The following is a 48,193-nucleotide window of genomic DNA, read 5'->3' on the forward strand; positions in this document are numbered from 1 at the left end:
CGCCTGAGCTTCAGCGAGCAAGCCGATGGCTGGCAGGCACAGTTTCGCAGCCCGGCCGAGCTGCAGGCTTTCTGGCAGGAGCAACCACTGCTTTGGCAAACATCGCTGGCCGACAGCAGCGAGCTGCCACGCCTGGGTGATGAAGCCCAGCGCAGCCTCGATCTGCAACAGGCCAGCCTGATCCGCGCGGTCCTGGTGCAACTGGCCGATGGCAGCCAGCGATTGCTGCTGGTGATCCATCACCTGGCCGTGGACGGCGTGTCGTGGCGCATCCTGCTGGAGGACCTGCAACGCGCTTACCGGCAGCTGGATGCCGGGCAAGCGCTGGCCCTTCCTGCCAAGACCAGCTCGGTCAAGGCCTGGGCTGAGCAACTGCAAACTTACGCCCGCAGCGAGGCGCTACAGGAGGAATTGGGGTACTGGCAGGCGCAATTGCACGGTGTGTCCGCCGCGCTTCCCGACGCCCGGCCTGGTGCCAACCTGCAAAAGCGTCACGCCCATAGCGTCTATACCCAGCTGGATGCCGGGCTTACCCGGGCATTGCTGCAAGAGGCCCCTGCGGCCTATCGCACCCAGGTCAACGATCTGTTGCTGACGGCGTTGGCGCGGGTGATCGCGCGCTGGACCGGTGAGGAGTCAGTGCTGGTGCAACTGGAGGGCCATGGTCGGGAAGAACTGTTCGACTCCATTGACCTGATCCGCAGTGTTGGCTGGTTCACCAGCCTGTTCCCGGCACGCCTCACACCACAGGCTCAGTTCGACGCGTCGATCAAACAGATCAAGGAACAGTTGCGCGCGATTCCGAACAAGGGCATGGGCTTCGCGGCGCTGCGCTACCTGGGGGATGACGCCAGTCGTGCAACCCTCAAGGCATTGCCGGTGCCACGCATCACCTTCAACTACCTGGGCCAGTTCGATGGAAGCTTTGAAGAGGCCGATGGCAGCCTGTTCCTGCCAAGCGGTGAAGGCACCGGGGCAGAGCAGGACGCCGAGGCTCCGCTGGGCAACTGGCTGACCCTCAATGGCCGGGTGTACGGCGGTGAGCTAAGCCTGGGCTGGACCTTCAGTCGCGAGCAATTCGACGTTGCAACCATCCAGGCCCTGGCCGACGACTACAGCCGTGAACTGCACGCGCTGGTCGAGCATTGCCTGGCACCACAGCACCAGGGCGTCACGCCATCGGACTTTGCTCTCGCGCGCCTGACCCAGGCACAACTGGACAACCTGCCGGTTGCTGCCGAGCAGATCGAGGACATCTACCCGCTGTCGCCGATGCAGCAGGGCATGCTGTTCCATACGCTCTACGAGCAAAGCGGCGGTGATTACCTCAACCAGATGCGCCTGGACGTCGAAGGGCTCGACCCCGAGCGCTTCCGTGCCGCCTGGCAGGCCGCGCTGGACGAGCAGGAAATCCTGCGCAGCGGCTTCGTCTGGGAAGGTGACCTGGCGCAGCCGGTGCAGGTGGTGCACAAACACCTGAGCGTACCGTTTACCTTGCACGATTGGCGAGGGCGCGCTGACCTCGACGCGGCGCTGTCGGCCCTGGCCGGTGCAGAGCTGGCCCGCGGCTTCGACCTGGCCGCAGCACCCTTGCTGCGTCTGGTATTGGTACAGACCGCCGACAACCGCCACCACCTGATCCATACCCACCACCACATTCTCATGGACGGCTGGAGCCAGTCGCAGTTGATGGGCGAGGTGTTGCAGCGCTACAACGGCACGCCGCTGCCGGCGCGCCAGGGCCGTTACCGCGATTACATCGCCTGGCTGCAGCGTCAGGATGCCAAGGTCGGCGAGATCTTCTGGAAGCAGCAACTGGCGGGTTTGCAGGAGCCGACCCGACTGGTCCAGGCCGTTGCCAACCTGATGCCGCGTGGTACCCAGGAAAAAGGCCATGGCGAATGGGCGCACGCACTGGACGCCGCGCAGACCCGTCGCCTTGGCGAGTTTGCCCGTCAGCAGAAAATCACCGTCAACACGCTGGTCCAGGCTGCCTGGCTGCTGTTGTTGCAGCGCTACACCGGCCAGGACTGCGTGGCCTTTGGTGCCACCGTTGCCGGTCGTCCGACCGAGCTCAAGGGGGTCGAGCAGCAGGTGGGCCTGTTCATCAACACCTTGCCGGTCGTCGCTGCCCCGCTGCCCCAGCAGACCGTTGGCCAGTGGCTGCAAGTGGTCCAGGCGCAGAACCTGGCCCTGCGCGAGTTTGAGCATACGCCGCTGTTTGATATCCAGCGCTGGGCCGGGCTGGGTGCCGAGGCCTTGTTCGACGCGATTCTGGTGTTCGAGAACTACCCGGTGGCCGATGCCCTGCAACAGCAGGCCCCGCAGGGTTTGAGTTTCTCGGGTATCGGCAACCACGAGCAGACCAACTACCCTCTTACCTTGTCGGTGAACCTGGGGCAGACGCTGTCACTGCACTACAGCTATGCGCGGATGAATTTCTCTGCGCCGATCATTGAACGCCTGGGCGCGCACTTGCACACGCTGCTGCTGGGCATGCTGGATGATCCGCAACAGTACCTCAGCGAGCTGAACTGGCTCAGTGCAGACGAATCGCGGCAGTTGCTGCAAGAGTGGAGCCAGGCGCCACTGGACTGCCCAAGCGAGCAGCGCGTGCACCAGCTGTTCGAACTTCAGGCCGCGCGCCAGCCGGATGCTCCGGCGCTGCTGTTTGCAGACCAGCAACTGAGCTATCGCCAGTTGAACGAGCAGGCCAACCGCCTGGCCCGGCATCTGGTTGCCCTGGGGGTCGGGCCGGAAGTGCTGGTGGGGATTGCCGCCGAGCGCGGGCTGGACATGATCGTCGGCTTGCTGGCCGTGCTCAAGGCCGGCGGTGGCTACGTACCGCTGGACCCGAAATACCCGCAGGACCGCCTGTTGTGCATGATCGAAGACAGCGGCGTCGCCTTGCTGCTCAGCCACAGCCATCTGCTGCCTGAACTGGCGGTGCCTGAAGGGCTGCCGGTACTCTGCCTGGACCAGCCGCGGGCCTGGCTGGACCTTGGCTGCGATGACCTGCCGAACCGCGCGCAGGCCGACAACCTGGCCTACGTCATGTTCACTTCCGGCTCTACCGGGCGGCCGAAGGGCGTCGGGATCAGCCAGTTGTCGCTGACTCGCCATGCGTTCGTGACGTTGGACTTCTTCGACCTCAAGGCCGACGACCGCGCCCTGCAATTCTCCACCTTCAACTTTGACGGTTTTGTCGAACAGCTCTACCCGGCGTTGATCTGCGGGGCCTCTGTGGTCTTGCGTGGGAGCGAGATCTGGGACAGCGAAACCTTCTACCGCGAACTGATCGACAAGCGCATCAGCGTGGTCGACCTGACCACGGCCTACTGGAACATGCTCGCCAAGGATTTCGCCGCCCACGGCCCACGCGACTATGGCGTGCTGCGTCAGGTGCACAGTGGTGGCGAAGCGATGCCGGTGGAAGGCCTGAGTGCTTGGCAGCAAGCTGGGCTGGCGCAGGTCCGCCTGCTCAATACCTACGGTCCGACCGAAGCGACCGTGACGGTCACCACCCTGGATTGCGGCGATTACGTCAACGGCATTCGGCCCTTGCCGCTGACCATGCCGATTGGCTCGGTGCTGCCGGGGCGCAGCATCTACCTGCTGGACGATAACGGCCAGCCCGCACCGGCTGGTGTAGTGGGTGAGCTGGTGATCGGTGGCGACATGCTCGCGCGTGGCTACTTCGGTCGTCCAGGCCTGACTGCCGAGCGCTTTCTGCCTGATCCGTTCGGCACGCCGGGCAGCCGCCTGTACCGTACCGGTGACCTGTCGCGCTATCAGGCCGATGGCGTCATCGACTACGTCGGGCGTATCGATCATCAGGTGAAGATTCGCGGTTTCCGTATCGAACTGGGTGAGATCGAGGCTCGCCTGGTTGAACACGACCAGGTACACGAGGCCGTGGTGCTGGCGCAGAAAGCCAGCAGCGGGCATCACCTGGTCGGTTATCTGGTGCCGCTCGAGGCTGGCCTGCATGCAGCCAGCGCCGAGCAGCAAGCGGCGCTGCGCGACAGCGTCAAGGCGTACCTGAAGGCGACCCTGCCGGACTACATGGTGCCAACCTACCTGATCCTGTTGGAGCGCCTGCCGCTGAGCCCCAATGGCAAGCTGGACCGCAAGTCACTGCCGGCCGCCGACGCAAGCCAGATGCAACAGGCCTACGTCGCCCCCAACAGTGCGCTGGAACACAGCCTGGCGGTGATCTGGCAGGACGTGCTGCGCCTCGAACAAGTCGGCATGACCGACAACTTCTTTGAGCTCGGTGGCGATTCGATCGTCTCGATCCAGGTGGTCAGCCGCGCACGGCAAGCCGGTATCGTCTTCACGCCCAAAGACTTGTTTGAACAGCAGACCATCGGCGCGCTTGCGCAGGTGATCGGCGTCAACGAGGCTGTGCAGCCTGATGCGCTGCAGACAGCCGAAGCAGCGTTGGCTGCGCTCAAGGCGCAGGTCGGTTTCTGGCAGCAACAATGGCAGCCGGCCGTCGATGCACTGGAGGAAACCGCACTGGAACCGGCGCACCTCAGCCGACGTGAACAGCTGAGCGCCACCCAGACCTGGCAACTGCTGGAGTTGGCGCCAGCGGCGTACCGTACGCAAACCCCGGACTTGCTGGTAATCGCACTCACCCGAGCGCTGGCGCGCCTCTGCGGCCAGCCGACGGTGCGCCTGGCGTTGCAGTCGCCGAGCGGGGCTTATGTACTGCGCCTGGCGGTCGAAGCGGACGTGGCGTGTTCGATCAGGCAGATCAAGGAGTCCCTGCGCGGGGTGCCGCAGCACGGTGCCGGTTATGCGGCGCTGAGCCAGCTGGACGATCCTCGGGTGCAGGCGTTCGCCAATCTGGCCTGGCCAGCCCTGGCCTTCAGCTTCGAGACGCAGGCCGACAGCACGCAGCATAAGGGGCTGCACTTGCAGACGTCGATCAGCGACGGGCAAATGCAGCTGGACTGGAGCCTGTCGGGTCGCTACGACGCCGCGACCCTCGCTGGCCTGGTCGATGCCTGGCACTGCGAACTCGACGGCCTCCTGCAACATTGCCTCGACCCTCACAACCAGGGCGTGACGCCGTCGGACTTCCCGCTGGCGAAACTGTCCCAGGCCGACCTCGACCGCCTGCCGGTTGCAGCGGTGGACATCGAGGATATCTACCCGCTGTCGCCGATGCAGGAAGGCATGCTGTTCCACAGCGTCAGCGACGATGAGACCGAGCTGTACATCAACCAGTCCAGCCTGACTATCGACGGCCTGGATGTACCGCGCCTGCGTGCGGCCTGGGCCTTCGTGACCGAACGTCATGCCATCCAGCGCAGCAGCTTCCATTGGCAGGGCGGGCTGGCCAAGCCGCTGCAAGTGGTACATCGCCAGGTCGAGCTGGATATCAGCGAAGTGGATTGGCGCGGTACCCCGGTAGATGCCCAGCGCATTGCCGAACTGGACCGAAGCGAGCGCCTGCGTGGTTTTGACCTGTGCGCTGCGCCGTTGCAACGGGTGCTGTTGGTACGCCTGAGCGACGAGCAGTACCAGATGATCTGGACCAGCCATCACATCCTGATGGACGGCTGGAGCAGCTCGCGGCTGTTCGGTGAGGTGTTGCAGCACTACGGCACGGGCGAGGTGAGCGGGCAGAGTGGCCGCTACCGCGACTTTATCGAATGGCTGGTCAACCAGGACCGTGACGACCTGGAGCGCTTCTGGAAAGCCCGCTTGCAACCGCTGGAAGAGCCCACCTTGCTCAGCCAGGCAGTACATCCGCGCCACGTTCAGGACCTGCCGGGCCACCAGGCCTTGTACTCGTACTGGGATGAAGTGCAGACCACACGCCTGCAGCAACACTGCCGACGCCTGCGCATCACCCTCAACACCCTGGTGCAGGGCGCCTGGCTGCTGGTGTTGCAGCGCTATACCGGGCAGCGCACGGTCACCTTCGGCGCGACCGTGGCCGGGCGCCCGGAAAGCCTGCCGGGTGCCGACAGCATGCTTGGCCTGTTCATCAACACCCTGCCGGTGATTCAGACGCTGCAGCCGAGCCAGCCGTTGGTGCAATGGTTGCGGGCGTTGCAGGCGTACAACCTGGAAATCCGCGATTACTCCCACGCCCCGCTGGCCGATGTGCAGCGCTGGTCGGGGGTCAGCGGCCAAGGCTTGTTCGACAGCATCATCGTGTTCGAGAACTACCCGATCGACGAGCGTCTGAATGAAGAGGTCGAGACCGGCCTGAGCTTCGGCCCGTCAGCCAACCATGGGGTCACCAACTTCCCGATGGACCTGGCGGTCAACCTCAGCGAAAAGCTGTGCATCGAGTACATGTACCTGCGCAACAGCTTCAGCCCAGCGGCGGTCGAAGCGATTCGCGGGTGCATGGAGCAGACCTTGTCGGCCATGCTCGATGCCCCGGCCGAGCTGCCGTTGGGCAATCTGCATCGGCTGTCGGACGAACAGCAGCAAGCGTTCCAGGATTGGAGCAGCACCCCGGCCGCCGTCCATGAAACGCTCGACCTGCCGCAACTGATCGCCCGGCATGCCCGTTCGCAACCCGAGGCCATTGCGGTGCGCTGCGCAAACGAGGTGCTGGACTACCAGACCCTTGAGCGCCGTGCCAACCAGCTGGCGCATGCCCTGATCGAACGTGGCGCAGGCCCGGAAGTGGTGATCGGTGTGGCCATGGAGCGTTCGGTTGACCTGCTGGTGGCGTTCCTCGCCGTGCACAAGAGCGGCGCTGCCTACGTGCCGCTGGATATCGACTATCCGCCAGAGCGCCTGGCCTACATGATCGAAGACTCGGCGATGAGCCTGCTGCTGACCCAGCATACGCTGCGTGAGCGGCTAGGCCTGTCGGCAGAACTGCCGGTGCTGGAGATCGACCGCTTTGACAGCCAGGACTATCCGCTGCACGCCCCGGCCAGTCGCTTGCTGGAGCATTCGCTGGCGTACCTGATCTACACCTCCGGCTCCACCGGGCGACCGAAAGGCGTGGCCGTGACCCATGGCCCGCTTACGGCACACTGCCAGGCGATTGCCCGGTTGTACGAGATGGACAATCAGACCCGCGAACTGCACTTCATGTCGTTCGCCTTTGACGGGGCCCATGAGCGCTGGCTGAGTACCTTGTACGCAGGTGGCACGCTGGTGGTGCGTGACAACGAGTTGTGGACGCCGGAGCAGACCTGCGCGGCCTTGCATCGCCATGGCATCACCATTGCCTGCTTCCCGCCGGCCTACCTCAAGCAACTGGCCGAGTTCGTCCAGGCCAGTGCCGAGCCGGCGCCTCCAGTGCGCATCTACTGCTTCGGCGGCGATGCGGTGCCGGAGCAGACCTATGAACAGGTCAAGGCGGCACTCAAGCCGGTGTACTTCACCAACGGCTACGGCCCGACGGAAACCGTGGTTACCCCGATGCTGTGGAAAGCCCCGCTGGCCGAACGTTGCGGGGCGGCATACGCACCCATCGGGCGGGCGGTGGGCGAGCGCTCGCTGTACGTCCTGGACGACAACCTGCAACCGCTGCCGCCGGGTTTTGCCGGCGAGCTGTATATCGGTGGTTATGGCGTGGCACGCGGTTACCATCGGCGCCCGGATATCAGCGCCGAGCGCTTTGTGCCGGACCCGTTTGGCGGCAGTGGCGGTCGCCTGTACCGCACCGGTGACCTGGTGCGCCTGCGCGAAGATGGCGTGATCGACTACGTTGGTCGTATCGATCATCAGGTCAAGGTGCGCGGGTTCCGCATCGAACTGGGCGAAGTCGAAGCCAGCCTGCGTCAGCAGGACGGCGTCAGCGATGCCTTGGTGATCGCACGGGAAAGCCCGTCGGGCAAGCAACTGATCGGCTATGTGGTCACCGCCGGCGGGCTTGAGTTGGGCCAGGGCCTGAAAGCTGCACTGCGCACCAACCTGCCCGAGTACATGGTGCCGGCGCAGATCGTCTGCCTGGCACGTTTCCCGGTCACCCCCAACGGCAAGCTGGACCGCAAGGCCCTGCCCGAGCCGCAATTCGATGCCGCCGCCTATGTGGCGCCGACGAACGAGCGTCAGCGCTGGCTGGCGGAAATCTGGGAGCAGGTGCTGCAGGTTGAGCAGGTCGGCATCACTGACAACTTCTTCGAACTGGGCGGCGACTCGATCCTGAGCCTGCAGGTGATCTCGCGGGTGCGCAACCACCCAACCCTGCAGATGGACCTGAAGCTGCGCGACCTGATGCGTTACCAGAGCATCGAGGCGTTGTTCGAACAGGGCGCGGGCAATGTGCGCAGCGAGGTCGAAGACCTGTCGCAACTGGCCAGCGAGGGATTGTTCAACCTGATTCCGATTCAGGAGTGGTTCTTCGCCCAGCCGATGAGCGAGCCGCATCACTTCAACCAGGCGCTGATGTTGCGCTCACGCCAGCCAATCGATGGCCTGGCGCTGGAGCAGGCGCTGCTGCATATCGTGCGTCATCACGATGCATTGCGCCTGCGCTTTCGTGAGCAGAACGGTCGCTGGTACCAGTACTACGAGACGCTGGAAGGGATCTGCGAGTGCATCTGGCATCGCCAGGTGACTGATGAAAAAGCCTTGAACGCGTTGGTCAACAGCGCCCAACGCAGCCTCAACCTGATCGACGGGCCGGTGTTCCGGGTGGTCAATGCGCAGTTGGACAACGGCGAAAGCCGCTTGATGATTGCCATTCACCACCTGGTGATCGACGGTGTTTCCTGGCGCATCCTGCTGCAAGACCTGCAAACGGCCTACGAGGCTTGCAGCCAGGGGCTTGAGCCGCAGTTGCCAATCCGCACCAGCAGTTTCCGCGCTTGGGCCGAGGGCCTGAAGGGGCATGTCGACACCTTGGCTGAGCGTGAGCTGGCCTATTGGCTGGAGCAACTGGAGCAGCCGAGCAAGGAACTGCCATGCGACAACCCGCGTGGCAAGAACCAGGTGCGCTTCGAGGCGAGCGCCCAGCTCAAGTTGTCGGAGCAGGACACCACGCGCCTGCTCAAGCAGGTGCCAGCGGTGTACCAGACCCAGATCAACGACGTTCTGCTGACGGCGCTGAGTCGCGTGTTGTGCCGTTGGAGCGAGGCCAGCTCGGTGCTGGTGCAGTTCGAAGGGCACGGTCGTGAAGACCTGTTCGAAGCGCTGGACCTGAGCCGAACCCTGGGCTGGTTCACCAGCATGTTCCCGTTGCGCTTGCAGCCGGGGCTGGGTGAGGACTTCGGCGCCTCGATCCAGGCGATTCAAGGGCAACTGGCGGCCGTACCGGACAAAGGGCTGGGCTATGGCGTGCTGCGCTACATGAGTGGTGCGCAGACCGCCGAACGTTTCCGCCATCTGCCCGAGGCGCGGGTGACTTTCAACTACCTCGGGCAGTTCGACCAGAGTTTCGATGAGCAGGCGCTATTGGTGCCGGCTGATGAGAGCCCGGGTGCCTGCTACAGCCCACAAGCTCAACTGGGTAACTGGCTTGAGATTACCGGGCAGGTGTTTGATGGCCAGCTGTCGTTGCGTTGCTTCTACAGCACGCGGCGTTACCGCGCGGCCACGGTGGAGACCTTGATGAACGCCTTCCAGGCCGAGCTGCTGGCGCTGATTGGCCACTGCCTGGAACAGGCGGTTGCGGTCTAGCCCTGCACAGCCCGGGTCGCGGCCTATCGCGACCCGGGCGTTTCCACTTTCAGGATAATCAAGATGACACTGCACCCCGACATTGGCGCATTTATCGATCTGGCCGAAGAGAGCCAGTTGCGCAAGCAACCGTTTTTTCATGAGATGGCTCCAGAGCAGGCACGCGAGGCGTTCGAACAGACCACGCGGCAATTGCAGTGGTCGGCACCCGCGAACCTGCACGTCGAGGCATTGGCTGCGCCGGCCCGAGACGGTGCCCGGATCCCCTTGCGCCTGTACCGGCCACAGCAGCGTGCTGCCGGCTTGAGCGGCCTGATTGTGTACTTCCATGGTGGCGGCTATGTGGTTGGTAGCCTGGACTCGCACGACGGTGTCTGCCGCGAGTTCTGCCAGCGCAGCGGCTACCCGGTGTTGTCGGTCGGCTACCGGCTGGCGCCGCAGCACAAGTTTCCGATGGCGTTGCACGATTGCAGCGACAGCCTGGCTTGGCTGAAGGCACAAGGTGCCGCGCTTGGCTTTGATCTGGAGCGTGTTGCATTGGTGGGTGACAGTGTTGGCGCGAGCCTGGCCACCGTGTTGTCGATCGAAGCGGCGCAGGCCGGTGACCAGGCGTTGATCACCCCCAAGGTTCAGCTGCTGTGCTATCCGATGACTGACGCTTCGCAGCGCAGCGCTTCGATGGAACTGTTTGCTGAAGGGTACTTTCTGGAAAGCGACACGCTGGAGTGGTTCTACACGCACTACGCACGCACGACCGAAGATCGCCTGGACTGGCGTTTCTCGCCATTGTTGGCCGATGAGGTGAAAGGGGCTGCCCCTGCGGTGGTCGTTGTTGCCGGGTTTGATCCGTTGCTGGACGAAGGCCTGGCTTATGCCAGGAAGCTGCGTGAGGAGGGTGTGGCCGTCGAGCTGATCGAGTATGCCGACCTGACCCATGACCTGCTGCGCCTGCGCACGGTGGTGCCGGAGATCGAGCAGGTGCACCAGGCGCTGGCTGAGGTTGTGCAGCGTTATCTGGGGTAGCGCCAGGGCAATACGAAAAAGCCCGAGGCATTGAATGCCTCGGGCTTTTTTTGTCTTGTGAGCGGGGGGGCCGCTGTGCGACCCATCGCCGGCAAGGCCGGCTCCCACAAAGGTGATGATGCACCCTTTACATTGTGGGAGCCGGCCTTGCCGGCGATGGGCTGCACTAGCAGCCCCAACAGCCTTTAGAACGTACCGCGCAGGGTCACCATGTAGTTGCGTGGTTCACCGTACCAGTTGCCGCGAACGCTACTGCCAATGGTCTGGTAGTAGTTCTTGTCGAACAGGTTGTTGGCGTTGAGTGCAGCTGTCCAGTGGTCGTCGATCTTGTACTCGACCAGACCGTTCCACACCGCATAGCCAGCCTGGATATAGGTGTACGGCGAGTTGGCCGGGCTCAGCGAACCATCGCCCAGACGGGTCTGCACGTTACCGGTCACGGAGTTGCGGCTCTGGATGTTGGCGCCTACACCGACTTTCCAGCGGTCCAGGTCACCCTGCAACTGATAGGTGGTGAAGAACTTGAACAGGTGCTTGGGCGTCTGGCTGCTCAGCGGCAGGCCGTCTTTGGTCGGGTCACCGGCTTTACGCTGTTCGTTGATGTTGTAGGTATAGCCCGCCGACATCTGCCAGCCCGGGGTCAGCTCACCGCTGATTTCAGTGTCCCAGCCGCGGCTGACGATTTCGCCGCCAGCGGTGTAGCAGCAGTTGTTGGTGGCGGTGTCTGCACTTTCGACCAGCACCGCTTCGTTCTCGCGCTTGGTGTAGTACACGGCGCTGGAGAAGTTCAGGCGACCGTCATAGAAGTCGCTCTTGACCCCGAACTCGTAGGTCTTGCCTTCCATCGGCTTGAGTTGGGTTTCGCCGAAGCTGAGGTAGTTGGTCTGCGGTTTGTAGATTTGCGCATAACTGGTGTACAGCGACCAGTTCTTGTCCAACTCGTAGATCAGGCCACCGTAGGGGGTGACGACCCCACTGGTCTTGCCGCCCAGGCCGAAGGTCGAGCCGAAGGCCGGTACCACGCTGACCTGCTCATCTTCGTAGTCGTTGTAACGGGCACCCACGATCAGCTTGAGCGGGTCAGCCAACTGCGCCTTGAGGGTGATGTAGCCACCGGTTTTCTTGGTGTCCCAGACTGGATACTCGTAGTACAGCGCGGGCTTGACCGGCTTGGGCATCGGGCCGATGTCGTCGCCGAACACATTCACCGGGGTACGTGGCGAGTTGAGGCTGTGGTCGGCGTAGTACTTGTGGATGTTCTCGTGGTCGGCGCCCACCAGCAATTCGTGCTGGCGGCCAAAGGCCTCGAAGGTACCGTGCAGGTTGGCACTGATCAGGTTCTGGACGTTCTCGAACTCACGCAGGGTGCGCGTGAAGTTGGTCCCGGTGCCGGTGTCGGGGTTAAGTGCACCCGTTACCTGGCCCAGGTCGTGGTGGGTGTCGTACTTGCTGAAGGTATAGCTGGCATCGGTGGTCCAGTTTTCGTTCAAGGCGTGTTCGACCTTGGCGAAACCTTCGATCTTCTCCGAATTGGCGCTCGACCAGTCGGCCGCCAGTGACTTGTCACGGGACAGGCCCAGGTCAGCACCGGTGCTGTAGCGTTGCAGGCCGTTGTCCCAGTAGCCGTCGATGTCGCGTTTTTCGTAGCTGCCGCCCACGGTCACCAGGGTGTCGGGGGTGACGTCGGCTTCGACTACGCCAAACCAGGATTGTTTGTCGCTGTTGGGGCCATCGTAAAAGTAGTCGCGGTTCTCGTAGGCAGCGGCGAAGCGCCCACGTAGCTTGCCGTCAAACCCCATTGGGCCGGTGACGTCCACTTCCTGGCGGTAGTTGTTCCAGCTGCCCGCCGAGGTGGCGAGCTTGACCTGGTTATGGTCCAGGGCACGCTTGCGCACCAGGTTGACCGTGCCGCCAGGTTCGCCGGTGCCGGAGTTCAGGCCGTCAGCGCCACGCAGGATCTCGACGTGGTCGTACTGGATCATGTCCGGCAGCGACTGGTAAGACTCTTCCCGCATGTTCGGCGGGCCACCATCGGTGGTCACGTTGGTGATCTTGAAACCGCGCGAGTAGATCTCGACATCGTTGTCGTTACCACCGACCAGGGTGATCCCGGTCGCCTGGTTCAGCACCTGGGTGACGCTGTGCAGGCCCTGGTCTTCGATGCGCTGTGAGCTGACTACCGAAACGCTCTGGGAAATATCGCGCAGCGCTTGCGGGGTCTTGCCACCGACCGAGACGGCGCCAGTGGTGTACGAGCCGGTGTTCTCGGTTTGCAGGCCCAATTGGGTGGCAGTGACCGAGGTGGAGTCCAAATTGATTTGGCTGCCAGTGGTGTTCAACGGGTTGATCAGGGTGACGTTGTTGCCTTCGACCCGGTAGGTGATCCCGGTGCCCTGAACCAGGCGACGCAAGGCTTCGACGCTGTCGATTTCGCCCTTGATGGCCTGGGTCTTGAAATTACGCACGGTATCCGGGCTGTAAAGAATCTGCAGGTTGGATTGCTGACCGAGTTCCTGCAGAGCGCTGGCCAGCGGCTGCGCCGGGATGTCCAGATTGACGACTTCTGCCTGCGCTTGCGCGCATCCCAAGGCGAAGGCAATGCCCAGGGCCAGCAAGGTGCGTTGTCTAGGTTTGGCGGTGTGGTGGGCCCCGGATACACGTACGTTATTGACCATTACTACTACCCGTTAAGTGTGTGCTGTCGTAATTGAGAATTGTTCTGATTGTTAAGACGCACGCCCCGCGCAAAACCGGATAACTTTTTTTGTGCGGGGCGTGAAATGGATCAGGCGAGCGCGCGGTCGCTGATCACTCGGCCGGCTTCCATGCGTACCAACTGGTCGGCCAGATCGAAGTAGCGATCGTCGTGGGAGATGACAATGATGGTTTTGCCCAGGCGTTTGAGGTCGGGCAACAGCTCGGTGTAGAAGATCCGGCGGAAGGTCGGGTCCTGGTCTGCGGCCCATTCGTCGAACACCAGCACCGGGCGTTTCTCCAGCCAGGCATTGACCAGGGCCAGCCGTTTGCGTTGGCCGGTGGACAGGTCGGTGGTGGTGAAGTTGCCGTCCTTGACGCTGACCTTGTGGGCGATCTCCAGGCGCTCGAGGTACTGGTTGGCATCCTCGGGTATCTGCTGGTCGCCCTGCACGACATCGTCAAACAGGTAGTAGTCGGCAAAGATGGTGGTGAATGACTGGCGATAATCATCGCGATTGAGTGCCGTGATTGGCTCGCCGTTGAGCAGGATCTCGCCTTCCTGGGGTGGGTACAGGCCCAGTAGCAGCTTGATCAGCGTGGTCTTGCCGCAGCCGTTCTCACCGACGATGAAGGTGATGTCGCCCTGTTCGATGCGCAGGTTGACCGGCCCCAGGCGGAACGGCGGCTTGTCATCCACCGAGGGGAAGCTGTAGGCCACGTTACGCAGTTCCAGGTGCTGTACCGGCTCCGGGTCGCGGCCATTGTCGCTGAGCAACAGGTGGGGTTCGGGGGAGGAGAACCGCTCGGAAAGCTCGGCGATACGGCGGAAGGCGATCTGTGCCCGGCTGACGATAGGCAGGGTGCCGACCAGATGCTCCAGCGGGCCCTTCATGTACAGCAGCACCAGCACGAAACCGCTCATTACCGTTTTGTCGGCACTCGGCCACAGCGACTGCAGGGTCAAGGCCAAGCCGATGACCACGAAGAACAGCATCGAACCAAAGGTCTTGGCCATCACGAAAATATTGATCGAGCGAATCTGCGTGTTGCAGATCTGCTCGGCGGTTTTTTCGATGCGGTCGGCAAACATGCGCTGGCGGCGCGGGCGATGAATGCGCAGCTCCTTGGCACCCTCGGCAATGGCGTTGTAGTGCTTTTGCAGTTCGTCCTCTGCGTCACGTGCAGCGAAGAAGCCCTTGATCCCGCGTGCCCGTGCCATGTACTGGACGGCGGTCCCCACCGCGATGGCCAGCAGCATGATCAGGAACATCGGCCAGGACAACACCGCCAGGTAACCCAGGCAGCCGAGGGTCACGGTGAGCGAGATGGCCAGGGGCGCAAAGGCAAAGGCGAAGTCACTGATGGTATCGACGTCGTGGGTCAGCACCGGGATCAGGCGATGGCTGCGGTAACGTTCGATCTGCTCGATGGGTGCCGACAGCACTTTCTCGCCCAGTTCCTTGCGCAGCTTGGCAATGATGTGCTGGCCCACATAGTTGGTGCCGATATCGGAGCAGATCGAACTGAGCAGCGCCAGCAGGCACAGCCCGGCGAAGGCGCCGACAACGGCTTGGGTCAAGCCGCTTTCGGCGTGCAGGGCATTGTTGGTGATGGCCAGCAGTGCGGTGACACTAAGGCCGCCGACCATGCCGAGCAGCACCGATACCGCGACAATCGGCCAGAAAGGTTTGAGCAGGGCGAACAGCTCGCTAAGCGCCCCGCGAGGTTGCTTGGTCATTGGAGTTCCCTGCTCAGGCACTGGTAAGGGCGACAGCATCGCGTGTGCCGGCCTTGGCGCGAGCCAGGCTCTGGTACAGCGATTGGCCGATTTCGGCGGCACGTGCCGGGAGCACTGACAACAGGGTGTCGCTCAGGCCGTGGGACGCTTCGCAGAAACCTTGCAGGTAGACCGCCGCTTGCAGCTCGGGGCTGGCCAGCGCGCGGTAGTTGCGGTCGACCACGTAGTCCTGCAGGTGCTGTTGCAGTGGTGCCAGCAGTTCACGGTGTGAACGGCGCTCGTACCCGGTAGCGAGGATGACCGCATCGTAGCGGTGGGTCTGCTGCTGGTCGGTGGCCAGGTCGCGCAGGGTCAGCTCGATGCCTTCGGGCGTGGCGACAGCGGCTTCGATCTGACGGCGGCAGAGCACGGCGTGACGGAACTGGTGGGAGACTTTCTGGCGATACAGAATGCCGTAGATGCGCTCGAGCAGGTCGATGTCCACCACTGAATAGTTGGTGTTGTGGTACTCCTCGATCAGCTTGGCGCGCTCGCCCTGCGGCTGGTTGAATACCAGGTCGGTGTAGTCGGGGGCGAAGACTTCGTTGACGAACGGGCTGTCGTCGGCCGGCTTGAGCGCAGAGGCGCGCAGGATCATGTCGACCTTGACCGATGGGTAGCTGTCATTGAGGTCAATGAAGGCTTCGGCAGCACTTTGCCCGGAACCGACGATGGCCACGCGCATTGGCTCACCCTTGGCGCACGGCAGCTGTTCCAGGCTGGCCAGGTATTGGGAGTGGTGGAATACCCGGGCATCAGCCTTGAAGGGGGCGAACACCTGGGGGATCTTCGGTGTGCCACCGCTACCGACCACGACGGAACGTGCCCGGCGGGTGTGCTCGTTGCCTTGGGTATCGCGTGAAATCACGCGCAGGTGCTCGATACGGCCGTTGTGCAACTCCGGCTCGATGCGCAGGACCTCCTCACCGTAGGCCGCCTGGGTCGCGAAATGATCGGCGGCCCAGCGCAGGTAGTCGTTGTACTCCAGGCGGCACGGGTAGAAAGTGCCGAGGTTGATGAAGTCGACCAGGCGCTTGTTCTGGTGCAGGTAGTTGACGAAGCTGTAGGGGCTGGTGGGATTGCGCAGCGATACCAGGTCCTTGAGGAAGGAAATCTGCAACTCGCTCTGGGTGGCCAGGGTGTTGCCGTGCCAGCGATAGTCGCTCTGCTTGTCAATGAACAGGGCGTCGAGGGCGTGGCCGTTGGTTTCAGCGAGCTCTTCCAGGGCAATGGCCAGGGCCAGGTTGGAAGGGCCGAAGCCGACGCCGATCAGGTCGTGGATTTTTTCGGAGGAATGGGACTGGCTCATGGTATCGGTTCCTTGGATGGTCGAGAGGGGGCACCCTTTAAAGGCACCCCGGATCCTGCGCAAGTACACCGATAGAACGAGCCGTCAGGCCGAGAATTTACCGATTTTGTTGGCTCAGAGCTCCCGTGCTACACGAAAGCCGATCCAGTCGCCACGGTTGTCCGGCAGGCTGGTGTTGCGGTTGCCCGAGCGGGAAAAGATCGGTGCTTCGCCCCAGTCGTTGCCGCGGATCTGCACGGTTTTGCAGTTGCCGGTCATCCAGGCGCTGCCATCGCTTGGCGCGCCTTGGTAACTTTCGTTCCAGCAATCGGCGACCCACTCGTAGACGTTGCCGTGCATGTCATAGACGCCAAAGGCGTTGGCCGGGAAGCTGCCGACCGGGGCGCTGTAGCTGAAACCGTCCTTGGGCCCATAGACGTTGGCATGCTGGCTGATTTCATATTCGGCGTTCGGGTCGAGCGGGAACGGGAAGGGGCCAGTGCTGCCGGCACGGGCGCCATACTCACGCTCGGCCTCGCTGAGCATGCGGTAATGGTTGCCGGTCTTCTTCGACAGCCAGGCGGCATAGTCCTGCACATCGTGATAGCTCATGCACACCGCAGGCTGCTTTGGGCCTTGCTTGTAGCGTGGCTTGCTGGCCTTGCATTCGCGGCCGGGGCGGGTGTCGCCGTCAGCAATGCGCGTGCCGGACTCGCGCAGGTAGGCATCCCATTCCCCGGCGGTTACCTGGAAGCGGCTAATGGCGAAGGGTTTGGCAAAGGTCACTGGGTGCAGTGGGCCCTCATCAGGCTGGCGTCCGACTTCGTCGTCGGGGGTGCCCATCATGAACGAACCGGCAGGCAGCACGACCATTTCCGGGCAGGCTGCCTTGCAGTCCTTGAATACGCTGCCGGGTTTGTCCTGGGTACTGGCCGCCTGGGCCGACAGGCTGAAGCCAGCGAGCAGTGCGGCGAGGCTGAGGTGATGCAGGATATGCGTCATAGCGGGGCCTTTTTTCAGAGTTTCTTGATCAGCAGGGCCATGGCCCGGTCGATTTCCTGTTCGTTGTTGAGCAGGCTCGGTGCGAAGCGGATGACCGGGCCGGCATCGCGCGCCACGGCGTCGACCATCACGCGGTTTTCTATGAGATAGGCGGCAATGGCATCCGGGTCGCGGTCCTTGATCCGGAAAAAGGTGAAGCCGGCCGAGTGTTCAGCGCTGCGCGGGGTCACCAACTGGATCGCATTGTGCTCGGTGAGACGTTGCTTGAGCGCGTCGTTGAGCTGGTGGATGCGTGCCTGAACGTCCGCTTTGCCCAACTGCAGGTGCAACTCGAAGGCCTTGCCCGTCGCCCAGCGGTGTTCGAAGGCGTGATAGCCACCGGGGGTCATGATGGTGGCGAAGTCTTCTTCCTGGGAGAAGGTGGCGAAGGTCGGTGTCAGGTGCTGCATCTTTTCGGAGGCTGCGCAGATGATCCCGGTACCCCGCGGGCCGAACATCCACTTATGTGTGCCGGCAATGAAGTAGTCGCATTTGAAGTCGGCAAACGACTGGTTCTCGACACCGAAGCCGTGAACGCCATCCACGACATAGATGATCCGTTCCTGCTCGCTGCGGTTGCGGTTGTGCTGGCGTACCAGCTCGCCGATTTCGCCGACCGGCAGTTTCACACCACTGCCCGAATGCACCCAGGTCATGCCCAGCACGCGGGTGTTGGGGCGGATGTTCTGGTCGATCGTGCTGAGCACTTGGTCGGTGGATACCTCCCAGGGGTTCTTGAACAGGCGCAGCTTGCGCACCTGCGTGCCCTGGCGCTGCTCGCGAAATGCCAGGCACTTGTTGGTCGAATAGTGCTCGTGCTCAGTGGTGAGGATTTCCTGGTTGGCACCGACCTGAAGGCCGCCATAGATCATGCCCAGGCCTTCAGTGGTACTGCCAGTCAGGGCTATTTGGCGTGGCTTGACCTCCAGGTAGCGGCCAGCCCACTCGCGTACTTCACCTTCGCGTTTCCACTCGTACTGGCTTTCCCAGTCCATGAGGCTGGCCGGGTTGCGGTCAAGTTCGGCACGGTAGTAGTCGATGGCGTCCTGCACGGGGCGCGGATGAGCCGTGACCAGAAAGTTGGCGAAGTGGGCAATGTTCGGGTCCAGCGGGAACAACTGACGCAGGTTCTGCCATTTGTTTGCGCCACTCAGGGCCGCCGGGGTGGCGGCGTGAGCCTGGGCGATCATCTGGCTGGCCAGGGGCAGGCCTGCGGCGAGAATCCCGGCCTGTTTGAGAAACGTACGGCGATCAGTCATATCAGGGCTCGGTCTGCTCAAGGCGTGAGGGTGGCGACGGGGTGGGCGGACTTTTGCACCTGTTCCCAAACGCGCAGGAAGTTGCCCGCCCAGAGTTTGCCGATATCGGCTTCGGAGTAGCCGCGGGTGAGCAGTTCGGCGGTGACATTGCGAATTTCGCTGACGTCCTTCCAGCCGGCCACGCCGCCGCCGTCGTTGAAGTCGGAGCTGATGCCGACGTGGTCGATGCCGATCTTTTTCACGGCATAGTCGATGGCGTCGCCGAGGTCCTTGAGGGTGGCCTTGGGTTCTTCGTCGATGATGCCGTAGAGGCTGCCGGCGTATTCGCCAAAGCGCGACTCGGGCCAGATGGCGATTACCGCATCGCCGGGCATCAGGGCGTTGGCCAGGCCTTGCAGGGGCTGCAGGTCGAAGCGTGCACGCAGGGCCTCGAGTTTTTCCAGGGTCGGCTTGCTCAGCGGCTTGAGATAGGTCGGGAAGCCGACGATCTGCACCACGCCGCCGCTGTCCTTGATCAGTTGCATTTCCTTGTCGCTGAGGTTGCGCGGGATGTCCACCAGGGCACGCGGGGCCGAGTGTGAGGCGACCATCGGGGTGCGGCTCAGGCGGGCGACGTCTTCCAGGGCCAGGGTCGACATCTGCGAGACATCGATGATCACTCCCAGGTCATTGAGGCGCTTGACCGCCTGCTCGCCCAGCGGTGACAGGCCGCCGAGGGCGTCGGCGGTGTCATTGAAGAAGGGCAGCGGGCGCGAGGAGTCGGCCCACACGTTGTTGCCGGTGTAGCTGAAGCCGAACATGCGCATGCCACGTGCGGTCCACAGGTCCAGCTGGGAGAGGTCGGTGCCCAGTGGGTAGGCATTGAGCATGCTGATGAAGATGGCGAACTTGCCCTCGCCGTGCAGGCGACGGAAGTCGGCCGGGGTATAGGCGATGCCGACCTGGTTGGGGAAGTCGCGGACCATGCCGCTGATGATCTTGTAGCGCACTTCCTGCTGGTGACGGGCTTCGTCGACGAAGCCTGGGGTAGGGCGGTGGGGGGCATTGGGGCCGTTCCATAGCTCGGGCCAGCCGAAGATCGTCAGGGCCGCGCCGGAGAGGCGGCCGCGATTGGCTTTGACCAGGTCGAACTGGCCGGGGCCGTCCTTGTCGAGTTCATGGCCGGCGCTGCCGAAGTCCAGCGGCACGGTAACGTGGCTGTCGAAGGACAGGATGTGCTCGTGCAGGGCGTCGGCTTGCTCGACGATCTTGCGCGGGTAGCCTGCATCACCCTTGAAGTACCAATAGCCGGCCACTGCGGCGCCCACGGACAGTGCAAGGGCAAGGGGCAGGCCGATATACAGGGCTTTGCGGGAACGGGTTCTGGTCATTGCCATCTCGGTCGCTGTGCTGAGTGGACCGACCAGCCTGCGGCGCGCAAACGCCAGGCAAAAGTCGGGTGTCAGGGGAGGGACGAGTGGGCTTGGGGGAAATTTATGCAATGGGGTTGGACACAGTCCCTGTGGGACTGGGCTGACGGGGGTCGAGCTGATGCAGTGCATTCTTCCGATTTTTCTGGCGCTGCGCGCCAGATCGCGGGACAAGGCCCGCTCCCACAGAGGTCTCTGCTCACCACCCGAAATGAAGTTGTACCCAAGTCCTGTGGGAGCGGGCCTAGTCCCGCGATCGAGTGCGCAGCGCTCGCAAAACTTGCTGGCGGGGATCGAGTTGGTGCACCGCATTCCTCTGATTTTGCTGGCGCTACGCGCCAGATCGCGGGACAAGGCCCGCTCCCACAGAGGTCTTTGCTCACCACCCGGAATGAAGTTGGACACAAGTCCTGTGGGAGCGGGCTGGTCCCGCGATCGAGTGCGCAGCGCTCGCAAAGCCTGCTGGCGGGGATCGGGCTGATACAGCGCATTCTTCCGATCTAGCTGGCGCTACGCGCCAGATCGCGGGACAAGGCCCGCTCCCACAGATGTCTTTGCTCACCACCCGAAATGAAGTTGTACCCAAGTCCTGTGGGAGCGGGCTGGTCCCGCGATCGAGTGCGCAGCGCTCGCAAAGCCTGCTGGCGGGGATCGGGCTGATACAGCGCATTCTTCCGATCTAGCTGGCGCTACGCGCCAGATCGCGGGACAAGGCCCGCTCCCACAGAGGTCTCCGCTCACCACCCGAAATGAAGTTGTACCCAAGTCCTGTGGGAGCGGGCTGGTCCCGCGATCGAGTGCGCAGCGCTCGCAAAGCCTGCTGGCGGGGGTCGAGCTGATGCAGCGCATTCTTCCGATTTTGCTGGCGCTGCGCGCCAGATCGCGGGACTAGCCCGCTCCCACAGAGGTCTCTGCTCACCACTCGAAATGAAGTTGTACCCAAGTCCTTTGGGAGCGGGCTGGTCCCGCGATCGAGTGCGCAGCGCTCGCAAAGCCTGCTGGCGGGGATCGAGTTGGTGCAGCGCATTCTTCCGATCTTGCTGGCGCTATGCGCCAGATCGCGGGACAAGGCCCGCTCCCACAGATGTCTTTGCTCACCACCCGAAATGAAGTTGTACCCAAGTCCTGTGGGAGCGGGCCTAGTCCCGCGATCGAGTGCGCAGCGCTCGCAAAGCCTGCTGGCGGGGATCGGGCTGATGCAGCGCATTCTTCCGATCTAGCTGGCGCTGCGCGCCAGATCGCGGGACAAGGCCCGCTCCCACAGAGGTCTCTGCTAGCCAGCCGAAGCCTCAAGTTCCGCGCCTATCAGTCGATACCGTAGGCAGACATTTAACATCAGGACGATCTTGATCATGGCAGACCTAACCCTATCTGCAGCCACCAGCGTGCACCTCGCACCCCGCCGCTCGGCAATCGATGCAGCCAACACCGAAAGCAGCGCCCCGGCGACCGTTGTCGCGAAGAAAGAGGAAGGCTTGCACATCGACATGTCCGCGCTGGGCACTGCCAAGAAAGAAGCCGATGCCAAGGCCGAGGAGGCCGAGAGCCAGGAGCCTGCGCACATCAAGCTATTGCGCGACCGGATCAAGGAGTTGCAAAAGCAGCTCGATGAAGCACAGAAGCGTTTGCAGGAAGCCTCGCAGGGCCCTGACGACCAGGCCAAAGCCACCCGTGTTGCTGCCGCCCAAGCCGCTGTCGCGACGATTTCCGGCGCGTTGCTGCAAGCGACCGCGCAACTGCTCAAGGCGCTGACTGAAACCGGCACCAGCAGCGCCGGCTCATCGCTCAACACCACCGCCTGAGGTCAGTTGCAACAGCCTGCCGTCGCGCAAGGCGCGGCAGGCTTGCCCCATCAGTCCTGTGGACGGTTCTGCGTCCGATCAGACTTGTAGCGCATGGCGACCGCCGGCGCTGGCTTGGTTGCACCGGTTTCCAGCCACTGGCGCATACGGGTCGCATCGGCGAAGTGGGTGTACTTGCCGAACGCATCGAGAATCACCATGGCCACCGGACGGTTGTCCATCTTCGTCAGCAGCACCAGGCAATGCCCGGCATCGTTGGTGAAGCCGGTCTTGGTCAGGCGGATATCCCAATTGCTCTTGTTGACCAGGTGGTCGGTGTTGCGAAAGCCCAGGGTGTAGTTGGGTTTGCGAAACGCCACGGTCTTCTCGCGGGTAGTGCTCAGTTCACTCAGCAACGGGTAGTTGCGCGCGGCCATCAACAGCTTGCTCAGGTCACGGGCGGTGGAGACGTTGCTGGTGGACAGGCCGGTAGGCTCGACATAGCGGGTGTGGCTCATGCCCAGGGCCTTGGCCTTGGCGTTCATCGCCTTGATGAAGGCCGGGTAACCGCCTGGGTAGTGATGGGCCAGGGTAGTGGCGGCGCGGTTCTCCGATGACATCAGGGTAATCAGCAGCATTTCGCGACGGCTCAGTTCGCTGCCCAGGCGCACGCGCGAGTAAATGCCCTTCATGTCCGGGTTCTGCGCGATGGTCACGGCCAGGCTCTCGTCCATCGACTGCTTGGCATCAAGCACGACCATGCCGGTCATCAACTTGGTGACCGAGGCAATCGGCACTACGCGGTCCGGGTTGTAGGAATACAGGACCTGGTTGGTCTGCAGATCGATCAACAGGGCGCTGCCGGAGGCCAGGTGCAACTTCGAGGGGTCGCGCTGAACCTGTGGCGCGGGTTGCGCAACAGCACTCGACGTGACGCTGGCGGTGCCAGTGAGCAACAGCAGCAAGCTGAGTATCGAAAGGGAGGTTTTCACGTTAGTGCTCACTAAGAATGGGTATGTCGTTGGCTGTGCAAGGATTTTTATTTTTCTAATCGTTGCATTTTATGAGTATGGACGAGCTTGTGTCGATTGCCCCGTATTCATTGGCCCATAAATGAAGAAAACTTAATCCTGTACCCATTTTGTACCCAGTTAGTTTGCTTGCTAAACGTTCCTTCCTTCGTTCAATTATTGGATGGCTGCCACTGGCTCAGCCAACTTCAGAAACGCCAGGTCGCGCCGCCACCAAGGATGTGCAGGGCACTGTTCTGATAGCTGCCCGAGAGCGTCGTGCCGGAACGCGCCTTGCTCTGGTCGACCTCCATGTCGCCCAGCCAGACCAGGGTATAGGCCAGGTGCAGGTCGAGCCCTTCCTCCAGCTGGTAGTTGACCCCGGTTGCAAAGCGCCAGGCCTCGCCCATGGGGTTGTCGACCGTGCGATTCTTGTCCTCCACGGCGGAGCTGTCGTAGCCCACGCCGAAACTCCAGCGCAATTGCCGCGTGGCCTGGTATTGCGCGCCAAGGGACACATGCCAGGTGTCCTTGTACTGGCGATCAACGCTGCGGCTGACATCGGCGGCGTCGGCATCCACCTCCACGCCGATGTTGCCGAACTCGCTCCAGTCCTGCCAGCCAAGGCTGCCAAGCAGCTTCCACTGCGGGTCGAGGTCGTGGGCAACACTGAGCAGCACCGTCTGCGGCACGCTCATGTCCAGTTCCAGGTCATCGGCGTCGAGGCGGTTCAACGCGGCATTGATGATCGGGTTGCTGATATTGCGCACGTTCGGCCGGTCCTTGAACTCCAGGTCGATCTTGCTGGTGTAGGCCAGGCCGATTTGCGTGCGTGGGCCTAGGTGGTAGAGCAGGCCGAGGTTCACTCCCATGCCGACGTCGGTGTCCTTGTATTCCAGCTGGCCGTCCGGGCGGTTTGCCAGGCCGAGCAGGTTGTTGTTGATGGCCATTTCAGTGCGGTAGTAGCCGTACATCAGGCGTGGGCCAATCCCCAGGGAAAGGTCGTCGGTAATCTTGTAGGCGTAGGTGGGTTGCAGCGATATGCCGATGATCGCGGTTTCCTGGCTGAAGTAACGTCCGGCCCAGTCATCGTCATAGTTAAGGGCCAAGCCGAAGTTGCCGTACATGCCAAAGCCGATGGCCGAGCGTTCGTCCAACTGGTGGGTGATGAAGGTGCTGGCGCCTGGCAGGTATTGCAGGGCATTGCCGCCTTCGTTGCCATCGAACTGGTTGTTGCCGTCACGGGAGAATTTGATGTCGCCGAGAATCACCTGGGCGTTGGCGCTGACTTGGGTACCGCGCAGCTCGGTGATTGCCGCAGGGTTGCTCATCAGCACGCTGGGGTCGCGGGCCAGGGCGGCGGCGCCGGCATTGGCCAGGCCATTGCCTTCCTGGCCGGCCTCGTAGATGAACAGGCCCCCGGCCCAGCTGTTGCCGGTCAGTAGGCTGAGTGCACAGGCCAGGCCTGATAGCTGACGTTGATAGGGTGCGCGACGAAGGTTGTGCATGAGGCTTCCTCCGGGTTGAACGGGGGCAATCCTTGAGGGGTGTGCTGTTCACCCTGCCAGGACGCCAGCAGCGCAGGCTGCGCTGCTGGCGTTGGCGCGGGGACTATGGCGCAGGGACTATGGCTCGGCGATGGTGAACCAGAAGTCGAACTTCTCGTACAAGGTCAGCATTTCCTTGAACTTGTCCTTGTTGCCTTCGATTTTCACGTCGCCGCTTTCGGTCAGGTTGCCCAACTTCAGTTTGCCCAGGGCAATATCGTCCAGGGTGGTGCGGTTCAGCGTCACGGTGCCATCGGCCTTGTCGTCATGCTTGTTCAGCGCGTAGTTCATCACGCCGTTTTTCACCGTCAGCAGGTATTTCTCCTTGGTGTCGGGGAACTCCAGGTTGTAGGTGTATTGCTTGTCGCCAACTTTCGGGCCGTTCAGGTGAATGGCCAGGAAGTCGAGGAACATCGGCGTGGTCATGCCACGGATGATGTCCGGCGAGGAGGTGTTGGGCGTGGCCACTTTCTTCACGCCTTCGCGCAGCTCTTGCGCACCAGACAGGTAGAAGTTGCGTGCTGGCCCCGACTCTGCCTGGTAGCCCATCTGCTCAAGGGCATCGGCTTCCAGCTTGCGGGCCTGCTCGTTGTCCGGGTTGGCGAAGACCACCTTGTTGCTGAGGGTGGCCGACCAGCGATAGTCGCCCTTGTCGTAGGCGTCCTTGGCGGACGTGAGCATCTTGTCAGCGCCAACCATCTCGACGTACTTCTTGGCCTCATCCACTGGAGGCAGCGGGTTGAGGGTCGCCGGGTTGCCGTCCCAGAAGCCCAGGTACAGTTGATAGGTGGCGCGCACGTTGTGCTTGAGGTCGCCATAGTAGCCACGGTTGTAGAACTCCTTGGCCAGGCTGTCGGGCAGGGTGAACTGCTCGGCGATCTCATGCATGGTCAGGCCCTGGTTGGCCATGCGCAGGGTCTGGTCGTTGATGTACTTGTACAGGTCACGCTGTTTTTCCAGGTGTTGCACGACGTTTGCCTGGCCCCATTGTGGCCAGTGGTGGCTGCCCATCGAGGCTTGTGCCTTGTCGCCCCACATGGCGATGGTTTCCGAGAGGGTGTCGGCCCACTTCTTCGCGCTGCGCACCTTGGCCCCACGCATGGTGAGGATGTTGTGCAGGGTATGGTTGCCGTCTTCGGCAAGGTCCAGCACCTTGAACTGCGGGAAGTAGAACAGCATCTCGGCGGGTGCCTCGGTGCCCGGCGCCATCTGGAACTCGATGTCGATGCCATCGACGGTGAGTTTCTCACCGGTCTTGCTGATCAGCTTGCTCGGTTCGAACAGGGTGATGGTGCCCGCTGCGGTGGTCAGGCCCAGGCCACCACCGACGTTGCCTTGCGGGTTTTTCGGCAACAGGTTGCCGTACATGTAGGAGGCGCGGCGGCTCATCACCGTGCCGGCGAACACGTTCTCGCTCACGGCCTCTTCCATGAAGCCTTCCGGTGCGATGACCGGGATCTTGCCGGAGCGCACATCCTTCTCGTCGACAATTGCGCGCAAGCCGGCGAAGTGGTCGACATGCGAGTGGGTGAAGATCACCGCTGCAATCGGCAGCTTCTCGACCTTGTCGTTGACCAGGTCCAGCGCGGCCTTGGCGGTTTCGGCCGAGGTCAGCGGGTCAATCACGATCCAGCCGGTCTTGCCGCGAACGAAGGTGACGTTGGCCAGGTCGATGTTGCGCACCTGGTAGATACCGTCGACCACTTTGAACAGCCCGCGAATCGCCAATATTTGCGATTGTCGCCACAGGCTCGGGTTGACGGTGGGCGGTGTAGGGCCTTCCTGCTTGAGGAAGTCGTATTGCGAGAGGTCGATCACGGTATTGCCGGCTTCACCCTTGATCACTGGGCTGGGCAGGTCGGCAATGAAGCCTTTTTTGGCGTCTTCGAAGTCTTGCTTGTTTGCGAAGGGTAGGTAGTCGGCAATCGCCTGGTTGGCCTTCTTGGTCGCCTCGGTGGCGTCGTTGGGAGCGGCGAAAACAGTGCAGCTGAAGAGCAGCGTGGTAATGGCGAGGGCGGAGCATTGCTTGTGCACGTGAGTGAGCATGCGAGTTCTCCAGTAAGGAAACTCCCTGGCAATACACGGCTCCAAGGTCGGTGGGTGTCAAAAGGCTCAAACGAGACTAGAACAGGATGCTCGAATACGCACAAATCAAAAGGGAATTACTTGCAAATTCAGGGTGGGAATCTTCGAAAAACCGGCAATTTGATGTGAGATTGCGCACAGAAATCGTGTGCGAAACGGGGCGTTTACAACAATTTATTTCTGGCGTTTGATGGCTGGCACAATGATTTCACCTCTAATAACTACCTGACCTCTCGGGCTTTTTTATTGGCTGGAAGTTGTGGTGAGGTGGAAATTAATCATATTGACCGCGGGCTGCGACCCGCACCCAAAAAAAAACCCGCCATAAAGGCGGGTCAAGGGGAGGTGTGCGGAGCAACGCACGATGAAACGAATATGTTGATCAGGCGCACAGGGCTCCGTGCTCGATGCGCCGGGCCAGCGCCTGGGCGGCTGACAGCGACGTCAGCGGTGCGCTAACCGCTTCACCGTCGCGAACCAGGTACCAGCAGGCCAGCAAGCCCATTTCGCGAAGAGCACTGGGGACGGCGCTGCCGATGACGGACATGATGTGGATAGTGGCCATTGGGATTCTCCCGGTGAGTCATGGCGCTACCTTACGTCGCTGCCCGTCATGTTTGAAATTAACGCTCTCGATAGTGCTCATTGACGCGATCAACTGATCACCAGCGTGGCGGTGGGCCGTAATACCCCCGTGGCGGGCCGTAGTAATGGCGGTAGTACGGTGGTGGCACGGGCGCATAACGCACCGGGTAGGGCTGGTAGTAGACCGGTGGCGGCGGAGCCTGCACGTACACCGGTGGTGGGCCGTAATAGACCGGCGGCGGGCTCTGCACGTAGACCGGGGGTGGGCTGTAGGCATTGGAAACGGCAGCACCCACCACGGCACCTACGACAGCGGCCCCGATGACCGGGCCGGGCCCATACCAACCGCCGCCGTGGGCAGAGGCTTGCCCGCAGACGGCCAGGGCACCGAGCAGCAGGGCAATGCTGGGGATGTTACGGTTCATGGAAACTCCTTACGTGTGCAACCCGACGCTGGTGTTTGCAATAAACCCGAGAGTTGGCGCGGGGATACCACTATGACCGTGCAAAACGGCGCAGTGACACGGGGGCTAGGTAAAGGTTGTGTAAGCCCCGATCAGCGGTCGTGGTTACGCTGGGTCATACTGCAACCGTGCCATCTTCAGGAGTAATTCATGACCCCCAGCAAAGACACCGTCCTGTGCATGTCCCTGGCCGGACGCCCCGGCACCTTCGGGGTGCGCTTTCACAATCACCTGTATCAGCAACTGGGGCTGGACTATTACTACAAGGCCATGACCACGGCCGACCTGCCGGCCGCTATAGCCGGTATCCGCGCGCTGGGCATTCGCGGTTGCGCGGTCTCCATGCCGTTCAAGGAGGCCTGCATGGCCCTGGTGGATGAGCTGGACCCGTCGGCGGCGGCCATCGAGTCGGTGAATACGCTGGTCAATACCGCTGGCCGCTTGAAGGCCTACAACACCGATTACCTGGCGGTGCGCCAGTTGCTTGTCGAGCACGCGCTGGACCTGGCACAGACCTTTGCCGTGCGCGGTAGCGGCGGAATGGCCAAGGCGGTCGCCAGTGCGTTTCGGGATGCCGGGTTTGCCAACGGCACGATCGTTGCGCGCAACGAGAAAGCCGGGCGCCAGTTGGCCGGGCAGTGTGGCTATGGCTGGCAGGCCGAACTGGGCAGCCTGCGCCCGGCCCTGTTGGTCAACGTCACGCCCATCGGCATGACAGGCGGCCCCGAAGCCGATCAGCTGGCGTTTGCCGCCGAGGCCATTGCCGCTGCGCAGACGGTGTTTGATGTGGTGGCAATGCCCGCGCGTACGCCGCTTATCCAGCAGGCCGAGGCCATGGGCAAGCCGGTGATCACCGGGCTTGAGGTGATTGCGCTGCAGGCACTGGAGCAATTCGTGTTGTACACCGGCGTGCGCCCGACAGCTGAGCAGGTGGCTGCGGCCGTCGCTTATGCCCGGGCGACATGAGGCCCGTGAACGTACCTCGTTGAGCCACATCAATACCTCCCTGCATACACCCAAGGAAGCATGGCTAATGGCGTTATAGTGGCGTTTAATGGCGTCACAAAACCGACATTGTTGGAGCCCTAGAAATGATGCGAGAAGGATCTCTGTCTGGCCCGCTGACCGCCAGCGGTCGCCCACAACGGTTCGAGGTGGGCGGGCGCTCGGGCGCAGCCTTGCAAAGCCTGGTGCTGGTGGTGCTGATGGCGGCCATGGCGTTTGCCGAGGTATCGATCTACCTGTGCCTGCCACTGGCCTTGCTGACCTTGTGGTTGCCGCACCTGCGCGCCAAGCCACAGCCCCAGCAACCCACGGGTGACCCCTTGGCGGAGCTGACCCGCGACCTGGCCCAGACCACCAGCCACAATGCCTTGTCCGCTGCCGGGGTGGCCTTTGCGGTGCGCCAGCTGGCCGAAAAACTGCAATCGCAACTGGGCTCTGCCGAGCAGATCGTCAGCAGCGCCGAGGTGATGATCGGCACCGAGAAAGCCATCTCCAGCCTCAGCCAACAGGCCCTGGTCGCGGCCCGCGAAGCCCATCAGAGCAGCGCGACGGGGCGCACGGTCCTGGCCGAGTCGATCCAGCGCATGCACCAACTGAGCGCCCGCGCCAGTGCCAGTCGCGAGCTGATCGAGGCGCTGCATCAGCGCAGTGAAGACATCGCCCGAGTCACGTTGGTGATCCAGACCATCGCCAGCCAGACCAACCTGCTGGCGCTCAATGCCGCCATCGAAGCCGCGCGCGCCGGCGATCACGGCCGTGGTTTTGCGGTGGTCGCCGATGAAGTGCGCGGGTTGGCCGGGCGCACGGCCACGGCCACCGAGGAAGTCGGGGTGATGGTCGCCGACATCCAGCAGCGCACTGCGCAAGTGGTCGAGCAGATCCGTGAGCTGTCCGATGACTTGCACAGCGGTGTCGACCAGGTGGAACACACCGGCGAGCAACTGGACAGCATTGCCGGGCTGGCGGCGGGAGTCGAGCAGCAGATTGGCGAGATCGCCGAGGGCACCGAGATCACCCGGGTCCAGCTTGACAGCCTGTTCCAGGCCGTGGCGCAAATGCGCGGCGATCTGGAGATCAGCGACCAGCAAACCCAGCGCCTGGCCCAGGCAGCGGTGCAAATGGAAGGGCAGGCAGAAAGCATTAGCGAGCGCCTGGCCGAAGTCGGCCTGGACGATTACCACCAGCGTGTCTACGACTTGGCCAAGCGTGGCGCCCAGCAGATTGCCGAGCAGTTCGAGCGTGACATCGAGCAGGGTCGCATCAATCAGGACGACCTGTTCGACCGCCAGTACCAGGCGTTGCCGGGCACTCGGCCGGCGCGTTTCCGCACCCGTTTCGACCAGTACACCGATCAGGTGCTGCCGTCTATTCAGGAGCCCCTGTTGCAAGAGCATGAAGGGCTGATCTTTGCCATCGCCTGTACCCAGCAGGGCTATGTGCCCACCCACAACAAGGCCTTCAATCAGCCGCTGACCGGTGACGAAGTGGCAGACACCGCGCACAACCGCAGCAAGCGCAAGTTTGATGATCGCACCGGCATCCGCTGTGGCAGCCATCAGCAGCCGGTGCTGTTGCAGACCTACACCCGCGACACCGGCGAGCTGATGCATGACCTGTCAGTGCCGATTCAGGTCAAGGGCCGCCATTGGGGTGGCTTGCGCCTGGGCTACAAACCGGAGCGCATCGCCAGCGCATAGGCGCCTTTGTTACCGCCAATGCAAAACAGCTATGCCGGGAATAGCTTTTTCTGCTCCCGGGCGAGCCGTATCATGCACATATCGTTAGGCTGCTAATGAAATTCCGGGAGGAGTCATGCAGAGCAAAGTCGATGTGGCGGTGATGATTGGCAGTGGCGTGCCACTGTCGCTTCGTGTCGTAGGCAAGCGAGTGTGCTGGGTGCTGCTGGTCAACGGCGAGCGGCGCGGCACGGCCTTCGCCAGCCGTGATGAAGCGCTGGAGTGCCGTGCCGCGTGGCTCGCCCACCTCAATGGCACGCAACCTGAGCAGGTGTCCCGGCAGGCAGTCTGAGGCCAATTTCCAGGGCGCGGGCGAGGGCACAGGCTTCATTGTGCGTGCGGCGAAAGCCGCGCACACGGCCACTGGGGTGTTCGATAATATGGAAGAATCCCCTGCCGGCGGGGATCACCAGATAACGCGGAAGTTGAATTTGGCCACTTTCTAGAGGAAATTCGGCCCTGGCTACTCGACGGGTTTCTGTGTTTTCGTGCATATTCGTACCCTTGTGCAGTGAGAGTGCTTACCCCAAAGCCCTACTGTCGCGGGCTTTCTTTCAGCTATCGCATTTTTTCGGCGGTTTTGCTGTCAGAAAAGGCGTTCCCAATAGAGGAATTCCGCTGAAAAGTTGCCGTAGGGCGTTAGCTGGCAAGGAACTCTGTATTTTCCTTCAGGCTCAGCTACCACTCGGCTCACGCTTTTCCTGCATTAATCCACTAGTCTTTCAGACTTATAAATTTGAATAGCCGACGTCTTCGCGCAGCCCAGCTGTTCGCGTGGCGATGGTGTGATACCGGTATCTGAGGAATTTTCATTGGCAGTCAGCAATCTGGATATGCACGCCCTTTTCGTGCTGGGCGATCTTCGGGCCAAATTGGTCAAACAGTTCCAATCGCGCTTTGTCTACATCGCCGAGCAAAGCCCGGAAGGCGTCTACTTCGCTGAAATCGACACCGAAGAGGCCCTGGTGGTCGATGACAAGCAACGTCTTGAACTGAAAGTTGGCGATCACTTCCGTGCCGCCGTGCTGCCCAGCCGAGAGGGTGGCAAGCTGGAAATCCGTTTTCGCGAGATCAAGCTGACCGTATATGGCCTGGGCGACTATGCCTTCGTTACCACGGCAGAGGGCGAGGGCATCGTGTTCCGCGAGGGCCAGGGCGTGGTCACGGTATTTGCGGCGCACCAGCAATTGCAGGAAGGCCTGAGCAAGACCCTCAAGGCGGTTACCGCGAAGGCCGCCAAATGGCGCAAGGGCGAGCTGACCTTCAAGGCCAGCGAGTGAGCAGCGACCGCGCCGGCTTCCATGCACAGCATCAAGCCCGTGCCGAGGCCCAGGCCCGCGAGTGGCTGGCGCAACGTACGTCGATGCAGGGCGCCTGGTTCAACTGGGTGGCGGCGCAGCTGTATCAGCTGAGCCCCGCCGAATATGCGGCCATGGTCCGTCGTGAGTTGGAGCGCCTGGCCGCAGTGCCTGCCTCGATCAATGGCCGCGATCGCGACCACTGCTGATTTCCGCGGGTACGTCATCCCCGGACATGCGCTTGCGAAACAGTGCCGCGCGGGCCAGCAGCAGGGTGGTCACCGGCACGGTGATCGCCAGCAGGATTGGAATCAGCCAGGCGTGGATCACCGGGGCCTGCTTGAGCCCTGAGAAGTACAGGATCGACGCCAGGGCCACGCACCAGGTGCCGATGGTCGAGGCCAGAGCCGGCGGGTGCATGCGCTGGAAGAAGTCCTTCAAGCGCAGCAGGCCGAGGGCGCCAGTCAGTGCAAACAGGCTGCTGAGCAGCAACAGGACGGCCGTGACCACTTCGAGCCACATCGGCAGTTGGTTGACTTCGTTCATTCGATGACCTCACCGCGCAGCAGGAACTTGGCCAGGGCAAACGAGCCGACAAAGCCGAACAGCGCGATCAGCAGCGCCCCCTCGAAATAGGTGTCGCTGGCGTAGCGAATGCCCAGCACCAGCATCATCAGCATGGCCAGGATGTACAGGTAGTCCAGGGCCAGCACCCGGTCTTGCGCCGATGGGCCACGGAACAGGCGAACCAGGGTCAGGGCCATGGCCACGGCGAAGATCAGCAGGCTGGCTAAAATGGCATTGGCGAGCAGGCCACTCATTCGAAAATCTCCATCAGCGGGCGTTCGTAGGTGTCCTTGAAGTGCTGGATGAATGGCGCGTCATCGTCCAGCTCGAACACGTGCAGCAGCAACGCGCTGCGGTCCAGGGCCAGCTCCGACCAGATGGTGCCCGGCACCACCGTGGTGATCATCGACAGGGCCGCGAGGCCATGCGCGTCACGCAGCTCCAGCGGGATGGTGACGAAGCGCGAGCGCGGCGGGTGACGATGCGCACGCCATACCCCTCGGGCAACCTGCAGGTTGGAAATCACCACATCGATGCCGACGCGTGCAATCAGGCGCAGGATCGTGCCAGGGCGGCGGATGCGTACCGGCAGCGGGCGCAGCGGGGCCATCAGGATCGGCGCCAGGAAGCCAAGCAGGGCACCGAGCAACAGGTTGCCGGGGCTGATCGACAGGTTCAGCACCAGCCACAACAGCCACAGCGACAGGGACAGCAGCGGGGCGGGGAACAATCGCTTCATGGCTGCACCTGCCCGGTAATGTTGAGGCTGGTCGGGCCGGGGATCGGCCGAGTGCTGATCACGGCGCTCACGTAGTGCTCCGGGTTCTTCAGGGCGGCGGCTGTGTCGTTGGTGTAGCGCAGCAGCGGCTCGGCCTGGATGCTGAGCAGGATGCACAGCCCCAGCAATACCACGATCGGGATGCACTCATTGCGGCGCAGCAGTGGCGAGGGGCGCTCCTGCGGTGTCCAGAAGCGCTGGATGCCAACGCGGGTCATGGCAATCAGCGAGGCCAGGCCGGACAGGATCAGCAGTGCCAACAAGGTCCAGCCTGCCAGCGACAGTGGCTGCTCAGGGGTAACGCCCAGGCCTTGCGGGTTGAACAGTGCGCTGATCAGGCTCAGCTTGCCGATAAAGCCCGACAGCGGCGGCATGCCGATGATCAGCAGGGCGCAGGCAATGAAGCTCAGGCCGAGGAAGGCCATGGTCCAGGGAATCACCTGGCCGATTACCGCCTTCTGTTCGTCATCGAGGTTGATGCCCTTGGGCGGTTGCAGCGACTCCAGTGGCGAAGGCAGTGCATCGCCATCGTCATCCAGCGGGATCTCATTGGCCGAGCGCGAGCGCTCGATCAGTTCAGCCAGCAGGAACAGCGCGCACAAGGCCAGGGTCGAGCTGACCAGATAGAACAGCGCCCCGGCGGTCAGTGCCGTCTGGCCGAAGCCGATGGCCGACAGCAGGATCCCGGCAGACACCAGGATGCTCAGGCTGGCCATGCGCTCCAGGCGCTGCGCGGCGAGCATCGACACCGCCGCCACCGCCAGCGTTGCCAGGCCGCCATACACCAGCCAGTCACCGCCGAAGAATGCCGACGCCCCCGCCTGCCCGGAGAACAGCAGGCTCCACAGGCGTAACACGGTGTAGAAGCCGACCTTGGTCATGATCGCGAACAGCGCCGCAACTGGCGCACTGGCGGCGGAATAAGCCGGCACCAGCCAGAAATTCAGCGGCCAGATCCCGGCCTTGGCCAGGAAGGCGATGGCCAGGATCGCTGCGCCGGCGTGGAGCAAGCCACGATCAGCTTCCGGTACCAGCGGGATTTTCAGCGCCAGGTCAGCCATGTTCAAGGTGCCGGTCACGCCATAGAGCATGGCTGCGCCTACCAGGAACAGCGACGACGCCACCAGGTTGATGGCGATGTAGTGCAGGCCGGCTTTCACCCGCGCCCGGCCCGAGCCGTGCAGGACCATGCCGTAGGAGGCGGCCAGCATGACTTCGAAGAACACGAACAGGTTGAACAGGTCTGCGGTCAGGAAGGCGCCATACAGGCCCATCAGCTGGATCTGGAACAGCGCATGGAAGCTGGCGCCGGCTCGGTCCCAACGGGCCAGGGCAAACAGCAGGGCGCTGACGCCGACCACGCCGGTCAGCACCAGCATCAGCGCTGACAGCCGGTCGACCACCAGCACGATGCCGAACGGCGCCGGCCAGTTACCGGGCAGGTAGACCCCAATCGCACTGGCCTGGCCCTGATCCTGGACCCACACCAGCAAGGCCACGGCGATGCCCAGCCCGAGCAGGCTCGACAGCAGGTTGATCCTGGCCTTGAGCGGACGATGCTTCTCGCCCAGCAACATCATGATCGAGGCCGTGAGCAGTGGCAGCAGGATCGGCGCGATGATCAGTTGGTTCATCACGCTCATTCGCTGGTCTCCCGGCCATCAACATGGTCGGTGCCGGTCAGGCCGCGCGAGGCCAGCATGACTACGAGGAACAGCGCGGTCATGGCGAAGCTGATGACGATCGCCGTCAGCACTAGCGCCTGGGGCAGCGGGTCGGTGTAGTTGAGCAGGTCTTGTGGCACGCCCTCCTTGATGATCGGCTCCTTGCCGATGAACAGGCTGCCCATGCTGAAGATGAACAGGTTGACCCCGTAGGACAGCAGGCACAGGCCCATGATCACCTGGTAGGTCCGTGGCCGCAGTACCAGCCAGACCCCCGAGGCGGCGAGTACGCCGATGGCAATTGCAATCACTTCTTCCATCACGCGGCTCCTGTGCGGGTGGGTCTGGCCTGGCCGCTTGGGCGATGGCTACGCACTGACTGGTGAGCCAGGGCGGTCAATATCAGCAAGGTCGAGCCGACGACGACGGTGAACACGCCGATGTCGAAGAACAACGCGCTGGCCACGTGCACATCGCCGAGCAGCGGCAGGTGCAGGTGGGCGGTATGGGTGGTCAGGAACGGGTAGCCGAACAGCAGCGCGCCGGCGCCGGTCAGGGTCGCGCAGAGCAGGCCGGTGCCCATCCAGCGCAGTGGCCGCAGGCTCATCTGGGCCTCGACCCACTGGGTGCCGGCAACCATGTACTGCAGGATGAACGCGACCGACATCACCAGGCCTGCGACAAAGCCGCCGCCCGGCTGGTTGTGACCGCGCATGAACAGGTACATCGACACCACCAGGGCGATCGGCAGCAGCAGGCGCACCAGCGCGGCGGGCACCATCATGAAGCCCAGGGCCGTGTCGGCAGCGTTGCGCGGGTTGACCAGGTCGGTGACCAGGTCCGGTGCCAGCAGGCGTTGCTGGGCCGGCAGCTGGATGCTTTCTTTCGGTGGGCGGAAGCGTCGCAGCAGTGCGAACACGGTGAGCGCCACGGCCGCCAGTACGGTGATTTCACCCAGGGTGTCGAAGCCGCGGAAGTCCACCAGCATGACGTTGACCACATTGCTGCCGCCGCCTTCCGGCATGGCGCGGCTGAGGTAGAACGTCGAGATGTCGTTGGGGGTCTGGCGCGTCAGCATCGCGTAGGACAGCACGGCCATGCCACCGCCGACCAGTACCGCCAGCACCAGGTCGCGCAAGCGTCGCAGGCGGGCGTTCTCCTGGCTGCCGGGCAGCGGGGAGACGCCTTCGATACGCCGCGGCAGCCAGCGCAGGCCGAGCAGGATCAGCACGGTGGTGACCACTTCCACGACCAACTGGGTCAAGGCCAGGTCTGGTGCGGAGAACCACACGAAGGTGATACAGGTCATCAGGCCGCAGACGCTGACCATGGTCAGGGCCGCAAGCCGGTGGTACTTGGCTTGCCAGGCCGCGCCCAGGGCGCAGGCAATGGCGATCAGCCAGAGCATCACGAAGACCCCGGAGCCCGGGATTTTCGGCCGCTCGCCCCAGCTCACGCCGCTGTGCAGCAAGGGCAGCAGGCCGGCCAGGAAGGCCGCCAGCACCAGCATGAACAGTTGCTTCTGCAAGCGTCGGGTGGTCAGGGTGCGTTCGAGGCGACGGCCCATGCGCATCAGCAGCACCTGGCCGTGTTCGAACAGGCGCTTGCCATTGAAGCGCTCGATAATCGGCGGGTAGCTGAAGCGGCCGAGCTTGAGCTGCTTGCGCAGTGCAAGGTAGAGCAGGATGCCGCCGGTCATGGCGATCAGGCTCATGATCAGCGGGGCGTTCCAGCCGTGCCAGATGGCCAGGCTGTACTCGGGCAGGGTGCCGCCGACCACGGGCAGTGCCGCCGCCGCCAGCAGCGGGCCGACCGATTGCGCTGGGAAAATACCGACCACCAGGCAGGTCAGCACCAGCAGCTCGACCGGCGCACGCATCCAGCGCGGCGGCTCATGCGGGGTATGCGGCAGGTCGGTGGCTGGCGGGCCGAAGAACACATCGACGGTGAAGCGCAGCGCATAGGCCACGCTGAAGGTGCCGGCGAGGGTGGCGATCACCGGCAGCGCCGTTTCGACCCAGGCCGTGGAGCTGATGAACACGGTTTCGGCGAAGAACATTTCCTTGGACAGGAAGCCGTTCATCAATGGCACGCCGGCCATCGCGGCACTGGCCACCATCGCCAGGGTGGCGGTGAACGGGATCAGCCGGAACAGGCCGCTGAGTTTGCGAATGTCACGGGTGCCGCTTTCGTGGTCGATGATCCCCGCAGCCATGAACAGCGAGGCCTTGAAGGTGGCGTGGTTGAGGATGTGGAACACCGCCGCCACCGCCGCCAGCGGGCTGTTCAAGCCCAGCAGCAAGGTGATCAGGCCCAGGTGGCTGATGGTTGAATAAGCCAGCAGGCCCTTGAGGTCGTTCTGGAACATTGCCGCATAGGCACCCAGCAACAGGGTGCAGGCACCTGCGCCGCCGACAATCCAGAACCATTCTTCGCTACCGGCCAAAGACGGCCAGAGCCGGGCCAGCAGGAACACCCCGGCCTTGACCATGGTCGCCGAGTGCAGGTACGCCGAGACGGGGGTGGGGGCGGCCATGGCATGGGGCAGCCAGAAGTGGAACGGGAACTGTGCGCTCTTGGTCAGCGCGCCGAGCAGGATCAATGGCAGCAGTACCGGGTACAGGGCATGACTGCGGATCAGATCACCCGCCGCCAGGACCTTGTCCAGGTCATAGCTGCCCACGACATGGCCGAGCAGCAGTACCCCCGCCAGCAGGCACAAGCCACCGGCACCGGTGACCATCAATGCCATGTAGGCGCCGCGCCGGGCATCGGCGCGGTGGTGCCAGTAGCCGATCAGCAGGAACGAGAACAGGCTGGTCAGTTCCCAGAAGAACACGATCTGTATGAGGTTGCCGGAGATCACCAGGCCCAGCATGGCGCCCATGAAGGCCAGGAAGAATGCGAAGAAGCGCGGCACCGGGTCTTGCGGGGACATGTAGTAGCGGGCGTACAGCGATACCAGCGTACCGATGCCCAGCACCAGCAGCGAGAACAGCCAGGCGAACCCGTCCATGCGCAGGACAAAGTTCAGGCCCAGGCTCGGCAGCCAGAGGATCTCTTCGCGGATCACGCCGCCATCGGCGATCTGCGGGTACAACAAAGCCACCTGAACCGTTCCGACCAGGGCGACGAGGCCCGCCAATAGCGATTCGGTGTTACGTGCGTTGTGCGGCAGGACCGCCGCCAGACAGCTGCCAACAAATGGCAGAAGCAGTAGAACTATCAATGACATAGATTTCTAATCTGCAGAGGTTTGTAAGGGATCATACGTGGCGCCCCGACGATCACCAACCCGCAAGCTGTGCCAGAATCCTACAAGGGCGCTCCAATAAAGCATTTTTTTATAACAGTTTCTTACAGTAGACCCAGCATCGCGCGGGTCAATCAGCCCGCCTCGCGTTCTTCCCGTGCGGGTTCGGCGCCAGTCTCCTGGGCTTCTCGGCGTTTGATCCTCAATTCGCTGACAATCACCGCCACGACGATCAAGACGCCTCCGAGCAAGGCCACGCCCGGAAGGCGCTCCCCGGCGATCCGCCCGACGATTCCAGCCCAGACCGGCTCACCGGCATAGATCAGCGTAGCCCGCGTTGGCGAAACCGATTTCTGTGCCCAGTTCATGGCCACCTGAATCACAGCGCTCATGGCGCCCAGGCCCAGGGCGCTGAGGGCCAGCAGCCAGGAAAACTCCGGCAGGCGCTCCTGGGTCGGGACCACCATCAGGAACGCCAATGCCGAGGCCGTGGCCAGTTGCACCACGGTCACCCGGCGTACATCGACCTTGCCGGCGTAGCGGCTGATCAGGATGATTTCGGCAGCAATCGCCACGGCGCTCACCAGCGTGGCGACCTCGCCGGGGCTGAAGTGGATGGCGCCACCGCTGGGCCCGGCCAGCAGCATCAGGCCGGCGAAGGCCAGGCCGATGCCCAGGCTTGGCATCAACCCCGGCCGGCGCCCCAGTACCAGCCATTGCAGCAGCGGTACGAACGGAACGTACAGGGCGGTGATGAAGGCTGACTGGCTGCTGCTGATGGTTTGCAGGCCGACCGTCTGCAGGCCATAGCCGAGCATGATCGATACGCCGATCACCACGCCGGCCTTGAGCTCAAGCAGGGTCAGGCCCGGCAGCGAGCGTGCGCAGACCAGGGCGACAAACAACGCGGCTGCGGCAAAGCGCAGGCCGACGAAGAACATCGGGCCGCTGACGGTCATGACGTTGTGCACCAGCAGGAAGGTTCCGCCCCAGAGCATGGTGATAAACACCAGCACCAGTTCGGCCTTGCTCAGGCGAAAGGACAGGGAGGGGCGTTCGCTCGAATTCGTTGGGGTCATGGCCTTGCACGCAGGGAGAGGTCGACGCACAATGCGCCAAAGTGGGCAGTATACTGCGCACCCCCTACCAGTGAGCAATATAGTGCACAAAGATTCCAGCCAACGTGCTTCGGTGCTGCAACATGTCAGCCAGAATATTCGCCGTCTGCGCCATGCGGCGCAGTTGAGCCAGACTGCTTTGGCAGAGAAGTCGGGGGTCAGCCGGCGGATGCTGGTGGCCATCGAGGCGGGGGAAAAGAATGTCAGCCTGACCACGTTGGACCTGATTGCCGAGGCGCTCGATGTGGCGTTCAGCGACTTGATCCAGGCCCCCGACAACCGCGACCCGAGCCGTATCAACGAGCTGGCCTGGACGGGGGTGCATCCGGGGAGCAGGGCGGTGTTGCTGGCCAGCTCCCAGGCAACCCGGGAAGTGGAGCTGTGGGAGTGGCGCCTGGAGCCTGGCGAGGTGTACTCGGCGGACGCCGATGCCGCTGGCTGGAGCGAGCAGATCTACGTGTTCGAGGGCAGCATGACGTTGCTGATCGAGGACCGGGAATATCGCCTGGCCGCGGGCGATTTCCATAGTTTTGCCAGTGACCGGGCGCATGCCTATCGCAATGAGGGTGAAGTGGTGGTGCGCTTTGTGCGCAATGTGGTGATCTGAAAGCATCGCGGGGCGAGTCGGGTCGCCGTAACGCCGCTCCCACAAGGTGATGGTGTGCTTCCTGTGGGAGCTACTGTCTTGCACAACTTTGTAGCCGCTGCCGAGAGGCCGCGCTGGAGCCCGCCAGGGCTCCCAAAGGCGGCGCCTGCTGTGCAGGCGAGCGCAGCCTGACGGCAGCGGCTACGTGGGAGCGGCGTTGCGGCGACCCGGCTCGTCCCGCGATGGGGCCTTCAAGCTGCCAGCCATTCTTCTGCAGACACCACCGATGCATAAGCAAACGCCAGCGCCGCCATAAACGCCGCATGCACCTGTGCAGCCGGCACCGTGACGCCATTGAACTCCAGGTCGCGGGTGGCGCAGGCGTCGTGCACGACCCTGACGGCATAGCCAAAGTCCGCGGCCGCGCGGGTGGCGGCATCCACGCACATATGGCTCATGCTGCCGACCACGGTCAGTTCGGTAATCCCGTGCTCATCCAGCAGCGCCTTGAGCTCAGTATCGAGGAAGGAATTGACCTTGTGCTTGAGCACGACCGGCTCACCGCGCAGGTTGGCCGCCTTGGGGTGAATCTGCGCGCCTTCTGACCCGGGCACAAAAAATGGTGCATCCAGCGATTCGAATTCATGCCGGATATGCACCACCAGCTCACCTTTCTCACGCGTTGCGGCAATGACCCTGGCCGCTTTGTCCGCCGCCGCATCGGCGCCGCTGAGGGGCCACTTGCCGCCGGGGAAGTAGTCGTTCTGGATGTCGATGACGATCAGTGCATGCGTGCTCATGGCGCTTTCCTTTCAACAGGGGGAGTAGTTGTGGCGTGGTGATAGTTATAGGCTTGTAGGCCGCGCTTGAAGATTGGCGCGACCGACAAAATGGCGGGAAAAACTGACAATGGACGCACGCGGTGAAATCGTCGAAATCGGCATCCTGGTCTACCCCGGTGCGCAAATGGCCGCGGTGTACGGGCTGACCGACCTGTTTGCCGTGGCCAATCGCATGGCGCAGGACCTGGGCGCGAAGGAGGCGCCGGTATTGCGAGTGTGTCACTGGAGCGAGCAAGACGGTCACGCGTTGGCGGTCACCTACGACAGCCTCACGCGGGAGGGCTACCAGCCACGGGTGATGATCATCCCGCCGAGCCTTACCCAGGCACCAACCCCCGAGCTGATGGCGCGTTTTCGAGATGATTTGCGCCAGTGGCACGCCGAGGGCGCGTTGCTCGCTTCGGTCTGCGTGGGGGTGTTCTTCATCGCCGCCTGCGGGCTGCTCGATGGCCGCTCGGCCACCACCCACTGGAACTTTGCCCAATCACTCGCCGAGCAATACCCGCGCGTCAAGGTAGAGGCCAACCTGCCGGTGTTGGTCGACGGCGACATCATGACCTCCGCCGGGCTGATGGCCTGGACCGACGTGGGCCTGAAGCTGGTCGAGCGCTTCCAGGGGGCGACCCTGGCAGCCGAAACCGCGCGCTTTCTGGCGGTCGATCATGTAGCGGTGCAAGCGCGCCCCGGCAGCCTCTTTGCGCCTCGGCTGGACCACGGCGATGAGGCGGTGCTGAAGGTGCAGCACTGGCTGCAGAGCACTGGCGCGCGGGATGTCAGCATTGGCGCCATGGCCGATTGCGCGGGGCTGGAGGAGCGGACCTTCCTGCGCCGTTTTCGCAGTGCCACCGGGCTCAAGCCCACCGAGTACTGCCAGCAGGTGCGCGTGGGGCGTGCCTGCCGAATGCTTGAATTCACCCGGCGCAGCATCGAGCAGATCGCCTGGGGCGTGGGTTATCAAGATCCTGGCGCGTTTCGCAAGGTGTTCGCCAAGGTAACCGGCCTGGCGCCCAGTGACTACCGCAGGCGTTTTGCCGTTGGCGAAGCCGCTGCCCAAGGGTAGGGCATTGCCTCAGGGCTCGTTTCCGGGCTCAAGCAATTGTGCGCCGGGCCCCTGTTCGGCGAGCTGATCATGGTGGTTGCGCAGCGGGCAACTCTGCATGGACAGGCAACCGCAGCCAATGCAGCCATCCAGTTGATCGCGCAGCATCAGCATTTTCTCGATGCGTCGATCCAGGTCTTCGCGCCATTGCTCTGACAGCCGTTGCCAATCAGCGGCACTCGGTGCCCGGTCGGTCGGCAGGCTTTGCAGTGCAGCGTGAATGGTCGCCAGCGGGATGCCCAGCCGTTGGGCAATCTTGATCACGGCCACGCGGCGCAACACTTCACGCGGATAGCGGCGCTGATTGCCGGTGTTGCGGGTGCTGTGGATCAGCCCCTTGCTCTCATAAAAGTGCAGCGCCGTCACGGCTACCCCGCTGCGCGCGGCCAGTTGCCCGACGCTAAGCACCTTGTCTGCACGCAGTGTGCGCTGCTCCATGGGAAAAACCTCTTGACCTCTACTTAACTAGAGGTTTTACCCTGCCTGCCATTGCACCGCAAGTGCTCGGACAACGGGAGACTCTTCATGTCGGCGGCAAAAAACAGCCTGTGCTTCAACCAGCTTATTGAATTCCAAGTGCCGGCCTCGCTACAGCGGGCATTGGCAAACGCCCTGGCCAGTCGCAGTGAACGCATGGCGTTCGAGCACAGTGGCCTGGTCGGCGCGAGTATCCAGGCCAGCGACGATGGCAGCCGGGTACTCCAGTATCTGCAATGGCAGTCGCGCGCAGCCTGGGAGGCGGCAAGCAGCAACTTCGACCAGGAGCCCTTCCTCGAGTTGTTGCACACCTACCAGGCCAAGGGCGTGAACTTCGCGGCATTCCAGACCCTCAGCAGCCTGTCGCGCAGTGCCGAGCAAGGCCTGCACTGCCAGGTGAAGGTGCTGTAGTTAGGAGTACCAGGGGGAATGGTGGGGGTAGCGGTCCAGCCGCGCACCAATCACCATCTCGCTGACCCAGCTGCTGAGGATGCTGCTGTAGGCCTTCTGGCTGCGATCAGTAGACAGCCCATGGTCTGCTCCATCGACAATCCGATGGGTCAGGGAGTGTGCGCTGATGAAGGCCGAGCGGTAACTCATCAGGGTGCTGTGCGGGACATAGTCGTCCTGTTCGGACTCCACCAGCAGTACATCACCGGTGAATTGCGCGCAGGCGCCCAAGGCGCGGTTGTCGCCCGGGCCCAGGGCCATCAGCCGATACTGGGACAAGCGCTGGCGGTCCAGTGCCTGCTTGGGCGACGTCCATTCGTCGTCCCAATACAGCGCAGGAACGCGCAGGGCGAGCCATTTCACCGCGCGCAGCCGGGTGAGCAGGGTGGCCAGGTAGCCGCCATAGCTGCTGCCAATCACCGCAATCGAGCGGGTGTCTACCGCCGGATGGCTAACCAGGCAGTCATAGGCCGCCAGTAGATCAGCAAGGTTCTGCTCGCGGGTAACACTGCGGCGCTGGCTCTCGGTTTTTTCATGACCGCGCAGGTCGAAGGTCATGCACACGCAACCCAACCCGGTGATGTGTTTGGCCCGCGCTAGGTCGCGCTGCTGGCTACCGCCCCAGCCGTGCACGAAGAGAATGCCGGGGACTTTCGGGTTGGGGCTGAGCAAGGTGGCGGCGATGCTTTCGCCGTCCACCGTGATGTCGAGGGTTTCGCTATGGATGGTCATAGTCGCGGACCCTGGCGTACTTGGTGAGGCGTCCGATTTCACTGTCATCCCCCTGATAGAAAAGTGTCGCATCGGCCGGCAGTACCGGGTCGCCGAATACTTCGTGGGTCGAGGCGCGGATACGCTGCAGGGCCGGGTCATCGGCGAATGCCTGCAAGGCGAGGACTTCTGCGCTGCTGGCGCCGCCGATCCGCCAGGATTGTTCCAGTACACCGCTACGCACCTTGCCATCGGCTGTCTGGCCACGGGCTACGTCATAGTTGCGACGTGAGGCGACAAAGCCGGGGAAGGCGGCGAAGGCGGCGGCTTCATAGGTGCAGGCCTGGGTGATGGCCAGACGCTGGGCTTGCTCCAATTCAAGCTGAAGGAGGGCGTCGTAACCACCGCGCACCAGCACCAGGCTGGAGCCGCCGTAAACCGACACCCCAGCGTGGTCCTGGGTGAGGCTTTGGGTGCCGTAGTAGCTGCAGGTGATCCCGGCAACCTGCACCTGGCCAACGCTGAAGGTTTCCACGGCATCGAGGTTTTCTTCCAGTACCAGCCCCCAGAGGGCTATTTCGGCCTCGTCGACTTCGCCGAGAGCGCTTTGCAGCTCGCTGGCCGAATGGATTTCCAGTTGCCCACGCCCCGCCGTGGCGCGCACCGGCTTGAGGCGCAATGGGCCGTCACGAAGCAGCAGTGCAGCAGCAGCCACGGCATCATCAAGGCTGAACACGGTGTAGCCGCGCAATAGCGCATCACTGGCCAGGCGCGCAAAATCATCCGTCCAGCCCTGGGGGCAGCGCGCCTTGGCGGGCAGCGGGTGAGAAATCGCCTTGGTGGCCATGTAGGGCTGCGCGACCAGGCCGCCAAAGAAGTCTGCCGGCGAACGAATCCCGAGGGCCTGATATTTTGCCGGGTCGATCAGCGTGTCGGTTGGCAGATAGTAGTGATTGTCCCGCGGCGCCGATGGCGTTGGCAGCACGGGGATGTGCAGCAGTTGCGCGAGGCGCTGGGCCAGCTTCTGGTGCACCAGGCGTTCGTGCTCTGGGGTGTGCTCGCGCGTGTCCAGCAGGACAACGCCGTGCTTGCGGTCGGTTGAACGCGGCATGAGGCAGTCTCCAGGGCGGGGTTCATACCTGATCTGAAGGGCAGGTTGCCTGGAAGTTCAGCGAACACGGCGCGGCATCGGCCAAATGGTTACAACCTGCCGGGGTGTCGGCAGTTGCCCATGGCTGATACCTGCTCCATTATCAGCGATCAAGAATAATGGCAGCCGTGGTAGCAGGAGTGAGGATGAACAGTCAGCCAACAACGCAGGATGCGGTGAGTGTGCGTCTGGTACAGATGCGCGAAGTGATGAAGCGGGAGGGTGTCGATGCGCTGTTGGTGCCGTCGGCCGACCCGCACCTGTCGGAATACCTCCCGGGCTACTGGCAGGGGCGCCAATGGCTTTCAGGTTTCCAGGGCTCGGTAGGCACCTTGGTGCTGACCGCTGATTTTGCCGGGCTCTGGGCCGACAGCCGTTATTGGGAGCAGGCAGAAAAAGAGCTGGCGGGTAGCGGCATCGAATTGGTCAAACTGCTGCCAGGGCAGCCGGGTCCGCTTGATTGGCTGGCTGAGCAGACTCCCGCCGGTGGTGCGGTTGCCGTGGATGGTGCGGTCATGGCAGTTGCCTCTGCACGTCAGTTGGGGGCAAAACTTGCGGCGCGCGATGTGCGCCTGGTCACCGACAAGGACCTGCTCGCACAGATCTGGCACGACCGCCCGGCCTTGCCGCTGAACCCGGTCTACGAGCACCTGCCGCCCCAGGCAACCGTCAGTCGCGCCGACAAACTCGCCGCTGTGCGCCAGGCCATGCAGGAGAAGGGCGCCGACTGGCACTTCCTGGCCACGCTGGATGACATTGCATGGCTGTTGAACCTGCGTGGCAGTGACGTTTCCTATAACCCGGTGTTCGTCGCCTTTGCCCTGATTGGCCGGGCCTCGGCAACTCTCTTCGTTGCGCCAAGTAAAGTGGACGCATCCCTGCGCGGCGTGTTGGCGGCTGATGGCATCGAGCTGCGCGACTATGTCGAGGTGGGCGGCGCATTGGCAGCCATCGAACCTGGCGCTCGTGTGCTGGTCGATCCGGCACGGGTGACCAGTGGCTTGCTGGATAACCTGGCGGGCGAGGTGCAGTTGGTTGAAGCCATCAACCCGAGCACCTTTGCCAAGTCGCGCAAGAGTGAGGCGGACCTTGCCCACATCCGCCGTGCCATGGAGCAGGATGGCGCAGCGTTGTGCGAATTCTTCACCTGGTTCGAGTCGGCAGTGGGCCAGGAAACCATCACCGAAGTCGACATCGACCTGCACCTGAGTGCTGCGCGTGCCCGGCGCCCGGACTTTGTATCACTCAGTTTTGCGACCATCGCGGCATTCAATGGCAACGGCGCGATGCCGCACTATCGCGCGACCGATGAATCCCATGCGGTAATCGAGGGTGATGGCCTGCTGTTGATCGACTCTGGCGGGCAGTACCTGGGCGGGACTACGGACGTCACCAGGATGGTGCCGATCGGTTCACCCACCCTGGAGCAGAAGCAGGATTGCACCAGGGTGCTCAAGGGTGTCATCGCCTTGTCACGGGCGCGCTTCCCGCGTGGGATTCTCTCGCCTCTGCTCGATGCGATTGCCCGCGCGCCGCTGTGGGCTGAACATGTGGATTACGGTCATGGCACAGGTCATGGCGTCGGTTACTTCATGAACGTACATGAAGGGCCGCAAGTGATTGCCTACCAGGCAGCCGCCGCACCGCAAACGGCGATGCAGGCGGGGATGATCACGTCGATCGAGCCTGGCACCTATCGCCCTGGGCAGTGGGGTGTACGCATCGAGAACCTGGTATTCAACCGTGAGTCAGGCAAAAGCGCCTTTGGCGATTTCCTGGAGTTCGAGACCTTGACGCTGTGCCCGATCGATACGCGCTGCCTGCTGCCGGCACTGTTGAGTGTTGATGAGCGCGAATGGCTCAATACCTACCACGCAACCGTACGGGCGCGCCTGTCGCCGCTGCTGAGCGGTGCTGCGCTGGCTTGGCTGGATACCCGCACGGCGGCGATCTAGCGGGAAGGTCAGGCAACAGTAATAAAGAAGGGCAACCCCAGGGTTGCCCTTCTTTATTACGTAATTACTTGCAGATGATGATCATGCTGCGGCTGGTGTAACCCGCTGGGTTAAGGCCGAAGGGGTAATCCCCGGGTTCGTCGTCATCTTCGCCGGATTTGGCGATGACCTTGTAGCCTTTGCTGCCGCAGGAGCTGGCAGCCTTGGTGTAGCACTGGTTCCAAGAAGAGGACAGGCCCGAGCAGTTGATGTGCAGGCCTTTCTTGCCGCGTTTGACCTCGGTCTTGGCAGTCGCCGCACAACCGGCAATGGCCAGAATGGCTAGGATGAGCAAAATTCGTTTCATTCCTGTCCTTAATACGTGTCCGGGTCTGTTGCCCGGTTTTCAGTTGCGTTGCGCCTTCCTGGTGCCTGGTGCGTCCTTGTCGTATTTAAAAACTTCAAGATTGACTTAGGGTTACAGCTTAAAGCAGCTGCACGAAGCGGCACAATCGCTGAACAGGTATTAAATGAAAATATTTCTCATCTTAGTCAGCGGCCACCAGTGGCGGACGTTCGCGGCGCATGGATAACGTAGCACCGATTGAGGCAGTAATGATGGCGGCAATGGCCATCCACTGCGCGAACGTCAGCACTTCATTGAGAAATAGCAGGCCGGACAGGGCGCCGAAGGCCGGTTCGATGCTCATCAGGGTGCCGAAGGTGCGCGTAGGCATGCGGGTCAGCGCCACCATCTCCAGGCTGTAGGGCAGGGCGGTGGAGAGAATCGCAACGCCCAGGGCAACCGGGATCAACGAAGCGGTGAGCAATGCACTGCCTGCATGGGCAATGCCGATTGGCGTTACCAGCAGCGCGGCGATCATGACGCCCAGCGCGGCGGTCTGGATGCCGTTTTCGGCGCCGGCCTTTTGCCCATATAGAATGTACAGCGCCCAGCACACGCCAGCGCCCAGGGCATAGCCGGCACCTTCCAGGTCGATGCCGCTGCCGGTCTGGCCGATGGGGATCAACAGGAGCAAGCCGATGACGGCCAAGCCGATCCAGAAGAAGTCGATTGGCCGGCGCGACGCGTAGAGGGCGACTGCCAGCGGGCCGGTGAATTCCAGCGCTACGGCCACGCCCAGTGGAACGGTGCGCAGGGACATATAAAAGAGCAGGTTCATGCCGCCCAGTGCCAGGCCATAGATGACCACGGTCTTCAGGGTGCTGGCAGTGAGGCGCGCGCGCCAGGGGCGCAGGATCACCAGCATGATGATGCTGGCGAAGATCAGTCGCAGGGTTGTGGTGCCCTGCGCGCCGACGACTGGGAACATGCTTTTGGCCAGGGAGGCGCCAGACTGGATCGAGGCCATTGCAATGAGCAGCAGGCCGATCGGGAACAGGGTCGCGGCCAGGCTGCGGGGTTGGACGTTCATTGTTGTTTTACGTTCCTTATATAGAAGAAGGCATTCATGGCAGGGCTATGATGCTCAAGTGCGCGAAAGTGAGCAATATAGTGCGCAATTTTCTTTTTATGATGGTTTTGCTAATTAACCCTTGACGCTCGATTTAATCTCTCTATAATTCGCCCCACTTCCGGCGTAGTCGGAACAGAAAACTCCTTGAAACTCAATGAGTTAGATGTTCCAGGTAGTGCCGGGATGCTTCGATCGAAAGATCGACAGCGGTGAAAAAGGCAGTTGACAGCAACGATAAGTTCTGTAGAATTCGCCTCCCGCTGACGAGAGATCGTAGCGAGTTAAGCGCTTGAAGTTAAACAGGAAATTCTGAAAGACTTCAAAATAAACGCTTGACAGGCTCTGGGGAAAGCGTAGAATGCGCGCCTCGGTTGAGACGAAAGATTCTTAACCAACCGCTCTTTAACAACTGAATCAAGCAATTCGTGTGGGTGCTTGTGAGCTCAGACTGATAGTCAAAAAGATTATCAGC

At 62.6% G+C, this 48,193-nt stretch carries 37 protein-coding genes; 12 read left to right on the top strand and 25 right to left on the bottom strand.

Annotated features, from left to right (window positions below):
* Both M5G11_RS00400 and M5G11_RS00405 read left to right on the top strand, forming a co-directional pair.
* Positions 1-9,609, top strand: a 9,609-nt coding sequence (locus tag M5G11_RS00400) for a non-ribosomal peptide synthetase (RefSeq protein WP_273913902.1), incomplete at its 5' end; no start/stop codon positions are given.
* A gap of 63 nt (positions 9,610-9,672) precedes the next feature.
* A complete protein-coding gene (locus tag M5G11_RS00405; protein ID WP_273913903.1) occupies positions 9,673-10,632 on the top strand; it encodes an alpha/beta hydrolase in 960 nt (319 codons plus the stop codon).
* Between the two features lie 185 nt (positions 10,633-10,817).
* Here M5G11_RS00405 and M5G11_RS00410 read toward each other — a convergent pair whose 3' ends face one another.
* The 6 genes from M5G11_RS00410 to pvdM all read right to left on the bottom strand — a co-directional run bounded on the left by M5G11_RS00410 (position 10,818) and on the right by pvdM (position 20,064).
* Positions 10,818-13,307 (bottom strand): TonB-dependent siderophore receptor, encoded by a 2,490-nt coding sequence (locus M5G11_RS00410; RefSeq protein ID WP_273913904.1) that lies wholly within the window; start codon positions 13,305-13,307, stop codon positions 10,818-10,820.
* Between the two features lie 110 nt (positions 13,308-13,417).
* On the bottom strand, positions 13,418-15,067 hold the full coding sequence (locus M5G11_RS00415) for a cyclic peptide export ABC transporter (protein WP_273913905.1): 1,650 nt from the start codon (positions 15,065-15,067) through the stop codon (positions 13,418-13,420).
* A gap of 13 nt (positions 15,068-15,080) precedes the next feature.
* A complete protein-coding gene (locus M5G11_RS00420; protein ID WP_273913906.1) occupies positions 15,081-16,415 on the bottom strand; it encodes a lysine N(6)-hydroxylase/L-ornithine N(5)-oxygenase family protein in 1,335 nt (444 codons plus the stop codon).
* 114 nt (positions 16,416-16,529) lie between these two features.
* Complete coding sequence (gene pvdO, locus M5G11_RS00425; RefSeq protein WP_273913907.1) at positions 16,530-17,396, bottom strand: dihydropyoverdine dehydrogenase; 867 nt, start codon at positions 17,394-17,396, stop codon at positions 16,530-16,532.
* A gap of 14 nt (positions 17,397-17,410) precedes the next feature.
* Positions 17,411-18,694 (bottom strand): pyoverdine-tailoring periplasmic protein PvdN, encoded by a 1,284-nt coding sequence (gene pvdN / locus M5G11_RS00430; protein WP_273913908.1) that lies wholly within the window; start codon positions 18,692-18,694, stop codon positions 17,411-17,413.
* 17 nt (positions 18,695-18,711) lie between these two features.
* Positions 18,712-20,064, bottom strand: a complete 1,353-nt coding sequence (gene pvdM, locus M5G11_RS00435; RefSeq protein ID WP_273913909.1) for a pyoverdine-tailoring dipeptidase-like protein PvdM — start codon at positions 20,062-20,064, stop codon at positions 18,712-18,714.
* Between the two features lie 1,391 nt (positions 20,065-21,455).
* Here pvdM and M5G11_RS00440 point away from each other — a divergent pair.
* Positions 21,456-21,905: a hypothetical protein gene (locus M5G11_RS00440; RefSeq protein WP_273912565.1), complete on the top strand. Its 450-nt coding sequence runs from the start codon at positions 21,456-21,458 to the stop codon at positions 21,903-21,905.
* Between the two features lie 50 nt (positions 21,906-21,955).
* Here M5G11_RS00440 and pbpG read toward each other — a convergent pair whose 3' ends face one another.
* The 5 genes from pbpG to M5G11_RS00465 form a co-directional block, all read right to left on the bottom strand.
* A complete protein-coding gene (gene pbpG, locus M5G11_RS00445; protein ID WP_273912564.1) occupies positions 21,956-22,876 on the bottom strand; it encodes a D-alanyl-D-alanine endopeptidase in 921 nt (306 codons plus the stop codon).
* 227 nt (positions 22,877-23,103) lie between these two features.
* Positions 23,104-24,402, bottom strand: a complete 1,299-nt coding sequence (locus M5G11_RS00450) for an OmpP1/FadL family transporter (RefSeq protein ID WP_273912563.1) — start codon at positions 24,400-24,402, stop codon at positions 23,104-23,106.
* Positions 24,403-24,519: 117 nt separating this feature from the next.
* The gene (locus tag M5G11_RS00455; RefSeq protein ID WP_273912562.1) at positions 24,520-26,487 is read right to left on the bottom strand and encodes an alkyl/aryl-sulfatase; all 1,968 of its coding nucleotides are present in this window, start codon (positions 26,485-26,487) and stop codon (positions 24,520-24,522) included.
* Between the two features lie 421 nt (positions 26,488-26,908).
* On the bottom strand, positions 26,909-27,091 hold the full coding sequence (locus M5G11_RS00460) for a hypothetical protein (RefSeq protein WP_273912561.1): 183 nt from the start codon (positions 27,089-27,091) through the stop codon (positions 26,909-26,911).
* 97 nt (positions 27,092-27,188) lie between these two features.
* Entirely contained in the window at positions 27,189-27,536 is a 348-nt protein-coding gene (locus M5G11_RS00465; RefSeq protein ID WP_273912560.1) for a hypothetical protein, read from the bottom strand.
* Between the two features lie 189 nt (positions 27,537-27,725).
* Here M5G11_RS00465 and M5G11_RS00470 point away from each other — a divergent pair, with 189 nt between their 5' ends.
* The 3 genes from M5G11_RS00470 to M5G11_RS00480 all read left to right on the top strand — a co-directional run bounded on the left by M5G11_RS00470 (position 27,726) and on the right by M5G11_RS00480 (position 30,608).
* Positions 27,726-28,541, top strand: coding sequence for a shikimate 5-dehydrogenase (locus M5G11_RS00470; protein WP_273912559.1), 816 nt, complete (start codon positions 27,726-27,728; stop codon positions 28,539-28,541).
* 506 nt (positions 28,542-29,047) lie between these two features.
* Positions 29,048-30,277, top strand: coding sequence for a methyl-accepting chemotaxis protein (locus tag M5G11_RS00475; protein ID WP_420793875.1), 1,230 nt, complete (start codon positions 29,048-29,050; stop codon positions 30,275-30,277).
* 115 nt (positions 30,278-30,392) lie between these two features.
* A complete protein-coding gene (locus tag M5G11_RS00480; RefSeq protein ID WP_273912557.1) occupies positions 30,393-30,608 on the top strand; it encodes a hypothetical protein in 216 nt (71 codons plus the stop codon).
* Here M5G11_RS00480 and M5G11_RS27450 read toward each other — a convergent pair.
* A complete protein-coding gene (locus M5G11_RS27450; RefSeq protein WP_420793850.1) occupies positions 30,565-30,810 on the bottom strand; it encodes a hypothetical protein in 246 nt (81 codons plus the stop codon). The two genes, M5G11_RS00480 and M5G11_RS27450, sit on opposite strands and share 44 nt — an antisense overlap.
* Positions 30,811-31,149: 339 nt before the next feature.
* On the opposite strand from M5G11_RS27450, the gene M5G11_RS00485 reads away from it, so the two are divergent.
* Both M5G11_RS00485 and M5G11_RS00490 read left to right on the top strand, forming a co-directional pair.
* Positions 31,150-31,596 (top strand): hypothetical protein, encoded by a 447-nt coding sequence (locus tag M5G11_RS00485; RefSeq protein ID WP_273912566.1) that lies wholly within the window; start codon positions 31,150-31,152, stop codon positions 31,594-31,596.
* Entirely contained in the window at positions 31,557-31,823 is a 267-nt protein-coding gene (locus M5G11_RS00490) for a hypothetical protein (protein WP_273912556.1), read from the top strand. Before M5G11_RS00485 ends, M5G11_RS00490 begins: the two co-directional genes overlap by 40 nt.
* On the opposite strand, the gene M5G11_RS00495 is transcribed toward M5G11_RS00490, so the two are convergent.
* From M5G11_RS00495 to M5G11_RS00525, 7 genes are all read right to left on the bottom strand, one after another.
* Positions 31,795-32,160 (bottom strand): Na+/H+ antiporter subunit G, encoded by a 366-nt coding sequence (locus M5G11_RS00495; RefSeq protein WP_273912555.1) that lies wholly within the window; start codon positions 32,158-32,160, stop codon positions 31,795-31,797. The genes M5G11_RS00490 and M5G11_RS00495 overlap by 29 nt on opposite strands.
* A complete protein-coding gene (locus M5G11_RS00500) occupies positions 32,157-32,435 on the bottom strand; it encodes a K+/H+ antiporter subunit F (RefSeq protein WP_273912554.1) in 279 nt (92 codons plus the stop codon). The genes M5G11_RS00495 and M5G11_RS00500 overlap by 4 nt, the downstream gene beginning before the upstream one ends.
* The gene (locus M5G11_RS00505; RefSeq protein WP_273912553.1) at positions 32,432-32,920 is read right to left on the bottom strand and encodes a Na+/H+ antiporter subunit E; all 489 of its coding nucleotides are present in this window, start codon (positions 32,918-32,920) and stop codon (positions 32,432-32,434) included. Before M5G11_RS00505 ends, M5G11_RS00500 begins: the two co-directional genes overlap by 4 nt.
* Positions 32,917-34,602, bottom strand: coding sequence for a monovalent cation/H+ antiporter subunit D (locus tag M5G11_RS00510; protein WP_273912552.1), 1,686 nt, complete (start codon positions 34,600-34,602; stop codon positions 32,917-32,919). The genes M5G11_RS00505 and M5G11_RS00510 overlap by 4 nt, the downstream gene beginning before the upstream one ends.
* A complete protein-coding gene (locus M5G11_RS00515; protein ID WP_273912551.1) occupies positions 34,599-34,943 on the bottom strand; it encodes a Na+/H+ antiporter subunit C in 345 nt (114 codons plus the stop codon). The genes M5G11_RS00510 and M5G11_RS00515 overlap by 4 nt, the downstream gene beginning before the upstream one ends.
* Positions 34,943-37,858 carry a monovalent cation/H+ antiporter subunit A gene (locus M5G11_RS00520; protein WP_273912550.1) on the bottom strand — a complete coding sequence of 972 codons (2,916 nt, stop codon included), beginning with the start codon at positions 37,856-37,858 and terminating at the stop codon, positions 34,943-34,945. The genes M5G11_RS00515 and M5G11_RS00520 overlap by 1 nt, the downstream gene beginning before the upstream one ends.
* 152 nt (positions 37,859-38,010) lie before the next feature.
* Positions 38,011-38,955 (bottom strand): DMT family transporter, encoded by a 945-nt coding sequence (locus M5G11_RS00525; protein WP_273912549.1) that lies wholly within the window; start codon positions 38,953-38,955, stop codon positions 38,011-38,013.
* Between the two features lie 82 nt (positions 38,956-39,037).
* On the opposite strand from M5G11_RS00525, the gene M5G11_RS00530 reads away from it, so the two are divergent.
* Entirely contained in the window at positions 39,038-39,601 is a 564-nt protein-coding gene (locus M5G11_RS00530) for a helix-turn-helix domain-containing protein (protein ID WP_273912548.1), read from the top strand.
* Positions 39,602-39,831: 230 nt separating this feature from the next.
* Here the strand turns inward: M5G11_RS00530 and M5G11_RS00535 are convergent, their stop codons facing one another.
* Positions 39,832-40,380 (bottom strand): cysteine hydrolase family protein, encoded by a 549-nt coding sequence (locus tag M5G11_RS00535; RefSeq protein WP_273912547.1) that lies wholly within the window; start codon positions 40,378-40,380, stop codon positions 39,832-39,834.
* A gap of 109 nt (positions 40,381-40,489) precedes the next feature.
* Here M5G11_RS00535 and M5G11_RS00540 point away from each other — a divergent pair, with 109 nt between their 5' ends.
* On the top strand, positions 40,490-41,482 hold the full coding sequence (locus M5G11_RS00540; protein WP_273912546.1) for a GlxA family transcriptional regulator: 993 nt from the start codon (positions 40,490-40,492) through the stop codon (positions 41,480-41,482).
* Between the two features lie 9 nt (positions 41,483-41,491).
* Here the strand turns inward: M5G11_RS00540 and soxR are convergent, their stop codons facing one another.
* Positions 41,492-41,959, bottom strand: a complete 468-nt coding sequence (gene soxR, locus M5G11_RS00545) for a redox-sensitive transcriptional activator SoxR (protein WP_273912545.1) — start codon at positions 41,957-41,959, stop codon at positions 41,492-41,494.
* 87 nt (positions 41,960-42,046) lie between these two features.
* Between soxR and M5G11_RS00550 the strand changes: the two genes are divergently transcribed.
* Positions 42,047-42,409, top strand: coding sequence for an antibiotic biosynthesis monooxygenase (locus tag M5G11_RS00550; RefSeq protein WP_273912544.1), 363 nt, complete (start codon positions 42,047-42,049; stop codon positions 42,407-42,409).
* On the opposite strand, the gene M5G11_RS00555 is transcribed toward M5G11_RS00550, so the two are convergent.
* Both M5G11_RS00555 and M5G11_RS00560 read right to left on the bottom strand, forming a co-directional pair.
* Positions 42,410-43,180, bottom strand: a complete 771-nt coding sequence (locus M5G11_RS00555; RefSeq protein WP_273912543.1) for an alpha/beta hydrolase family protein — start codon at positions 43,178-43,180, stop codon at positions 42,410-42,412.
* Positions 43,167-44,270, bottom strand: a complete 1,104-nt coding sequence (locus M5G11_RS00560; RefSeq protein ID WP_273912542.1) for a DUF3182 family protein — start codon at positions 44,268-44,270, stop codon at positions 43,167-43,169. Before M5G11_RS00560 ends, M5G11_RS00555 begins: the two co-directional genes overlap by 14 nt.
* A gap of 185 nt (positions 44,271-44,455) precedes the next feature.
* On the opposite strand from M5G11_RS00560, the gene M5G11_RS00565 reads away from it, so the two are divergent.
* On the top strand, positions 44,456-46,264 hold the full coding sequence (locus tag M5G11_RS00565) for an aminopeptidase P family protein (protein ID WP_273912541.1): 1,809 nt from the start codon (positions 44,456-44,458) through the stop codon (positions 46,262-46,264).
* Positions 46,265-46,328: 64 nt separating this feature from the next.
* On the opposite strand, the gene M5G11_RS00570 is transcribed toward M5G11_RS00565, so the two are convergent.
* Together M5G11_RS00570 and rhtA are read right to left on the bottom strand one after the other, a co-directional pair.
* Complete coding sequence (locus M5G11_RS00570; protein WP_273912540.1) at positions 46,329-46,610, bottom strand: hypothetical protein; 282 nt, start codon at positions 46,608-46,610, stop codon at positions 46,329-46,331.
* A 181-nt stretch (positions 46,611-46,791) separates the two neighbouring features.
* Entirely contained in the window at positions 46,792-47,679 is an 888-nt protein-coding gene (gene rhtA / locus M5G11_RS00575; RefSeq protein WP_273912539.1) for a threonine/homoserine exporter RhtA, read from the bottom strand.
* Positions 47,680-48,193: the final 514 nt, after the last annotated feature.

Source organism: Pseudomonas fontis (assembly GCF_028656955.1).
GTDB classification, from domain to species: Bacteria; Pseudomonadota; Gammaproteobacteria; order Pseudomonadales; family Pseudomonadaceae; genus Aquipseudomonas; species Aquipseudomonas fontis.

Bases quoted from the DNA above. Each gene is read 5' to 3' on its own strand.
- M5G11_RS00405 (WP_273913903.1), top strand. From the start codon at position 9,673: ATGACACTGCACCCCGACATTGGCGCATTTATCGATCTGGCCGAAGAG.
- M5G11_RS00410 (WP_273913904.1), bottom strand. From the start codon at position 13,307: ATGGTCAATAACGTACGTGTATCCGGGGCCCACCACACCGCCAAACCT.
- M5G11_RS00415 (WP_273913905.1), bottom strand. From the start codon at position 15,067: ATGACCAAGCAACCTCGCGGGGCGCTTAGCGAGCTGTTCGCCCTGCTC.
- M5G11_RS00420 (WP_273913906.1), bottom strand. From the start codon at position 16,415: ATGAGCCAGTCCCATTCCTCCGAAAAAATCCACGACCTGATCGGCGTC.
- pvdO (WP_273913907.1), bottom strand. From the start codon at position 17,396: ATGACGCATATCCTGCATCACCTCAGCCTCGCCGCACTGCTCGCTGGC.
- pvdN (WP_273913908.1), bottom strand. From the start codon at position 18,694: ATGACTGATCGCCGTACGTTTCTCAAACAGGCCGGGATTCTCGCCGCA.
- pvdM (WP_273913909.1), bottom strand. From the start codon at position 20,064: ATGACCAGAACCCGTTCCCGCAAAGCCCTGTATATCGGCCTGCCCCTT.
- M5G11_RS00440 (WP_273912565.1), top strand. From the start codon at position 21,456: ATGGCAGACCTAACCCTATCTGCAGCCACCAGCGTGCACCTCGCACCC.
- M5G11_RS00450 (WP_273912563.1), bottom strand. From the start codon at position 24,402: ATGCACAACCTTCGTCGCGCACCCTATCAACGTCAGCTATCAGGCCTG.
- M5G11_RS00455 (WP_273912562.1), bottom strand. From the start codon at position 26,487: ATGCTCACTCACGTGCACAAGCAATGCTCCGCCCTCGCCATTACCACG.
- M5G11_RS00460 (WP_273912561.1), bottom strand. From the start codon at position 27,091: ATGGCCACTATCCACATCATGTCCGTCATCGGCAGCGCCGTCCCCAGT.
- M5G11_RS00465 (WP_273912560.1), bottom strand. From the start codon at position 27,536: ATGAACCGTAACATCCCCAGCATTGCCCTGCTGCTCGGTGCCCTGGCC.
- M5G11_RS00470 (WP_273912559.1), top strand. From the start codon at position 27,726: ATGACCCCCAGCAAAGACACCGTCCTGTGCATGTCCCTGGCCGGACGC.
- M5G11_RS00475 (WP_420793875.1), top strand. From the start codon at position 29,048: ATGATCGGCACCGAGAAAGCCATCTCCAGCCTCAGCCAACAGGCCCTG.
- M5G11_RS00480 (WP_273912557.1), top strand. From the start codon at position 30,393: ATGCAGAGCAAAGTCGATGTGGCGGTGATGATTGGCAGTGGCGTGCCA.
- M5G11_RS27450 (WP_420793850.1), bottom strand. From the start codon at position 30,810: ATGCACGAAAACACAGAAACCCGTCGAGTAGCCAGGGCCGAATTTCCT.
- M5G11_RS00485 (WP_273912566.1), top strand. From the start codon at position 31,150: ATGCACGCCCTTTTCGTGCTGGGCGATCTTCGGGCCAAATTGGTCAAA.
- M5G11_RS00490 (WP_273912556.1), top strand. From the start codon at position 31,557: ATGGCGCAAGGGCGAGCTGACCTTCAAGGCCAGCGAGTGAGCAGCGAC.
- M5G11_RS00495 (WP_273912555.1), bottom strand. From the start codon at position 32,160: ATGAACGAAGTCAACCAACTGCCGATGTGGCTCGAAGTGGTCACGGCC.
- M5G11_RS00500 (WP_273912554.1), bottom strand. From the start codon at position 32,435: ATGAGTGGCCTGCTCGCCAATGCCATTTTAGCCAGCCTGCTGATCTTC.
- M5G11_RS00505 (WP_273912553.1), bottom strand. From the start codon at position 32,920: ATGAAGCGATTGTTCCCCGCCCCGCTGCTGTCCCTGTCGCTGTGGCTG.
- M5G11_RS00510 (WP_273912552.1), bottom strand. From the start codon at position 34,602: ATGAGCGTGATGAACCAACTGATCATCGCGCCGATCCTGCTGCCACTG.
- M5G11_RS00515 (WP_273912551.1), bottom strand. From the start codon at position 34,943: ATGGAAGAAGTGATTGCAATTGCCATCGGCGTACTCGCCGCCTCGGGG.
- M5G11_RS00520 (WP_273912550.1), bottom strand. From the start codon at position 37,858: ATGTCATTGATAGTTCTACTGCTTCTGCCATTTGTTGGCAGCTGTCTG.
- M5G11_RS00525 (WP_273912549.1), bottom strand. From the start codon at position 38,955: ATGACCCCAACGAATTCGAGCGAACGCCCCTCCCTGTCCTTTCGCCTG.
- M5G11_RS00535 (WP_273912547.1), bottom strand. From the start codon at position 40,380: ATGAGCACGCATGCACTGATCGTCATCGACATCCAGAACGACTACTTC.
- M5G11_RS00540 (WP_273912546.1), top strand. From the start codon at position 40,490: ATGGACGCACGCGGTGAAATCGTCGAAATCGGCATCCTGGTCTACCCC.
- soxR (WP_273912545.1), bottom strand. From the start codon at position 41,959: ATGGAGCAGCGCACACTGCGTGCAGACAAGGTGCTTAGCGTCGGGCAA.
- M5G11_RS00550 (WP_273912544.1), top strand. From the start codon at position 42,047: ATGTCGGCGGCAAAAAACAGCCTGTGCTTCAACCAGCTTATTGAATTC.
- M5G11_RS00555 (WP_273912543.1), bottom strand. From the start codon at position 43,180: ATGACCATCCATAGCGAAACCCTCGACATCACGGTGGACGGCGAAAGC.
- M5G11_RS00560 (WP_273912542.1), bottom strand. From the start codon at position 44,270: ATGCCGCGTTCAACCGACCGCAAGCACGGCGTTGTCCTGCTGGACACG.
- M5G11_RS00565 (WP_273912541.1), top strand. From the start codon at position 44,456: ATGAACAGTCAGCCAACAACGCAGGATGCGGTGAGTGTGCGTCTGGTA.
- M5G11_RS00570 (WP_273912540.1), bottom strand. From the start codon at position 46,610: ATGAAACGAATTTTGCTCATCCTAGCCATTCTGGCCATTGCCGGTTGT.
- rhtA (WP_273912539.1), bottom strand. From the start codon at position 47,679: ATGAACGTCCAACCCCGCAGCCTGGCCGCGACCCTGTTCCCGATCGGC.